Here is a 57,031-nt window from a genome sequence, read left to right on the forward strand (position 1 = left end):
GGCTGGTGGTCTCGCTGGCAACCGTCCGCAATGGCCGCGGCCAGCCTTCAACACCCTACCGGCTGGTACCCGACGGTGCCTTTGCCATCGGGCTGCAGATCGACCGCCACGTCACCCGCGCCATTGCCGTCGATCTCGTCGGAACGGTCCTGGTACGCGCGCAGGCGAACCTCCCACCGGGCGGACCGGCGACCGGAGCAAAGGTGATTCTCGATCTCATCGAACAGGTCAGGACGGATCTCGCCCGCATTGCCGATCAGGCCGAGAAGCGACTGGTCGGCCTCGGTGTCGCCATGCCGGGCCCCTTCGGGCTCGCGACAGACAATGACGACCAATGGATGATGGCCGCCTGGCAGAATTTTCCACTGCTGGAAACGCTCGCCGCCGGCACCGGGCTGGAGGTTGGCCTGCAGAACGACGCGGCCGCCTGCGCCACGGCCGAACGCATGGTCGGCGCCGCCCATGGCATCGATCATGCCGTCTGCCTCTATGTCGGCTATGGTATCGGCGCGGGCCTCATTCTCAACGGCGAACTCTATGCCGGCGGCCACGGCAATGCCGGGGAAATCGGCATGGCGCTTTTGCCGCCGACTGTTCGACGCCCGGAACAAGGCTCGCTCGAACACCGCGCCTCGCTCGCTTCGCTCTATCAACACCTCGGCGCCGATCCATCCGATCCGGATTTGCAGGAACGATTGAATAGATTGGTCGACACCGGTGACCCGTCCCTGACCGGTTGGATCGAGACGGCGGCGGAAGAGCTGCGCTGGGGCGTGCAGCTCATCGAGACGATCTTCGATCCGCAGACCGTCATCCTCTGTTCCGGCGCGCCCGAACCACTAACGCGAAAACTGTTCGACGCCATCCTTCCGCTGCTGCCGTCCATTGCCAACCGGCCGGGCCGGACCATTCCGCGCCTGCAACTCGGAATGACCGATCCCTGGTCAGTGGCGCTCGGAGCGGCGGCCGAACCGATCAGCCGGGCCTTCGATCCGCGCTTCTCGGCCATCCTGAAGACCCGCGCCAACGCGCTCTGAACGCTATCAGGCCGCACGGAACGCCAGCACGAAACAACCGAGTGCGCCGATCGATGACAGCGTGCGCACATGGTTCCACCGCACCCAATCGACGAGGTATGTCGACGACCACATCCGCGTGGCTTCTGCGCTCTGCGGATCCAGCGCTTGCAGCGCGTCGTTCATCGGCACATTGAAGACAATCGTCACCAGGATAGTGCCAATGAGGAAGAGAAGCCCGCCGGCGACAAGGTAAAACCGCGCCGGCCCTCCTGTCGTGAAGCCGCCGATCAGGACGAGAACGGACAAAACCGCCGTTCCGAGGAAGGCAAGCAGGAAGATCGGATTGACGATCACGACATTGATCGCCTGCATGGCGGCAATGCCCTGCTCCGCCGGCAGGCGGCCAAGCGCACCCATGATGCAGACGGAGAAGATGAAGAACAGGCCGGCATTCAGACCGGCACCGATGGCGGCAGAAAAGATCAGGAGCGGGAGAAGACCGGCGATCATTTCACGTCCTCCCAGACGCCGGTGGCAGCAGTCCGGCCGGCAAAGTCGGAAAAGTCGCGGGGCTGCCGGCCGAGCGCCTGATCGACACCATCCGTCAGGCTTTCGTTGCGGCCATCGAGAACGGTGGTGAACAGATATTGCACCAGCCAGATGTAATCGGCGGGAATTTGTGCCTGCTCCAGCATGGCGACATAGTCTGACATCGGCACAGTAGTGTAGCGGATATCGCGTCCCGTGTGCCGGCCGATCTCGGCGACGGCCTCGGCAAATGTCATCAGCCGGGGGCCGGTCACTTCATAGGTCTTGCCGGCATGGCCCTGTTCCATCAGGGCTGCCACGGCGATATCGGCAATATCCTCGGCATCGATGAACGGTTCCCGCACGCCGCCCACCGGCAGGACCAGTTCACCCGCGCGAATGCCGTCAGCCATGAAGGTCTCGCTGAAATTCTGGAAGAACCAGCTGGCGCGGATGATCGTGTAACCGATACCGGATGCCCTCACCGCCTCTTCCGCCGCCAAGGCTTCGTCCTCACCGCGTCCCGACAGCAGAACCAGATGGCGAACGCCCTTTTTGACCGCCAATGCTGAAAAAGTGCCAATCGCATCCACCGAGCCCGGCACCGCAAGGTCCGGCTGATAGCTGACATAGACGGCGTCGATGCCGTCCAGCGCCGTTGCCCAACCCGACAGATCGGTCCAGTCGAACGCCGGGACCGTGGATCGTGACGCAAGCCGAACCTGCCTGCCCTTCGCCACCAGCCGCTCGGCAACCCGGCGCCCCGTCTTGCCGCTGCCACCGAGAACGAGAATCGTATCGCTGCTCATCATGCTTCTCCCTATTGTTCAAAATATGAGTAACACTCACATTTGCTAAATGTGATAAACCCTCGTATTTTGATCGTCAAGAAGAATCTCGAAAGGAAAGCGCATGGCCGCCGGAAAACCAGCTCCCTTCCCGACGGTGGACGACGACGCAGCGATGCGGAGGATGCCGACGCAGAAGCGCAGCCGTGACCGCGTAGAACACATTCTCGGCTGTGCGTCCCGGCTGATTGCCGAGCGCGGCAGCGACACAATGCGGATGAGCGAGGTCGCCGAACTCAGCGGCATCTCGATCGGCTCGCTCTACCAGTATTTTCCCGACAAGGCGGCGATCATCCGGACCTTGGCCGAACGCTACAATTCCGTCTCGCGTGCCTGCATCGCCGATGGCCTTTCGCATGTGAGGACCGTCGAGGACCTGCGGCAGGCCTTCTTGGCTTTGATCGAGGAATATTACGCGATCTTCCTGGCCGAACCGGTGATCCGCGACATCTGGTCGGCGATGCAGGCCGACAAGGCGCTGAGGGACATCGAACTGGCGGAAAGCCGGGAAAACGCGGCCCTTCTCGCTGCGGCGTTGAAACGCGCCTTACCAGATCAGGACCTTGAAAAACTTCGGGTGTCCGCTTTGCTGGTGATGTATTTTGGCGAATGTGTCATGCGGCTTGCGATCTCGACTGGCGAGACGGAGGGGCGCGCCCTCGTGGATGCCTACAAGCATATGGCCTATCAAAGTTTCATCCCCGCCTAGCCGAAAACGACTCCTGTTGACTTTCACGAAAACAATCCAATATAACTGAGCATGTACTCACTCATTGGATCTTGATCGTGGCCCGCCCGCTCAGCGAAGACAAACGCAATGCCATTCTGACCGCCGCGACGCAGGCCGTGGCGGAGCTTGGCATGGGCGCGTCAACGGCCAGGATCGCCCGCGATGCCGGTGTGGCAGAGGGGTCGCTCTTCACCTATTTCAACAGCAAGGACGAGTTGTTGAACCAGCTATACCTCAGCCTGAAGGCCGATTTCCGGGCGGTGATGATCGACGGTTATAACGCCAATGCCAGCGTCCGGGATCGCTGCCGCCACATCTGGGATCGCTCTGTGGACTGGGGCCAACAAAGCCCGGTCAAGCGCAAAGCGCTGCGCCAACTCACCGTGTCCGACAAGGTCACCGAACAGACGCGGATCACGGGCGCGGAAGCCTTCCGCGACATGCAATCAATGTGGGAGGAAGGCCTCAAGGCCGGCGTGCTTCGCCAGCTTCCCAACGCCTTCATCGGCAACGTCCTCGAATCCATTGCGGAAACAGTTCTGGAATCGATAGCCCGTGATCCCGGTCATGCCGCGACCTATCGGCAATCCGGGTTCGACGCTTTCTGGGGCGCTATTTCACGCAAGTAACGCCTCACATTTTTCAACTTAAATGAGTGAGTAATCATTCATTATTTTAACCACTAAGGAGACTAACATGTCTAAAGTCTGGCTGATTACCGGAAGCGCCAATGGTCTTGGCCGCACGCTGGCGGAACACGTCCTCGCCAGGGGCGACCGCCTCGTGGCCACCGCCCGCGACCCCGAACGCATGGCGGACCTCAAGCAGCAATATGGCGATCAGGTTCGCCTTGCCGAGCTCGATGTCACCGACGCCGATGCCGCCGACACCGTCGTTCAAGGCGCGCTCGATGCCTTCGGCTCGCTCGATGTCCTCGTCAACAATGCCGGTTATGGAAGCCTCGTCCCGTTCGAGCAGACTGCAGCAGAGGCGTTTCGCGCCCAGATCGACACCAATTTCTATGGTGTCATCAATCTCGTCCGGGCAGTGCTGCCGGTCATGCGCAAGCAGCGCTCCGGCCATATCATCAATGTTTCCTCGGTCGGCGGCCGCACCGGTACGCCGGGCCTCAGCGCCTATCAGTCAGCCAAATGGGCGGTCGGCGGCTTTACCGAGGTTCTCGCCCAGGAAACCGCTCCCTTCGGCGTCAAGGTCGTCGCCGTCGAGCCCGGTGGGATGCGCACCAACTGGGGCCACAATGCCCGCGGCAACCCGCCCGCCCTTCTGCCCGACTATGAACCAAGCGTCGGCGGGCTTCTGAAGATGCTGAGCGGCTATGCCGGCAATGAATTCGGCGATCCCCGCAAGGTTGCCGATGTCATCATCGATCTCGCGGGCCGCGACAAGGTTCCGGTTCACCTCGTGCTCGGCAGCGACGCCCTCCATGTGCTGGGCCTGGCGGACGCGGCGCGAGCGAAGGAAGCCGCCGAATGGGCCGAGGTCAGCGCCTCCACCGATTTCGACGAAAGCGACCTGTCCTTCTTCCTGAACAGGTTGAAGCAGTAATTGCCCGGTGCACGGACCGCGGCCTCTGTATGGGGGCCGTGGCATCACGTCCATACACGAGCCGAAGGCCCTCGTGCAGCAACTGCGACCGGAAAAGTCAGGAGCGCAGCTGGTGATGCCCAGTATTCTTGCCATCAAGGACAAGCAGCAGCACAAAGCCCAACAAACCAGCCAGTGCGCCCAGCAGTGATGTTCCGGAATAATCGCTGAAACGGGTTCCGATCGCGAAAAGCACCGCGCTCAGCCCGCCACTCAGGAACAGGTTGACGGAGATCAGCGAACTGCCCAGTCCAGGGCGATCCGCGATCAGGTCCTGGATATAGGTGATGGGTATGCTGATCAGCGCCGCCGCTGCAAACGCACTGAGCGGCGTCAGCGCATAGACCTGCCAGGATGCCGAGGCGAAGCCCTGCAAGGCCAGGTAGATCACATAGAGAACTGTGCCCAGCGCCAGCGCCCGCACCGGATGCAGCGACAGCTGGATCCGTGCCCAGGTGAAAATGAAGACGACCTCGAGGAAGGCGACGATTCCGACGACCGCACCGATATCCGTCATGCTGCCGCCGGCAGCACCCGTGATGATCAGCGGTTGCACGGCGGCGTTGACATGCAGCGTCGAGGTGATCAGCGAGATTGCCATGAGCCGGACGAACACCTTGGCCGACAGGACTTCGGCCAGGGACGCGAAATAGGAATGACGGCGGGTGATGGCCGGTGGAGGGTTCTTGCTGACCGGCATCTTGAAGAAGATGAGGGCGAGGTTCGCGATACAGCCGAGGCAGGCCAGAAGATAGGCCGGCAGCATGCTGCCGCGTCCCGCAAGCGCCAGCGCAACGAGACCGGGAACCAGCACCCAGGCGACCGAGATCGCCGCGCGCACGCCCGAATTGATCGCCGCCGCATCGCGCCCGCCTTGCGTATTGGCGATGGCGCGCACATTGGCGAACAGCAGCGAGTTCATCGAATTGTAGACCGGCAGCAGCACCAGCCCGCTGAACACGAAGGTTGCCGGCACCGGCACCATATAGACCAGGCCGTAACCGAAGACACCGAACATCATGACGGTCAAAAGCAGGATGCGGTAATTGCCGATCCGGTCGGCCAGCACGCCCATCCACAGGCTGACGCTGACATTGACGGCGGCGGCGGTGAAAATCAGGATCGAATAGAACCCGTCGCTCAGGCCCAGTTCGGTGATACCGATGACAGACTGATAGGGCGATGTCGCGGCCCCGGTGAACCCGGACATGAAAATGGCGATCATGCTCAGCCTGACCACAGGATGGCGAAACGCGGTCAGCAAGGTGGAAGTCATCAGAGGCACCAGCAGGAAAGAACGAAGGCCGCCCGTCGAAACGGGCGGAAGTGCATATGGATCAGAGCCTCAAACCCAGCGGGAGGAGAGGCTGGCTTTCGGCGAAAAATCGAAATCCCGGTCGAACGGAAAGACCGGTCGCGACCGGCGATGGCTGGACAGGTTGGCGATATCCTGGTTCACCACACCATCCGTCAATGCCATCAGATTGGGATTGGCGATCGGCGCCAGTTCCGGCGAGAGATAGCCGGACTTGACGACCAGCAACCGCACCGCCTTCGGGTCCAGACCCAGCCGCCTGAAATCCTCGATATTGTGATAGGGACGACGGCGGGCCGCCAGCACGATCTCGATCCCGCCGACACGCACCACCGCCTGCCGCTCCGCCGGCGTTCCGGCATCCTCAAGGCGCACGACGGTTGCGGTCACGTCGGCCGGCGTGCTTGCCGGATCCAGACTGCCGCCAATCCGAAGGACAAGCTCCGCCCCCTCGCCTGCAGCAAAACAGGCGTCGACCGCCGGACGATCGGTAATGCCGGCAAGAAGCGCGCCCTGCCACTTGCGGGCGATCAGCGCATTCAAGACATCGGCGCGGTCACCGACACCGCCGCCGGTCGGGTTATCGGCGGAATCGGCAAGGATCACCGGCGACGTCGAGGCGGCTTCGGCAATGTCGAGCATGTCCTCCAGAGGCCCCGTCACCGGCCCAAACCCGAACCTTTCACGCGCATCCCAGTAGCGCCGGGCGATCTCTTCCGCGGCTTGCGATGCGGCTTGCCTATCCGTGCCCGTCACCACAGCGCAGGCTGTCGCGCGCGGCTCGTCGGCCCAGACATAGCCGATCATCAGGTTCGCATCGAGAACGCCCGGCTTCTCATCGTAGGATGGCAGCCAGAGATAGATCGACTTGGCCGGCTCATCCTCGGTCGAGGTGCATTCACCCGGCAACAGGACCGGCACCTTCGCCCAGGCGACACCCGGCCGCTGCCCCGTGCGCAGTGCCTCCACCAACATGGACCAGGCTCGGACCATTGTCTCGCGCACATCGATATGCGGTGCGGTGCGGTAGGCGGCGAAGATATCGAGCTGGTCGATGATCCTCTGGCTGACATTGCCGTGCAGGTCATAGCTCGCGGCAACCGGGCAATCCGGACCGACAACAGAGCGCGCCGCCGAAATCCAATCGCCCTCGGCATCGTCCATGCCCTCGACATTGATGGCACCATGCATGGCCAGATAGAGCCCATCGATCGGCAAGGCCGCCTGCAACCTTTCGAGAAACTCCGCCTTGAACGCTTCATAGGCTGGGCGTGACACCGGCCCGCCCGGCACCGCGCGGGCATGCAGCAACGGCAGATGCTCGATCCCTTCCGCATGGAGGAAACTGAAATAGTCGGCGCCGAGCAGGTCGTCGTCCCGCAGCACGCGAAAATCCTCGACGGACATCAGCACCGGCGAATAGGTGCTGCATTCGGTATGGATACCGCCCACGGCGATGCGCATGACTTTTTCCATGTTTCCTGGTCCTAGAGTTTCGGTGACAGGTCGACGATGGCGGAAAAGCGCAACCAGTTCTTGCCCGCTTTCGGCGTCCAAGCCGCTTCGGCGATCGCTGGGAGGCGCGGGAAGACCAGTCGGTTGAAATAGCCGCGCGACAGGTAGTGTTCGCTCCAGATGCAGGCCTGGATGCCTTTCAGCTTGTGCCTGAGATCCATCGGGAAATCACCTTCCGCCTCATAGGCATAGGTATGCGCCGGCGGAACGGTGCCGGCCCAGCTTGCGCCCGGCTCCTGCCATTCCTCGGCCTGAACCATGTCGAGATAATAGGCCTGCCCCGGCGACATCACGACCTCGTAACCTTGGCGCGCGAGGTCGATGCCGACCTCCGGCGTCTGCCAGGCTGTCAGCAGCGTATCGTTCGGATCGACGCCGCCGCCATGGGCAACCTCGTTCCAGCCGGCGAGTTTCTTGCCGCGCTTCGTCAGCATCGCCTTCACCTGCTTCAGGAAATAAGACTGCAGGCCGAACGTGCCGATAATGCCTTCCTTCTCCATCAACTTTTTCGCCAGCGGCGATGCCAGCCAGGAGCCATCGGCGACTTCGTCTCCGCCAATATGGATGTAATCGGACGGAAACAGCGTCACCATCTCATCGATGACCTTTTCCAGGAATTCATAAGTGAAGGGCACGGCCGGATTGAGCGCGTTGTTGGCATAGCCCTGAACGGAGTGATAGCTCTCCGGCGCCTCCTGGCCGTCCGACAAATCCTGCAAGGCAGCCAGCGTCGCCGTGCTGTGGCCGGGGATATCGATTTCCGGAACGATCTCGACATTGAGCGTCGCGGCATGGGCGACCAGTGCTCTAACATCGTTCTGGCTGTAGAAACCGCCGACGGGCTCCGCGCCATTACCGAGCTGTGGCAAAAGCGGCTCATCCGGCCCGCGCAGCACGCCAATGGTCGTCAGTTCCGGATAGGCCTTGATCTCCAGCCGCCAGGCCTCGTCGTCGGTCAAGTGCCAGTGGAAGATGTTGAGCTTGAACCAGGCGAGGATATCGATCAACCGGGCGATATCATCGATCGGATAGAACTGCCGGGACACATCGAGATGGCAGCCACGCCAGCCGTAACGCGGCGCATCCGAAATGCTGCCGCCGACCGGGAACCGAAACGTGTTCGGCTCACGCCGGGCGCCATTCAGCAGTTGTGCCAGGGTCGTCAAGCCATATTGCCGGCCGGCCGGGCCGCCATAACGCAGATCGACCGCGTCAGGCGAAAAAGCCAGCGCGTAACCCTCCGGCGCCAGTTCAGCATCCTGCTTGAGGTTCAACACTCGTCCCTGGCTGTTCGAGGCGAGACTGAACGGCGCATGGTCACCTTCGAACAGCCGGCGAAACAATCCAATTACCGTATCGATAGCCTTTATATCGGCTATAGAGGCGTCCGGCGCCGGGTAGAGGCAGACCGGGAAACCCTCGCCCGGCACCGCATCGATCTGGCGCGGCCAGGGCTGCAGCGCGAAGGGCAGGTCCAGCTTTCCCTCCGGCAAAAGGACCGGCGGCGGGCCGCTCGCGCGGCCTTCGAGCAGCAGATCGGAAACGGCGACCGCGACGTGGCTACCATCGGACAGATTGAGATAGGCGGATTTCGCGCCATCGGTGCAATGAACGGCATTGCGATGCAGACCGCCGACCGTGAAGGTCCAGATCCCGCCCGGCGCCAGCACGAGGCCCGGCGGCGGCGCAAACTCATGATAATTCGCGGCGCGCTTGACGAAGCTCGCATTCCAGCAGGCCTGCTGGTCGATGACGCGGGTCAGCGACGTATAGACGATGGTGAAGTTCTCGATCGGGCTATCCGAGAGATTGAACAGGTTGAAGGTGAAACGGCCATGTCGGCCGCCGTCCGGTTGCCAGGTGCTTTCCAGACGATAGGATGGCGAATGCATGTCTGTTCCCTCAGTAGTCTGCGGATTGGGAGAAGGTGCGGGCAAGCTCCGCCTGCCCCGCGGTCAGGCCGCAATCGACCGGCAGGCAGACGCCGGTGATCGCGCCGGCGAGCGGGCTGGCGAGAAAGCCGACGGCATTGGCCACATCCTCCGGATTGGCGATCCGCTGCAGAGGATACCAGCGGCGGGCATCCTCGAACACGTTTGGATTGGCAGCAGCGCGGTCTTCCCAGGCCTGGGTGCGCACGGTCCCGGGCGATACGGCGTTGGACCGGATGCCATACTTCCCGTATTCGACGGCAATCAGCTTGGTCAGGTGCAGGAGACCCGCCTTGGCGGCGCTATAGGCAGGATGGCCGAAGACATTGGTGCCGTTGACCGAGGCGATATTGACCACCGAACCCTTGCTCGCCTTCAGCGCATCCTCGACGGCGCGGAAGCAGAGGAAGGCCGCCTCCAGATTCAGGATGCTGTCCATGCGCCAGATTTCCTGAGTGGTTTCCTGCAGGCTGACGGCACGCGCCGCCCCGGCATTGTTGACCAGCGTATGCACGGTCCCGAGTTTCGCCGCCCGGCTCGCCATGTCGGCAACCCCGTCAGCATTGGTAATGTCGCAGGCGAAGGCAATGAACTTGCCGGCATTGCCAAGGCTCGACGCCGCGCGTTCGGCGGCAGCGCCGTCCAGGTCCGGCATCAGCACAAAATCATGGTCATCCCCCAGACGACGGGAAATGGCGCGGCCGATCTCGCCTGCGGCCCCCGTGACGATGGCGACGGATGATGTCATGCCGGTTCCTTTCTGGACATGCTGTGCGTCAATCCCCGAGAAGCTGGCGATCGTCGCCGTCGCGGTGGGCGACGAGTTGCTGCTTGATGCGCCTGAGCGTCACCGTCGCCTGCGGCTGGATGTGATAGGCAACGAGGCTGGCGATGATATCGACCAGCGCGATATAGGCGATGCGGGTCGAAGTCGGGCGGTAGATGTTCGTGCCCTCCTGCAGATCGACCGGCACGATGATGTCGGCGGCGCGCGCAACGGGGCTGCCGCTCTGCGTCAGCGCAATCGTCGTCACCTTCTGGTCGCGCGCCAGCGTAAAGGAACGCACCAACTCGGCATTTCGGCCGGAAAATGAGGAGCCGATCACAACGTCGCCCGGCCGCACGGCAGCAGCCATCATCAGCTGCATGCTGTGATCGGAACTGGCGGTGACGCGCAGCCCGAGGCGAAACAGGCGGTTCTGCAGCTCGCTGGCGATCATCGAGGAATTGCCGCCGGAGCCGAAGGCATAGATCATGTCGGCACGCGCCAGCTTTTCCGTCGCCTGTTCGATGGCCGCGAGATCGAGATTCTTGTGCAGGATGAACAGTGCGTTCTGCGCTTTGGAGACAATGTCCTGCGCCACATCCCCCGGCTCCCGGCTTTTCGGCTCGGGCTTCAGGTAGCGCATGCCGACATAGGCTGTGCGCGCCAGTTGCACCTTGAAATCGGAGAAACTGTCACAACCCAGCCGCCGACAGAAGCGCGTCACGGTCGGCGGCGACACATCCGCCTTGCCGGCAAGCTCGATGATCGAGGCATTCACGGCAAATTCGAAATCGGTGAGGAGAATATCGGCGATCCGGGTTTCGGCCTGTGAAAGTTTACCCTTCTCCTCCTGGAGCGTTGTGAAAATATCCATCAGAAAACACCTTCAATGACATCGCGCGGCGGCCTTTCGACGGCCGCCCGAAACCGCTGCAATGCTGCGATCCGGCACACGATTCTCATCTCGATGTCCATCCCCGCTTCCGATGTCGCTTGTTCGTCAGGCCGTCTTTTCCTTGTAGGCGATGCAGTCGATCTCGACCTTGCAATCCACCATCATTGACGCCTGCACGCAGGCGCGCGCCGGCGGATGATCGCCGAAATAGTCCTGATAGATCTTGTTGAATGTCCAGAAATCGCGGGGATCATCGAGCCAGACACCGACGCGGACGATATGTTCAACGCCGTAATCGGCTTCCTTCAGGATGACGAGCAAGTTTTCGATCGTCTTGTGCGTCTGCGGGATGATGCCGCCCTCGATGATTTCGCCATTTTCCATGGCGACCTGCCCGGAAACATGGAGCCAGCCATTGGCTTCCACTGCACGCGCGAATGGCAATGGTTTGCCGCCCGCACCCACTTGTCCGGTCCCATAGCGCTTGATTGACATTGCCTGCCTCGTGCAAATTATTTTCTTAATCCGTTGACAAATGACCATAGAAAGCGGAATTTGACCAGCGAAAAACACGATTTATGAAAAGAATTTCAATATAGGGAGCAAGCGTGCGCGATCCTTTCCGCAATCCGTTTTCCATTTCCGACACCGCGCGTCATTCCATTTGGCAGATGCTGGTCGAGCGCGATATCGACGCTTTCCTGGCTGCCGACTGGTCGAAAGTCGCCGATGATTTCGTCGAGAGCGGCTTTATCGGCATCGATGGAAAGCGCTCGGTGAGCCCCGATAAATGGCGCCTCGCCTTCCCGTCGCTGACTGCCTATCGCGATGAGTGGCTGCGCCAGGCGCAGGATTTTGCCGGACAATCCTTCGCCGAGGACACCCGCAACGCCATCTTCAACACCACAACGCTCGAGGATATCGAGATCGAAGGCGACATGGCGCTGGCCCGCAAGAAATTTGACGGCACCTTGAAGAAGTCGGATGGCACGGTCGATGTGCTGAAATGGCAGACACTCTATTATTGCCGGCTGCATGAAGGACGCTGGAAGATCTCCGGCTTCACGGGCTATCTGCCCAATCCGATGGATGACGCCTGAGCGGGCAAGCACGAGGCAAAGGCATTGCGCATTTTCACCGCCGTCCTGGCGACCGAGACCAACACCTTCTCACCGATCTGCGTCGATCGCCGCGCCTTCGAGGCCTCGCTTTATGCGCCACCCGGCGAACATCCGGAAACCCCGACACTCTGCTCGGCGCCGATCACCGTCGGCCGCCGGCTGGCCCAGGAAAAGGGTTTCGAACTGATCGAGGGCACAGCCGCCTGGGCAGACCCCGCCGGCCTCGTCAATCGCCTGACCTATGAAGGCCTTCGCGACGAAATCCTCGACCAGTTGCGCGCCGCCCTGCCGGTCGATGCCGTCGTGCTCGGCCTGCACGGCGCCATGGTCGCCGATGGCTATGAGGATACGGAAGGCGATTTCCTGACCCGCGTGCGAGAGATCGTCGGCCCGGATATCCTCGTATGCGCCGAGCTCGACCCCCACAGCCACCTCACCGCCAAGCGCCTCGCCGCCGCTAATTTCTTCGTCTACTTCAAGGAGTTTCCGCACACCGATTTCGTCGATCGCGCCGAGGACCTGTGGCGGATCGCACTCGACACGCTGGCGGGCCGCGTGAAACCGGTCATGTCCGTCTTCGACTGCCGGATGATCGATGTCTATCCGACGTCGCGCGACCCGATGCGCTCCTTCGTCGACCGGATCGTCCGGATCGAAGCGGAAGACCCGGACGTGTTGTCGATTTCAGTCGTGCATGGCTTCATGGCCGGCGACGTGCCCGAAATGGGCACCAAGATGGTCGTTCTGACCGATGGCAAATCGGAGAAGGGCGCCGCTCTCGCCCGCGAACTGGGCCTCGATCTCTTTTCCAAGCGCGGCACGTTCATCATGCCGCAGATCGACGAGCGGGAAGCCGTTGCGCGTGCCATGGCCGCGACAAGCGGTCCGGTGGTGATTGCCGATGTCTGGGACAATCCTGGCGGCGGCACCGCCGGCGATGCCACGGTTCTTCTGGCGGAACTCCTGATCTGCGGTGCGACCGACACGGCTGTTGGTACAATCTGGGATCCGATGGCGGTGCAGATCTGCATGGCGGCGGGTGAAGGCGCCGAAATCCAGTTGCGGTTTGGCGCGAAATCCGCGCCCGGTACCGGCACTCCGATCGACGGCATCGTCAAGGTGATCCGGCTGGTGCGCAACGCCGAGATGCGCTTTGGCGAAAGCTATGCACCCTTTGGTGATTCTGCCCATATCCGGCTCGACGGGATCGACATTATTCTCAATTCGACCCGCGCGCAGAGTTTCGACCCCAGTCTGTTCTCGGTCATGGGGATCGATCCGACGCAGAAGAAGATCCTGGTGATCAAATCGACCAACCATTTCTATGCGTCCTTCGCGAAGATCGCCGCCGAAATCCTTTACTGTTCGGCCGGCACGCCCTATCCCAACAACCCGGCCCGCACGGCCTATCGCCGCGCACCGCGCGATATCTGGCCGATGGTGGACAATCCCCATGGGATGGAACAGGGAGCAGCCTGACATGACCCACAGCGAAGACGTCATGATGCCGAAGCCGGGCGATACCCTGTCCGCGGTTTCGACCCCGCGTCCGGTCATCGACGAAGACCGCATGGCCCGCAACATTGCCCGCGTCCAGACCTATATGGACAGCCACGGCCTCTCCTTCCGACCGCATATCAAGACCCACAAGATTCCGGCATTGGCTGAGGCGCAGGTCGCCGCCGGTGCCAAAGGTATCAACTGCCAGAAGATTACCGAGGCCGAGGTCTTCGCCGATGCGGGTTTCGAGGATATTCTCATCACCTTCAACATTCTGGGCAACGACAAGCACGCGCGCCTTTCCGCTCTCAATGATCGCATTTCAAGCCTCAAAGTCGTCGCCGACAGCACGGTGACCGTTGATGGCCTGTCAGCCTGGTTTGCCGACCGCAAACCGCTGACGGTCATGGTCGAATGCGACACGGGCGGCGGCCGCTGTGGGGTTCAGTCTTCGCAGGACGCCGTTGCGCTTGCCCGCCGCATCAACGAGGCTCCCGGCCTCGTGTTCGGCGGCCTGATGACATTCCCGAAGGCCGGCGCCGCCGAGGCCGTCGAAACCTTCTTCGCCGCCGCCGTCTCGCAGCTTTCCGCCGAAGGCATCGCCTGCCCTGTGGTCAGCAATGGCGGCACGCCGAGCCTGTTCGAGGCGCACCTTGTCCCGTCGGCGACGGAGCACCGCGCCGGCACTTATATCTACAATGACCGCTCGTTGATCCGCGCCGAACACTGCACAGAAGACGATTGCGCCATGCAGGTGCTGGTCACCGTGGTCTCACGCCCGAACGAGGACCGCGCTGTCATCGACGCCGGCTCCAAGACGCTGACCTCGGACCTGCTGGGCTTTTCCGATCATGGCCTCGTCGTCGGCTACCCCGACGCTGTCATCACCGGCCTGTCCGAAGAGCATGGCGTGATTGACCTCAGTCGCTGCACGGGTCCGCGTCCGGCCATCGGCGATCGCTTGCTGATCATCCCCAACCACACCTGCGTGATCTCCAATCTGTTCGACGACATGGTCTTTCACCGCGACGGCGTCGTCACCCGGATCGAGAAGGTCGCCGCACGCGGCCTCGTCTGGTGAGCGCGCTTCGAGCGTCGGCACCCCTACCCGCATTCCCTGAACGCAAAACAACCGCGCCTTTCCGGACGCGGTTGTTTTCGTTTTCAGTCAGCTGAATTTCAACCCTTGCCAGCAGTCAGCAGGGCCATATCGACATCCGTCAGCTCGACCCGGCGTTCCAGCGCGTTTCCGGATGCGTCGAACAGATGGCAATCCGCAGCCGCGATCCCAACCGGAACCTTCTCATCGACCCGGATCGCGGCGCTGCCCGGCAGCATGGCGCAGAAGTTCTCACCCTGACAATCCAGAGATGCATAGGCAACCGTCTGGGCGCCCAGACGCTCGATGACCGTCGGGACCACACTCATGGACAGATCGGACGTGCCGATCTGAATATGTTCTGGCCGGATGCCAAGCGTCAGCGGCTGCCCGACGAGATCCGCACGGCCAGTGACGGGAACGACCGTCGTCTGCCCCTTGTATTCGACCTCGACGCCGGCATCGCTGACCGACTTGCAGGTGACCGGCAGCATGTTCATCCGCGGATTGCCGATGAAGCCGGCAACGAACGTGTTGGCGGGCTTGTGGTAAAGCTCGAGCGGCGCTCCGGTCTGGGAAATCTCGCCCGCATTGAGCACCACGATCCGGTCCGCCATCGTCATCGCCTCGACTTGGTCGTGTGTGACGTAGATCATCGTAGCTTTCAATTGCTTGTGGAGTTTCGCCAGTTCGATACGCATGTCGGCACGGAGCGCCGCATCGAGGTTGGAAAGAGGCTCGTCGAACAGGAAGATTTTCGGTTCGCGCACGATGGCGCGGCCAATCGCGACGCGCTGGCGCTGGCCGCCGGAGAGCATGCCCGGCTTCTGCTGCAGGCGCTGTTCGAGATGAAGAATCCGCGCGGCGTTCTCGACCTTGGCCTTCAACTTGTCCTCGGCCATCTTTTCGACGCGCAACGGGAAGGCAATGTTCTCGAATACCGACATGTGCGGATAGAGCGCATAGGACTGGAACACCATGGCAATGCCGCGCTTGACCGGCGGCAGGTCATTGACGCGCTTGGCGTCGATCGTGATGTCACCGGCGCTGGTCTCATCAAGACCGGCGATCATCCTGAGCAATGTCGACTTGCCGCAACCGGACGGCCCGACAAAGACGACGAACTCGCCGTCGCGAACCTCGAGGTCGATGCCTTTCAGCACCTCGAACGTCCCGTAGAATTTCTGAACCCTGTTGAGATTAAGCTGTCCCAAGAATCTGTCTCCGGCCGCTGGCAACAAGCGGCCCGTTCGTAGCAGAGCGGTGGGGACCGCGAACCCGAAGGCTCGCGGTCCGATGGTCATTCTTACTTGTACTGGTCGAGTTCGCCAGCTGCCTTCTTCAGGGCATCGGCCGGCTCGGCCTTGCCGGTGACGACCGACTGGACCAGTTCGATCATGACGTTCTGGAAGCCCTTGTAGTCCGTGAACAGGGGCTCGGGACCACCATAGGCGATGCCGTCGATGAACGGCTTCCAGAAGGGCTCCTTGGCGACGAATTCGTCAACGACCGCACCCGGGCGCAGAGGTGTCAGGCCGGCGCCTCCCTGCAATTCGTATTCGTGCTGGATGTCTGTCGAGGTGATGTACTTGGCGAATTCGATCGCCTTGTCCTCAACGCCGGTGCCCTTGAACACGGCCAGGCTGTCGGTGATCAGCAGCGTGCCTTCACCCTTGGCGGCGGGGCCGAGGGGCAGCGGAGCGACGCCCCAGTTGATCTTGGTGTCCTTCAGGCGATAGGCAGCACCCGAACCGGCCTGGATCATGCCGACCTTGCCATCGAGGAAGATGGCGCGGATTTCGTTCTGCTCGTAGGCGGTCGCGCCATCGACGGAGTAAGGCGTGATGTCCTTGTAGGCCTGCAGCGCTGCCAGCACTTCCGGGCTGTCGATGACGATCTTGTCGCCGTCGATGACCTTACCGTTGTTGGTGTAAACCCAATGCATGAACTGGTGCATGGTGTTGTCGAAGGTCTTGGCCGGCAGGCCGTAACCGGCGGTACCGGTCTTTTCCTTGATCTGCTTGGCGAAGGCGATTTCTTCCGCCCAGGTCTTCGGCGGGGTTTCCGGGTCGAGGCCGGCGGCCTTGAACAGGTCCTTGTTCCAATAAAGGGCCTTGGTCGAGAAGGCGACCGGAACACCCCACTGGTTTTCGTCGAAGGTGACGGTATCGACGATGTTCGGATAATAGCTCTTCTTCTCTTCGTCGGTCATCGGAACCGGGACGATCAGTTCGTTCTGCGCGAATTCCTTCAGCGTGCGCGAACCGACATAGGCCATGCCGAACGGCGTGCCGGCGGCGGCGAGCGTGGTTGCCTTGTCCTGGCACTGCTCCCAGCCAACGACTTCCGTGGCGATCTTCCAGCCAGCGTTCTTGCCTTCCCATTCCTTGATGTATTTCTCGTGGATCGGGTCGATCTTGTCGCCGCAGTAGATCCAGCTGATTTCCTGGTCGGCAGCCTGCGCGGTCATCGCGCCGAGTGCGGTAGAGCCGAGCAAGGCGAGGGCAAACAGCCCGGTCTTGAGATGGTGTGTCACGTTTAAGCTCCCATTTTCTCTGGTGGTTAGTCTTATTGTTTCACCGCGCCGGCGGTCAGCCCGCTGACGAGATAGCGTTGAAGGAGAAAGATCACGATCATGGCCGGCGCGATGCCGACGAAGCTCGCCGCCATGAGCTCGTTCCAGATGACTTCCTGCCGTCCGAAATAGGCAAACAATCCAACCGGCAGCGGCGCGTATTCCGTCTTGGAATTGAAGGTCAGCGCGAAGATGAACTGCTGGGCATAGGAGCCGATGAAGGTGGTGATCGCGACCACCGTGATGCCCGGCATGGCAATGGGCAGGATGACGCGGCGCAAAGTGTAAAAATGGCTCGCGCCATCGACGAAGGCCGCCTCGTCCAGCTCCCGTGGAATGCGCATCATATAGGTGCGCAACAACCAGATCGCCGACGGGATGAGAAAGGCGACGCCCGGCACCATGATGGCGAAATAGGTGTTCAACAGGCCGAGCGTCCGCATCAGGCGAAACAGCGGGATAAGCAGGACGGCGCCAGAGAACATGTTGACTGCAAGGAACGCCGCCAGCAGATGACCCGATCCCTTGAACTGGAACCGCGCGAAGGCATAGGCGGCCGGAACCACAAGCACCAGAACGACGGCGGTGACGATGGTGGAGATGAAGAAGGAGTTGAAGATGTAGCGGGCAAAGCCCGGCACGCTCACCCACATCGTCCGGTAGGCCTCGAACGAGCCGTTGACCGGGATGAATCGATAGGGAGAGGAAAACAGCTGGCTGAGCGGCTTCAGAGACACCAGGAACCCTTCGACGAAGGGCGCCAGGATGAAAGTGAGGAAGACCGCGATGCCCGCATAAATGCCGACGAGTTCGTACCAGCGGTAGCGATTGATCATGGCGGGTTGCGCGCTCATCGGCTTTCTCCCGAGGACAGGCGGCTGGTGACGCGGAAATAGGCCAGGCAGAAGATCGACAGGAAGATACAGATCAGCACGGCGCGCGCAGCCCCTTCCCCGTATTTCTTCGATCCGATCGCCGTGTGATAGGTGTCGATGATCATCGTCGTGGTCTCGCCGCTCGGCCCGCCGCGCGTCAGGATCCAGATGATGTCGAAGGAATTGAACGTCGCGATCAGCGACAGCATCGACATGGTTATCAGCGATGGGACGAGCAGCGGCAGGGTAATGCGGCGGAAGCGGTAGAACCGCCCTGCCCCATCCGTCCATGCGGCCTCATAGAGATCCTGCGGGATCGCCTGCATGGCGGCCAGCATGTAGAGCGTCACCAGCGGCACACCGATCCAGACGTCGGTGATGATCGTTGCCCAGAAGGCGGTCGAACCCTGCGCAAGAAAGGCGACCGGGCTATCGACAAAGCCGAAGCGCTGCAACAGGCCGGAAATCATCCCGAACTGACCGTTGTACATCCAGCCCCACATGAAGATGCCGATGGCCATCGGCACGATCCATGGCGGCATGGTCAGCACGCGAAACAGCGCCCGGCCGGGAACGGCGGCATTGAGCATCGAGGCCCCGAAGACGCCGATAATCATCTTGATGGAGACCGAGAAGAAGGTCCAGATGAAGGTGCGGATAATAACTTCCGCGAACGTGTCGTTGAAGATCTTCTCGTAATTGACCCAGCCGACCCAGTTCGTCGTCTTCTTCAGCGACGCGTCTGTGAAGGACAGGATGAAGGTGTCGACCAGCGGATAGGCCACGATCACCGTGACATAGAGTACGGCCGGCAGCAGAAGCATCCAGGCGAAGATGAGAGTGCTGCGTTGAACGTTCATCTCCAGCCCCTTCTCAAGCCGCGCGGGAATGAAGGGCTTCGTCGAAGCGGTCCCAGACGGGCCGCAGATCGACGACGCTGCGCTTGCGGCGGGCTTCGTCCATCGACAGAGCGAGGATTCCGGCCTCCAGCGCATCGAGTGTCGAAACCGGCAGTGCCCGGCCGTCGCGTACATGGCCGATGATATCCGTCGCCATCTGCTCGTCGGCACCGTAATGCTGCGAGAGCGCGGTCGCCTGATACTTGTTCTCGATGACCTTCTTGCCGGTCAGTTGCTCATGGACGTCGAAGTAACCGCGAATGAAATCGCCCTCGGCCATGCCGCGCGAGCCGATGATGCAGAAGCGGCGGAACTGGTCGGGCACGTTGAGATTGGTGTGGAAGTTCATGCCGACGCCATTGGCATATTCGACGATGGCAACCTGATAGTCGATGATGTCGCCGTCGCTGTCGAAAACCTTGTCGGAGCCCATCCAGCCGCTCGGCTTGCGGTGGAAGAGTTCGAGATCGTTGATGCCCTCGCGGGCCGGATCGTTGGCGGGCGTGAAGCTCTTGCGGCCGCCGAAGCTTGCCACCCGCTCCGGCCGTGCGCCGACGATGCCGTTGTAGAGATCGAGGTCGTGGCAGCATTTTTCCAGCATGAAACTGCCGGAATAACGCTCGTAGCGGCGCCAGTCGCGCATGAAAAATGCCCCGTGATAGGGCTCGATATGCTCGGACGCCTCGATCGAAACGATCTGGCCGAGCTTTCCGGACGCCTGCGCGGCACGCAGGTCGCGGTACATCGGCGCGTAACGCAGAACGAGACCGACCATCAGCCGCTCATGGCCGAATTTTGCCATCAGCCTAGCCAGCTCGATGCTCTCCTCGACCGTCGCGACGATCGGCTTCTCGCTGAATACCTTCAGCCCCGACTCCAGACCGGTGCGGATATGATCGAGATGCATGTGATTGGGCGAGCCGATCATCAGCAGATCGAGCTTCTCGTTGGCAATCAGGTCTTCAGGGGTCTCGTAGGCCGTACCGGGAGAAATGCCCTTTTCCAAAAGACCAGGCAAACCGGCCGGATGGGGATCGACGTAACCGGCGATCTCGAAGCTTTCATCCATGACCTTGAAGACATGACCCAGATAGCCAAGACGGAATCCGAGCCCGATAATGCCCACTTTCATTCTACTGGTATTCCCCGTTTATTGTCGTAATTTATTTTCTCAGACTGAGACAGATTTTCACCGTCGTCAACTGAAATCCGCGAAAATCTTCGATTTATGAAATTCATTTTCATGAACGGGCAATTTCGGGATCAAAGACCACCTGCGGAATTGGTATTTCATGAACCGCTCCGAAACGACAAAACCCCGCCTTTTACGGCAGGGTTTTGCAAGTTTCGGCTGCGGGCACTCGTCCAGCCGATCGATACGGCGACGCAATTTCAGCCGTGATTTGCCATCGCCGCGAAAAAGCTTTCCGGCGTTTCGACCTCGATGAGCTTCTGTTTTTCGATCAGCCAGAAGCGATTGCCGACAGAGCGAATGAAACTGCGGTCATGCGACACCAGAAGGCAACTCGCCTGATGCGCCATCAGCTCTGCCTCCAGCGCCTCCTGCCCGTCGATATCCAGATGGTTGGTCGGCTCGTCGAGCAGGTAGAAGTTGGGATTGGTCAGCCGCAGAACCAGCATGCCCAGCCGCGCCTTCTGTCCGCCGGATAATTGACCGATCGGCCGGCTTTGCATCTCGATCGATATGCCGGCACCCGCCAGCAGCGAACGCGCCCGCTGATCACCGACATCGAAGCCTCGGATGATCGTGTTCATCGGCGTATCCGTCTCCCTGAGATCGGCAAGCGCCTGATCGCCATAGCCCAGCACCAGCGACGGCGTCGCCTTGATGCCATCCTGCTGCGTCTCTGGTTGCCCGATCGCCTTGCGCAGCATGGCGACAAGCCGGGTCTTGCCGGCACCATTGTCACCGAGCAGAACGATCCGGTCACCCTGGCAGATGAACTGCTTGCCGGTCCTGAACAGAAGCGCGCCATCCGGCGTCTCGACACTCGCATCGTCCAGCGTTACCAGCACCTTTGCATGCGTGCCGCGATTGGCGAGCCGGATGGCGCCAGCGGAGCGCTCGAGATGCGCGGGCTTGGCCGCGTCCTCCAGCTTGTCCGCCCTTTGCTTCAGCTGTTTGGTCTTCACGACCAGCAGGTCGCTGCCGGAATTGATGCCGATATTGTTGAGCTTGGCCGCCTGCCGCCGCAACTCGTCAGCAACCTTCATGTCGCGCTGATAGCGGCGCTCGTCGGACGCATCCACCTCGTCCAGCGCCAGCCGCGCCCGGCTATAAGGCATCGAAAAGACCTGCGATTGCTCGGGCCGCAGGAACAATGTCCGGTTGGTCACGGTATCGAGAAAGGCACGGTCATGGCTGGAGAGGATGACGGGAACATCGCGCGGCAGAGCATTCAGCCAGCCTTCCAGCATGGCAATCTTGCCGAGATCGAGATGATTGGTCGGCTCGTCGAGCATCAGCACGTCGGGCTCCGTCACCCAGACGCGAGCCAGCAAAGCGATCCGCTGCCAGCCGCCGCTCAGCTGTTTCATCAGCCGTTCCCGGAGCACATCAGGGACTTCGAGCGATTCCAGCACGACATCGGCGCGCCAGCTTTCGTTTTCCCGCTGGTCGGCCGGCAGTGCGTCCAGAACGGCATCGCGAAACGTCATGTCCAGCAATCGGGGCGCCACATCCTGCTCGACATACCCGATGGTCAGGCCGCGTGCCTTGGTGATGTCGCCCTCGCCGGGCTCGAGCGTGCCCGCAAGGCAACGAAATAGGGTGGATTTGCCCCTGCCATTGGCCGCGACAAGGCCGATGCGATCGCCGGTATTGATGACGAGATTGAGCTTGGAGAACAGAGGTGCGCTCAGCGTGATGCCAAGATTGCGGATATTGATAAGGGTCATGATCGGTCTCTGATCTTGCCGCGCACGCGTCCATCGAGGGAACTCAGCCATCATCGATGCGATGCGTATACTGCGGCGAAAATAAAAGCAGCCACCCAAACCATCAGGCCTGGCGCTGCGGTGCCACGAAGGGCAGACCGGAAAGCGTCTTTAAAGAAACAGTTTCAGGTCAGCCCTGCAAACGCATTTGCAGGGCATTGACGGGGCCACGCTGGCGATGGTGCCGGAAATATGTCGTCATAGCGCAGCCCTCCTTTCTTGATCAGATGGAAAAGCGCATAGCATTGCGCGGCCGAAAAGACAATCATTACCGAAAATGCCGCCTGGGATATGCTGCACCGACCTTCTTCTAGGCGCGTGTTCGATCGCGGACAGAGATGGAAATTACATGTGGACGGAAACAGTTCGATATCTATCTGATGATGAAAAACGCTGGCTGCGTAAACTTGGTAACTGGTCGGAAGATTATCTGAGCGAGATTCAAATTAGACAATTTCGGATCGATAACGCGTATACGATCAAGAATGCGCTGATCGAAAATGCTCCCATGAAACTGGTCACCTCCGAACTATCCCACGATGAGGATGGAGCACTATTGGATGTGATCCTTTACAAGACGGATGCGGGAGGTTTCGGGGAGTTGGAGTTCAATCGCCTGGACACCAAGCAATTGATCCGCCTTCCAACTGCGAAAGGCTGATGCACGAATTTCGAGCTAAGTTCATATTGTCGAATGAACATTCGAGAAAACGAATGCCGTATCGATGAATGCCGGGGGATTTCCCCCCCGGATGAGAATGCCTTTCGCGGAGAGGCTTACCCCCGCAGGCCGGGCGCCTCGTGGCCGGTGCGGGCTACATATTCCGTGTAGCCGCCGCCATATTCGTGGATGCCGTCCGGGGTCAATTCCAGCACCCGGTTTGACAGGGCGCCGAGGAAATGCCGGTCGTGGGATACGAACAGCATCGTGCCTTCATATTCCGACAGGGCCTTGATCAGCATTTCCTTGGTGTCGAGGTCCAGGTGGTTGGTCGGCTCGTCGAGAACCAGCAGGTTCGGCGGATCGAACAGCATCTTCGCCATGACCAGCCGTGCCTTCTCGCCACCGGAAAGCACGCGGCACTTCTTCTCCACGTCATCACCGGAGAAGCCGAAACAACCGGCGAGTGCACGCAATGGCGCCTGTCCGGCGCGCGGGAAGGACTCTTCCAGCCATTCGAGAATGGTCAGGTCACCATCGAGGACATCCATGGCGTGCTGGGCGAAATAGCCCATCTTGACGCTGGCGCCCAGCGCAACGCTGCCCTGATCCGGATCGGTCGAGCCGGTCACAAGTTTCAGGAGCGTCGATTTGCCGGCGCCGTTGATGCCCATGATACACCAGCGCTCCTTGCGCCGCACCATGAAGTCGAGGCCTTCGTAGATCGTCCGGCTGCCATAGCTCTTGTAGACATTCTTCAGGTTGATCACGTCTTCACCGGAGCGCGGTGCCGGCAGGAAGTCGAAGGCGACGACCTGGCGGCGCTTGGGCGGTTCGACCCGCTCGATCTTGTCGAGCTTCTTCACCCGGCTCTGCACCTGCGCAGCATGGGACGCACGGGCCTTGAAACGTTCGATGAACTTGATTTCCTTGGCCAGCATCGCTTGCTGGCGCTCGAACTGGGCAAGCTGGTGCTTCTCGTTCAGCGCCCGCTGCTGTTCATAGAAGGCATAGTCGCCGGAATAGCTGTTGAGACCGCCGGCGTCGATTTCAATGATCTTGTTGACGAGGCGGTTCATGAACTCGCGGTCGTGCGAGGTCATCAGCAGCGCGCCGTCGTAGTTCTTGAGAAAATCCTCAAGCCAGATCAGGCTTTCCAGATCCAGATGGTTGCTCGGTTCGTCGAGTAGCATCACGTCCGGGCGCATGAGCAGGATGCGGGCAAGCGCCACGCGCATCTTCCAGCCGCCCGATAGCGCGCCGACATCGCCGTCCATCATTTCTTCGCTGAAGCTCAGGCCCGCCAGAACCTCGCGCGCGCGGCCTTCCAAAGCATAGCCGTCCAGTTCCTCGTAGCGCGCCTGCACTTCGCCGTAACGCTCGATGATCGCATCCATCTCGTCCAGCCGGTCGGGATCGACCATGGCGGTTTCGAGTTCGTGCAGTTCGGCAGCAACCACGCTGACCGGGCCGGCACCGTCCATCACCTCGGCAACGGCGCTGCGCCCCGCCATTTCGCCGACATCCTGGTTGAAATAGCCGACGGTCACGCCCTTTTCGACCGCGACCTGACCTTCGTCGGGCTGTTCCTCACCGGTGACCATCCGGAAGATCGTCGTCTTTCCGGCGCCGTTCGGGCCGACGAGGCCGATCTTCTCGCCCTTGTTGAGCGCGGCGGAAGCCTCGATGAACAGGATGCGGTGGCTCAGCTGCTTGCTGATGTTTTCAATGCGGATCATGTGCGTAGGGTGTCCAGAAACGTTTCGGCGCCCTTATGCCACGTGTCTCGCCGAATGTCGCAGGCTTTTTCGCACTGCAATATCGGACTTTCGACGGGCTTTTTCGCGGCTGCATCTTCACGGTGCCGCGCACGGGGGCTACAGAGGGGCACCTGCCGCATGCAATGGAGCCTGCCATGACCGATACCGTTCTCGATCGCTTCCTTCGCTACGTCGTCATCGACACGCAATCCGATCCGACATCTTCGGCGCAACCCTCCACCGAAAAGCAGAAGAACCTCGGCCGTCTGCTGGTCGCGGAATTGCTGGCCATGGGACTGACGGACGCCCATATGGACGAGCATGGTTATGTCTACGCGACGGTTCCCGCCAATACCGACAAGGATGTGCCGGTCATCTGCTTCTGCTCGCATATGGATACGGCACCGGATTTCACCGGCACCAATGTGAAGCCGAACATCATCCGCAACTATGCCGGCGGCGACATCCAGCTTACGGGCGATCCGCAGCAGGTGATCCGCGTCAGCGAACATCCGGCACTGCGCGACCAGATCGGCAACGACATCATCACCACGGATGGCACGACGCTGCTCGGCGCCGACGATAAGGCCGGGCTTGCCGAAATCATCACCGCCGCGCAATTCCTCATCGACAATCCCGACATCAAGCACGGCACGATCAAGCTGCTCTTGACGGTGGACGAGGAGATCGGCCGCGGCGTCGACAAGGTGGACCTGAAAAAGCTTGGCGCGCGCTTTGCCTATACGATGGACGGTGAGACTGCCGGCCATATCGAGGATGAGACCTTTTCAGCCGACGGCGTCGAGATCACCATCCAGGGCGTCGCCATTCATCCAGGCTTTGCCAAGGGCAGGATGGAAAATGCCATCAAGATCGCCGGCGCGATCATCGACCGCCTGCCGAAACACCTCTCGCCGGAACGCACCGACGGCAAGGACGGCTTCATCCATCCGACCGGCGTAACCGGCTCGATGGAAAAAGCAACGATCGGCCTGATCGTCCGCGACTTCAACGACGCCGGTCTTGCTGAGAAAGAAGCCCTAATCCACGAGATCGTCGCCGATGTCATGCCGGATTATCCGGGCTCCACCTGCAATGTCGAGGTCAAGCAACAATACCGGAACATGAAGGTGGTTCTCGACCGGCATCCGGAAATCATGGAAAACGCGCTGGAAGCCGTCCGCCGCGCCGGCATGGAGCCGGTGCGCGGCAGTATTCGTGGCGGCACGGACGGCTCGCGCCTCTCCTTCATGGGCCTGCCCTGCCCCAACATCTTCGCCGGCGGCCACGCCTTCCACTCGCCGCTCGAATGGGTGAGCCGTCAGGACATGGAAAAGGCGGTCAAGACGATCGTCGAACTGGCGAAAATCTGGGAAAAGCGCGCCTGACGGCTCCGCTCACCCGAGCTTCGACCCGTTTGCCGTGACATAGGCAGCGTAAAGCGAGGTCGTGCCGGTGATGAACAGCCGGTTCCGCCGCGCGCCGCCGAAGGTGACGTTCGAAACAATCTCCGGGATGAGTATCTTGCCGATCAGCGTTCCATCCGGATCATAGCAATGGACGCCATCGGCAGCGCTTGCCCAGATCCGGCCGGTGCGGTCAATGCGGAAACCGTCGAACATGCCACTGGTGCAGGTGGCGAACACCTCACCACCGGACAGAGTCCCCGTATCTGAAACGGAAAGACGCCGGATGTGGCGCGGGCCGTTTTCGAGATGGCTGGCACCGGTATCAGCGATGTAGAGATGCCGCTCGTCCGGCGAGAAGGCCAGGCCGTTCGGCTTCTCAAAATCGTCGGCAACCTTGGTAATGGCTCCGGACTTCGGATCGACGCGATAGACGTTGCAGGCGCCGATCTCCTCGTCGCCATACTCGCCTTCATAATCATGCATGATCCCGTAGGACGGGTCGGTGAACCAGATGGAATCGTCGGATTTCACCACGACATCGTTGGGCGAATTGAAGCGCTTTCCTTCGAAGCGATCGGCAATCACCGTCACCGTGCCGTCGAACTCCGTCCGCGTCACCCGCCGTGTCAGGTGTTCGCAGGTCACCATGCGCCCGTGGTTATCGACGGTATTGCCATTGGAATTGTTGGAGGGTTGACGGAAGACGGAGACCGCACCGCTGGTCTCGTCAAAGCGCAGCATCCGGTTGTTGGGAATATCCGAGCAGACGAGATAGCGGCCCGCCCCAAACCAGGCCGGACCTTCCAGCCAGCGCCCACCCGTCCACAGCCGCTCGACCCGCGCATGGCCAACGAAGCAGGCCCCGAAACGCGGATCCAGAGCCTCGAATCCCGTTCCCTCGACTTCTCCGAACATAGTCTCTCTCCCTGATGATTCCTGTGCCGTATCATGACCGACGGGCAGTTGTTTCTTACCGATGATAGCGATAACATATCCGGCAATAAACAGGTTTTTGCGACGATCCTGGGGACGGAAACAAACAATGACGAAAACGCCGGATGGCAAGTCAGCCGAGGCGCCGACGATGAACGATGTCGCCCGCCGCGCCGGCGTTTCGGCCATGACCGTATCACGGGCGCTGAAGGAGGGAAGTCACGTCTCCAAGGCGACCCGCGAACGGATCGCGCAGGCCATCAATGAACTCGGCTATGTGCTCGACCAGTCGGCCGGCAGCCTGTCATCACGGCGCACCGGCTTCGTCGCGGCGATCATTCCGTCGATCAACAATTCCAACTTTTCCGACACCGCGCGCGGCATTACCGATGCGCTGGAAGGCACCGGCCTGCAGCTGCTTCTGGGCTACACCGATTACTCGGTCGAGCGGGAGGAAGAGCTGATCGAATCCATGCTGCGCCGGCGCCCGGAGGGCATCATCCTCACCGGTGGCGCCCATACGGATCGCGCCCGGCGAATGCTGCAACAGGCCGGCATCCCGGTCATCGAAACCTGGGACACGCCACAGGACCCGATCGACAAGGTCGTCGGCTTTTCCAACGGCGCGGCGATGGAACTGCTGGTCGAGACACTGGCCGCCAAGGGCTATCAGCGATTCGGCTATATCGGCGGCACGACGGGCCGGGATACGCGCGGCAGCCAGCGGCGGGCCGGGTTCGTGCGGGCACTGGACCGGCTCAGCCTGCCGTCTGACCGCATCATCTCCTTCGGTGTGCCGCCAATCTCAATGGAACAGGGCGGTCAGGCCGTGGTCAGCATGCTCGATCGCTGGCCGGACACACAGGTCGCGCTCTGCGTATCCGACCTTTCCGCCTTCGGCGCCCTGATGGAATGTCGCCGCCGGGGCATGCGCGTTCCCGAGGACATCGCCATTGCCGGCTTCGGCGATTACGAGATCGCCGCCTGCTGTCATCCCCGCATGACCACGATCAACGTCGATTGCTATGGCATCGGCCGTCAGGCGGCGCTGAAGCTGACCCGGTCGATCCAGGGAACATCATCGGACGAGGTGGAGCAGATCACACTCACCGGCTTCCGCGTCGTCGAGCGCGAAAGCACCTGATCAGAACGACAATTGCACCTTCATCGACCGGCTGCGATCGCCCGCCGCCTCAAAGGCCGCCACGGCATCGTCGAGATCGAAGATGCTGGTCAGAAGTGGTTTAACATCCACCCGGCGGCGGTTGATGAGATCGACGGCCAACGCAAACTCCTCGTGAAACCGGAAACTGCCGCGCATGTCGATTTCCTTGGCAACGATCAGGTTCTGCGGCAGCGAGACATCGCCGCCGAGCCCAAGTTGCATCAGGATGCCGCGCGGCTTCAGGACATCGAGGCCGGCGCGCACGGCACGCTCATTGCCGGACGCCTCGAACATCATGTCGAAATGCCCCTTGTTGGCCGAATAGGCTGCGAGCTTGTCGCTATCCGTCGCCACGTTGATGGTCCGGTCGGCGCCAACCTCCAGCGCCTTGAGCAGGACCGCATCCATCACATCGGTCGCAACGATTTCCTGAGCGCCATGGGCGCGAGCCGCCAGAATGCACAACGCGCCGATGGGGCCGCATCCCGTCACCAGCACGCGCTTTCCGAGCAGCGAACCGGCGCGATTGACGGCATGCAGCGTCACCGAGAACGGTTCGGCGAAGGCAGCCTCGTTGATCGAGATACCATCGGCCACCTTGTGGCACTGCCAGCTTTCCGCAACGAGCCGCTGGCGGAAGGCGCCCTGAATATGCGGCATCGGCATGGCGCTGCCGTAGAAGCGCATGTTCAGACAATGGTTCTGCTGCCCCTTCAGGCAATAGTCGCAGGCGTTGCAGGGACGGCTTGGTGACACCGCCACCCGATCGCCGACCGCGAGACCCGAGACACCGCTGCCGAGCGCCTTGATCGTGCCGGCGATCTCGTGCCCGAGGATCATCGGCTCGCGCAGCCGGATCGTGCCGAAACCGCCGTGATTGTAATAATGCAGGTCGGAGCCGCAGATGCCGCCGGCCTCGATGGCAATCTCCACCTGCCCCGGCCCGGCGCTGCCCGGATCGGTTTCCTCGATACGCAGATCCTTGGCCGCATGGATAACGACGGATTTCATGACCTTCCCTCCCCGTGTTCAGACAACCGGCGTCAACAGCGGCCGGCCGGCAAAATGCGCCGCCAGATTGTCGCGCACCAGCTTGCCCATGGCCTGCCGGGTCTCCACCGTACCGCTGCCATGGTGCGGCTGAAGGGCGACATTTTGCAAGGCCGCGAAACGCGGATCGATGCGTGGCTCGTTCAGGAAAACATCCAGGCCCGCGCCCCGGATCCTGCCCTGCTCCAGGGCATCCAGCAAGGCCGCTTCGTCCACCGTGGTGCCGCGCGAAATATTCACCAGGATGCCGCCCGGCCCCAGCGCCTCGATTACTTCAGCCGAGACGCTACCGCGCGTGCCCTCACCGCCAGCCAGCGTGATCACCAGAAAATCCGATTGCCGGGCAAGCTCGACGAGATCATCGACGAATGTGTAATTCAAATCTGGCTTCGGCGTCCGGGCAAAATAGGAAATCGGGCAATCGAACGCCGCAGCGCGCCGGGCAAAGGCAGCGCCGATCCGGCCCATGCCGACAACGCCGACCCGCTTGCCGCAGACGCGGGTGGTCAGCCCCATATTGCCTTGCGCCCAGCTCCCGTCCCGCACATAGGCATCGCCCGCCGGAAGCTGACGTGCCGCCGCCAGCATCAGCGCCATGCCGAGATCGGCCACGTCCTCAGTCAGGACATCCGGCGTGTTGGTCACACGAATCTTGTTGTCGCGCGCAAATGTGAGATCGATCGCATCCGTGCCGACGCCATAGCAGCTGACGATTTCAAGATTCGGCAACGCCTTCATCAGGTCGGCCGATGCGCCCAGCTCTCCGCGCGTGGCAATGGCGCGGATGCCATCGGCGTGGCTGGCGAGGAAACCCGCACGGTCTTCCGCTTCCCACAGCCGATGGATAACATAGCGGCCTTCAAGGTCCTCCATATCCCAGGCTGGATACGGCCCGATCATCAACACTTCCGGCTTCGACATATTTTCCTCCCGAATTTTCTTGCTTGACTTGATATGTTATCGATAACATATGTGTCAAGCGAGACCGGGCGCTGTAAACAGACAGCGAAAAGAATTGATCCGGCGGGAAAGCTGGGAGGCATTTGCATGGGATTTCCGTTGTTCGATCTGAACGGGCGTCGGGCGCTCGTCACCGGCTCGAGCCAGGGCATCGGCTACGCGCTGGCCGAGGGGCTGGCCGCACACGGCGCCGAAATCGTCCTCAATGGACGCTCCGCCGACAAGGTCGCTGCCGCCGTCGAAACGCTCTGCAAAGCCGGCTATAACGCCCATGCTGCTGTCTTCGATGTGACGGACCGGCACTCCGTCGTGGATGGCGTGGCGCGCATCGAAGCGGAAATCGGCGCGATCGATATTCTCATCAACAATGCCGGTATGCAGTTCCGCACCCCGCTCGAGGATTTTCCCGCCGAGAAATGGGAGCTTCTGCTTACCACCAATATTTCCAGCGTCTTCTATGTCGGCCAAGCTGTGGCGAAACACATGATCGCGCGCGGCGAAGGCAAGATCATCAACATTGCCTCCGTCCAGAGCGAACTCGCCCGTCCCGGCATTGCGCCCTATACGGCGACAAAAGGCGCGGTGAAGAATCTGACGCGCGGCATGTGCGCCGACTGGGCAAGACATGGCTTGCAGGTCAACGCGATCGCGCCGGGCTATTTCAAGACCCCGCTCAATCAGGCTCTGGTCGATAGCGCCGACTTTTCCGGCTGGCTGGAAAAGCGCACGCCGGCCGGCCGCTGGGGCAATGTCGAAGAACTCGTCGGCTCCGCCGTTTTCCTTGCCGGCAAGGCATCCTCTTTCGTGAATGGACACACGCTCTATGTCGATGGCGGCATCACCACCTGCCTTTAAAGGGCCGATCATCGTCATGGGCGTCAGCGGCTGCGGCAAGTCGCTGATCGGCGAACTGCTGGCGAAGAATCTCGGCCTACCCTATGTCGAGGGCGACAGCCTCCACCCGCCGGCGAACATCGCCAAGATGTCGGAAGGCATTCCCCTGAATGACGACGACCGCTGGCCGTGGCTGGAAATCATCGGACAGCGCCTTGCCGCAGCCGGTCCGGAGGGCATCGTCATTTCCTGCTCGGCGTTGAAACGCATCTATCGCGACCGGTTGCGCCAGGCGGCTGGCCGCCCCCTCGCTTTCGTCTACCTGAAGGGCTCGCGCGACATCCTCATGCAGCGCATGACCGAACGGCCAGGGCATTTTTTCAAGGCCCCCCTGCTCGACAGCCAGTTGGCCACTTTGGAAAGCCCGGAAGGCGAAGACCTTGTCGTGACGGTCGATATCGCGCCCGCCCCCGCTGAAATCACCGCGGCGGCCCTGGATGGCCTGACCGCATTGAACGGAGCCGAGGCATGACCGACACCACGCCTTGCAAGGTCGCCGTCATCGGTGCCGGGATCATGGGATCGGCGATCGCCACGCGGCTGATCGAGACCGGCCAGACCGTCACTGTCTTCGATCTCGATCCGGCAAAGGTCAAGGCTTTGACCGACAAGGGCGGCCTCGCCGCAATCTCGATTGCCGAAGCGACGCGCGCCAGCGACTTCGTCATCCTCAGCCTCAACCATGCCAGTATCGTGCGCGCCGTGGTGTTCGGTCCCGAGGGCGTGAGCGCCGGTGCCGATGCCACGAAAATGCTGATCGACATGTCGTCGATCGACCCCGCCGACACGGCCGACATGGCCGCGCGGCTGGCAACAGAGACCGGCATGAAATGGGTCGATTGCCCGTTGTCGGGTGGCGTGCCGGGCGCGCTGGCCGGACGGCTGACGATCATGGCCGGCGGTGAGGAAGCCGATATCGAGCGCGCCTACACGGTGATGCACCACCTCGCCCGCAATTATACCCGCATGGGGCCGAGCGGCGCCGGCCAGACGACCAAGCTGATCAACCAGTTGTTCTGCGCTGTGATCTTTCAGGCCGTGGCCGAGGCGACGAAACTGGCGGAAGCCGGCGGCGTCGATCCGGCCTCCATCCCGGCAGCCCTTGCCGGTGGCCGCGCGGATTCGAGCATCCTGCAGGAATTCATGACCAAGTTCGCCGCCCGCGATTACACACCGACGGGCCGGATCGACAACATGCTGAAGGACCTGGATTCGCTGCAGGCCTTCGCGCTGAAAACCAGGACCCCCTTGCCGATGACCGGCCAGGTCGTCGAAATCCACCGGCTGCTCTGCGCCGCCGGTCTGGGCGGACGCGATTCCGCCGAGATGATGCGCCTGCTCGACGGCGCGCTTTCCTGACGAATTAAGGACGGAAACCAATATCGGTCCTTGACTAACTCAATATGTTATCGATAACATATCTTCATTCGACGCTTTGGGAGGAGCAGAGATGGACCATCGCACACTCATCGAGTTCCAGGGCATCACGAAGATTTTTGGCGGTACCCGCGCGCTCGAAAATGTCTCCATCGATCTGCTTCCCGGCGAAATCCTCGCGCTTCTCGGCGAAAACGGCGCTGGCAAGTCGACCCTGATCAAGACGCTCGCCGGCATCTACAAGCCGGACGGCGGCCAGATTCTCTTTCGCGGCGAGCCCTACAGCCACCGCCCGCCCAAGCCCAACACCCGCCAGCCGGTCGCCTTCATCCATCAGGATCTCGGCCTGATCGAATGGATGACGGTCGGCGAGAATGTCGGGCTGGCGCAGGGCTTTTCGCTGCGTTCGCGCCTGATCGACTGGCGCCGGACGGAAGACAGGGCGCGCGAAGCTCTTGAACTCGTGGGCTGCGACTTCGACCCGAGCACCCGCGTCCAGGACCTCACCCGCACCGAGAAATCGCTGGTCGCCATCGCCCGCGCGCTGGCGGTGGAGGCCGACGTGCTGGTGCTCGACGAGCCGACAGCGAGCCTTCCGGCTGATGAGGTCGAGCGTCTGTTCAATGCCATCCGCCCGCTGAAGGAACGCGGCGTTGGCATGATCTATGTCTCGCATCGTCTCGACGAAATCTTCCGCATTGCCGACCGGGTAGCCGTGCTGCGCGACGGCCGGCTGGTCGGCCAGCGACCGGTGTGCGAGACCAAACCGGATGACCTGATCGAGATGATCGTCGGCCGCCCGGCCAACCAGCTCTTCGTCAAGGCCGCCTGCAATCCGGGAAAGACGGTGCTTGCGACCAGAAACCTGACCTGCGCTGGCACCGCCCCGGTCTCCTTCGATATCCGCCAGAACGAACTGCTCGGCCTTGTCGGCCTGCGCGGTGCGGGCCAGGAACTTATCGGCCGCGCACTGTTCGGCTGCGAGGCTTTCGGCGGCACGATTCATCTCAACGGCGAAACGCCGGATCTGTCGAACCCGGTTGCCGCGATGAAGTCCGGGATCGGGCTGATCGCCCGCGACCGGACGGAGGAATCCGTCGCCATGTCGCTGTCGCTGAGGGAAAACACCTTCATCAATCCCGGCGCCTCCGGCCGCGGCCTGTTCTCGTTCCTGTCACCCGCCAACGAGGCCGAGCAGGCCCGCAAGATCGGCGAGACCGTCGGTCTGCGCCCCAACGACCAGAGCCTCCCGATTGAGGCTCTGTCCGGCGGCAACCAGCAGAAGGTGGTCGTTGGCCGCTGGCTGGTGACCGGCCGCAAGCTGCTGGTGGCCGAAGACCCGACGGCCGGCGTCGATGTCGGCGCCAAGGCGGAAATCTACAAGCTCATCGCCCGGGCGCTCGAAGCCGGTCTCGCCGTCGTGGTCGTCTCCACCGACTTCGAGGAAATCGCCCATATCTGCCATCGCGCTCTGGTGTTTTCACGCGGCCGCATCGTTGCCGAGCTTGAGGGCGAGGCCCTCACGACATCCGCCGTCATTTCCGCCGCCTCGGCTTCTGAAGCCGCCTGAATCTCGACGAACGACAAGCCTGCAAGACCAAGGGAACCAAGACCATGCAATCGATCGAATCCACCGCCCTTGAGCCGACGCGCAGCGAACTGGCCGGGCTCACCAGCGGCCAGAAGCTCGCCCGGTACATCCCCGTCTATGGTCTCGTCATCCTGACGGTCCTGCTGATCGTGATGTTCTCGCTGCTCTTGCCCGGCACGTTCCCGACGCTGCTCAACCTGCGCTCGATCATCTCCGACAAGGCGATCATCGCGCTTCTCTCGCTTGCCGCGATGATCCCGATGGCATCCGGACGGATCGACCTGACGGTCGGCTATGGCATCGTGCTCTGGCATATCCTCGCCATCAGCCTGCAGACCATGTTCGGCGTACCGTGGCCGATTGCCGTCGCGATCGTGCTGGCGCTCGGGGCTCTCACCGGTTTCCTCAACGGCCTTCTGGTCGAGGTGGCACGCATCGACAGCTTCATCGCCACGCTCGGCACCGGCACCATTCTTTACGCGCTGGCGCTCTGGCATACTGGCGGACGACAGGTGGTCGGCGTACTGCCGGAAGGTTTCTACGCGCTGAACGGCACCATGGTGCTGGGCCTGCCGATCACCGGCTTCTATGTCATCGCCCTTGCCATCGCGCTCTGGATCATTCTCGAATACCTGCCGATCGGCCGCTACGTCTATGCCATCGGCGCCAACCCGAAGGCGGCCGCGCTGAACGGCATCCCGGTTCGCCGTTTCGTCATCGGTGCCTTCGTTTCATCCGGCACGCTCGCTGCCCTCGCCGGTGTCCTGCTCGCATCGAAGCTCCGCATCGGTCAGGCCAGTGTCGGGCTGGAATACCTGCTGCCGGCTCTCGTCGGCGCCTTTCTCGGATCGACCACCATCAAGCCCGGCCGCGTCAATGTCTGGGGCACGATGACCGGCGTCATCATTCTCGCGGTCGGCATTTCCGGCATCCAGCAGATCGGCGGATCGTTCTTCGTCGAGCCCCTCTTCAATGGCGTCACCCTGCTCGTGGCCATCGGCATCGCCGGTTACGCCCAGCGCAAGCGCGGTGCCGCCGGCAAGGCCGCAACACCCGGCCCAACGCCCACCGGCACACAGAAAAACTGATTGCACAACCAACACATCAGACATCTTCAAAGGGAGGAAGAACCATGAAACGCAGAACATTGATAAAGGCTTCGGTCGCCATGCTGGCGCTGACGCTGGCCGGCCCCGCGCTCGCCGATGCCATGGCGGACGCCAAGGCCGTCGTCGAAAAATACGCCACCAAGGTCACCGGCTGGGACGGCCCGAAAACCAGCCCCAAGGCGCAGGAAGGCAAGACCATCGTGGTGCTGGCCGGCGACCTGAAGAACGGCGGCATTCTCGGCGTGACGACCGGTGTAGAGGAAGCCGCGGCTGCCATCGGCTGGGAGGTCAAGGTACTCGATGGCGCCGGCTCGATCGGCGGACGCACGGCAGCCTTCGGTCAGGCCATGGCGCTGAAGCCGTCCGGCATCATCATCAATGGCTTCGATGCTGTCGAACAAGGGCCGGCGCTGGAGCAGGCGAAGGCTGCCGGCATTCCTCTCGTTGCCTGGCATGCCGGCCCAGTCATCGGCCCGGATGAAAAGACCGGCCTGTTCGCCAATGTCAGCACCGATGCCATGGAAGTTTCGAAGGCCGCGGCCGACTACGCCTATGTCGATGCCAACGGCAAGCCGGGCGTGATCATCTTCACCGACTCGACTTACGCCATCGCCATCGCCAAGGCCGACAAGATGAAGGCCGAGATCGAGGCACTCGGCGGCACCGTTCTCGAATATGTCGATACACCGATCGCCGAGACCTCGCAGCGCATGCCGCAGCTGACCACCTCGCTCTTGCAGAAATACGGCGACCAGTGGACCCATTCGCTTGCCATCAACGACCTCTATTTCGACTTCATGGGTCCCTCGCTGGCCGCTGCCGGCAAGAGCGGCACGGATGCTCCGATCAATGTCGCGGCCGGTGACGGCTCGGAATCGGCCTATCAGCGCATCCGCGCCGGCCAGTTCCAGAAAGTGACGGTTGCCGAGCCGCTGAACCTGCAGGGCTGGCAGCTGGTCGATGAACTCAACCGCGCCTTCGCCGGGGAGGCCTGGTCCGGCTATCTCTCGCCGCTCCATGTCGTGACCTCGGACAATGTCGAGTTCGATGGCGGCCCGAAGAACACCTTCGATCCCGATAACGGTTACCGCGACGAATACAAGAAGCTCTGGGGCAAGATGTAACCGCATCAGGACAGGGGCATCCGCACCGATGCCCCTCACCTTCTCGAGACAGATCCCCCCTCGGACGAAAGCATCATCATGATCATTCGCTATGCCCTCTTCGAGGGCGAAATCCACGCGGGCAAGGAAACGGAATTCCGGGCCTACGTGAAGGAGAAACTCGTTCCGCTCTGGACCCGGTTTCCCGGTGCTGAGGAAGTGCGCGTGCTGGATGGCACCGAGCGCGACGATGGCGCGCCGGTCTATGCCATGGCGCTGGCCATCCGCTACCCCGACATGGAAACCTGCAACAGGGCGCTGCAGTCGGACGTGCGCTTCGAAAGCCGTGCCGTTACCGGCGGCCTGCTTGAAATGTTTTCAGGTCGTGTCCACCATCACGTCTTTGACGCCAACGAATATCCGACCGCCTGACCGCGTCGGCCGGCGGCATATCGTCATGCCGCCCTCGCCTCGTCTCATGCCCGGTTCAGCACCAGCACGTCGCCATCGGCCGGAATCCGAAGTTTTTCCATCGAAATTCCCCGGGCATCCGCAAGCTGGCGCAGATCCTGCCGCGTGATCGTGGCATGATCCAGCGCCTCCATATGCGTGGCGATGACGATCGCCGCCGTCGTCGATGCCTCGCAGACGGCAACTGTCTCTTCCGCATCCATGACGATCAGGTCGCCGTCCCAGCGAGCGCCGCAGGAATGGGTGATGATGATGTCCGGCGCCGTCTTCCGAATAGTCTCGGCGACTGGTGGATAAAGCACGGTATCGCCGGCCCAGTAGATCGACGGCTCATCCTGCGCCTCGATGCTGACGCCCATGACGGAGCCCATCAGGTCGACCACCGGTCCGAGCCCATGGCTCCCTTCCTGACGCGTCAGAGTAATACCATTCCAGGTCGCATGATCCTCGAGCGGCGTGACGTCCAAGAAGCCCGCACCGCGAATTTCGTCTTCATCACCCGGCTGGCAGAAGATCGGCAAATCCTTACGCAACCGCGCCTTCGCGACACTGTCGAAATGATCCTCGTGTAAATGCGACACGATGACGAGTTCGACGCCTTCCAGAATTTTCTCGATGTCGACAGGTAATTCCACCATCGGGTTTGGTGATCGACCGGTAAACGACGGCAGACTGTGCTTCGGCGCCAGATAGGGATCGATCAGCAGCGTGTGATCGGCATAGTCGAGCTTCAAGGTTGCGTTACGAAATAACTGTAGCTTCATACACTTATCCTTCTTGCATCGTTTTGGCATGCCGGAAACGATCGTCTGTCTACCGGTTGGGACTCGACCGTGCGGAGCCACACTTTCGGCGATTGCCGGCAATTGGCAAGTCTTCTCCAATGGAAATCTTGCATGTGACGCCGTCAGGCTGGCAACGGGGCCAAATGAGGCCACGAACCGGCCAATCGTTACCCTTTGTAACCGTTACGTACTTGCATTCACACTGACCTGTATGGTGGTCTGACCACAACAGGGGCGATCTCTTGAATCTCTGGGGTGCATTTGGGTGACATGGATTGCAGCGTTATCGACAAAAAACTTTAGGAGGAGCGTCGCCGAAGATGGTGGCGTACCTGCTGGTTTTTGTGAGCATACTTCCGGCGCTCGCCTCTGCCCAGACCACGCCGCAAACCGTCGATCGTGCGATCGCCCTCTGGCAGGAATACTGGCTGGAGGTCACACTCACGTTGATCGTCGTGCTGCTGCAGGCAGCGACCATCATTGCTCTCGTCCTGCAGGAACAACGACGACGCCGTCTTCAGGCGGAACTCGCGCTCGAACGTCTCGAGCTTGCCTATCTCTCGAGGACATCACAGATGGGGGCGCTTTCTGGTGCGCTTGCGCACGAACTCAATCAACCACTGACCTCGATCCTCGCCAATGCCGAGGCTGGCCGCCGGTTGCTCGATGCAGAGCAGGTGGATCTCAGCGAATTGCGCGACATCATGGACGATATCGTGCTGGACGATCGGCGCGCGGCAACAGTGATCAGCCAGTTGCGGCGCCTGATGTTGCGAGGGGAAACCACCCTCGAACTCATGGATTTGAACCAGGCCGTGACGACCACGCTCAGCTTGGCACGCAGCGAACTGCTGGCACGTCAGACCCGCGTCGACGTGATGCTCGACATGCCGGACGTTCCGGTCCGCGCCAACTTACCGCAATTGCAACAGGTCATTCTCAATCTGCTGCTCAACGCCGCGGACGCCATGACGCATCTGCCGCCGGCCATGCGTGAGATTGCCGTGAGAACGAGAAAGCGCGACAATGGATCTTGTGAGTTGACGGTGACGGATCGCGGCATTGGCATATCGCCGGAAAAGCGGGCCGACATTTTCAAACCGTTCGTCAGCACCAAGAAAGCGAGCCTCGGGCTCGGATTGGCTATCTGCAGATCGATCGCACAGGCTCATGGGGGAGTCTTGTCTTTCGATGACAACTTTGACGAAGGCGCGCGGGCGATCTTTACGCTACCGTCGGCATAAGGGGTGCGAGATGAACAATACAAGTCCAATGATTTACCTGGTCGATGACGACGAGCGAATTCTGATCGCATTGAAGCGATTGTTGGTTTCGGCCGGATACCATGTCCAGCCCTACCAAAGCGCTGAAGACTTCTTGACGATGCATGATCCCGATGCGCCGGGCTGTGCGGTCGTTGATGTGGATCTTCCCGGAATGGACGGATTTGGCATCCAGGACGCGCTTTGGTCCCGGCACCATGCCCGCCCGATCATCTTCATGACCGGTTGTGGCGATATCCCAACCACGGTGCGCGCCATGAAGGCCGGCGCGGTCGATTTCCTCACGAAGCCCGTCGATGCCGCGTCACTTTTTGCCGCCATTGAACAGGCCCTCAAGCGCGATCAGGACGGCAGGCAAAAGGCCCTCCAGCGCCGGCTGGTCGAGCAGCGGTTGGCAAGCCTCACGCCGAGAGAGCGTGAAGTCTTTGGCTGCGTGGTTGCCGGTCAACTGAACAAGCAGATCGCCGCCGAACTCGGCACCGTGGAAAAGACCATCAAGGTGCATCGGGGCCGGATGATGGAAAAGATGTGCGTGCGAACAGTCGCGGACCTCGTCCGTCTCGCCGCGGTCGCGGAAGTGTAGCAGACGGCATTGGACCCAAGGTCAATTACAACCTTCGTCAGCATTGTCTACAACGGTTGCATGGAGCAGTTAAAACTTACAGTTGCGATCGTGGACGACGACGAGGCCGTTCGCCGCGCGCTGAGGCGCATGGTCTCTTCATTTTCCTATGGCGTCGCCGAATTCTCCTCCGGTCAGGCATTCCTCGAAGGAATTGGCGCGGAAACCTTCGCATGTGTCCTGCTCGATATGCACATGCCCGAACTCAACGGGATCGATGTGCTGGTCAGACTGCGCATGACCGGCCACAATATTCCTGCCATCATCATCACGGGTGGCGATGAACCGAAGATGCGCGATCGCTGCATGAGTGCCGGCGCCAGGGAGTATCTGACCAAACCCCTGGAGCGCGACGTCGCCCTCGCAGCGATCCAGGCGTCGATGTCCCTGGTCGGCCCGCAGCTTGGAAGCCGGATATAGACAGCGCCGCCACGGACGACCGCGTCGTCCACCTGTGAGGAGGGGTCCGACGGGACCGCAATCTGGCATGGCTTACTCACTGTCGTCATCAAGCAGAATGCGGGCGGCAGCTCCCTCAAGGTCGTCATACTGCCCGGATCGCAGGCTCCAGAGGAAGGCGGCAAGCCCGCCTATTCCCAGCACAATCGCAATCGGCACGAGGAAAGAGAGGTAATTCAGGCTCATGCTGCCACCTGTACGGGCTTTTTGATGAGGAAGCCGCTCTGCGACCGTGAAGCCATGCCTCCGGAAATGCCGTTTCGAAGTCGCAATGCGTTGGCCACGACCATGATCGACGACAGCGACATGGCGATCGCCGCCAGCAGCGGCGTGACGGCACCGAGGACGGCAAATGGCACGGCAACGGCATTATAGGCGATCGCGATCGCGAAATTCTGGCGGATCAGGCGGCCGGCTGTGCGCGCAATCGTAATCGCCCGCGTCACGGCTGAAAGGCTCTCATGCAGAAAGACGATATCCGAAGCAGTTCTGCCGATATCCGCGGCAGATGCAGGAGCCATCGAGACATGAGCACTTGCAAGGGCCGGTGCATCGTTGAGACCGTCCCCCACCATCAGGACCTTGCGTCCAGATGCACTGAGATCGTTGATCCGCTGAGTCTTGTCGGCGGGTAGCAGATCGGCGTGGTAAGTATCGATCTGCAGGGTGGAGGCCAGCGCCTCGACGGCGGAACCCCTGTCTCCCGAGACGATCTCCGTCCAAATGCCATCCCTTGCAAGGCTCACAATTGTCTGCGCGGCATCGTTGCGCAGACGATCGGCAAACAGGAAACGGCCAAGCAGCACGCCGTTTTTCGCCAAAACGCTGACCGAATTCGGCTCTCCGGTCTCCGCCGCTTCTTTTCCCGTGGCCCATCCGGGACGGCCGAGACGGTAAACGACATCTCCCGAGCGAGCCTCGAGGCCAAGGCCAGCCTGCTCGGTTACGCTCTCGAAGTTCGGTGGCCTGGAGCGGTTTTCCGGCCTTTCAGCGACGATCGCGAGCGAAGCGGGATGACGCGAATGCAGGGCCATTGCGCCGGCAATGGTCATCGCTTCAGGCGGGATCTCCGCCGCGTTGAGCAGGCGCGGCCGTCCGAGCGTCAGGGTACCCGTCTTGTCGAAGAGAACGGTGTCGATTTCGGTCAACCGTTCCAGAGCCGAACCATCCCTGACCATGATCCCGTTCTCGAACAGCCGCCGCGCAGCCACAACCTGAACGATCGGTACGGCAAGACCAAGGGCACAGGGGCACGTGACGATCAGGACCGCAATCGCGATGGTGATCGACCTGTGCCAGTCACCGGTCGCCAGCATCCATCCGAGGAAAGACAGGAAAGCAACACAATGGACCACCGGCGCATAGAGTGCCGATGCCCTGTCGGCCAGCCGGCGATAGGTCGCTCGTCCGCCTTCGGCGATTTCCATCATCCGAACCATGTCGGCCAGGAACGAATTCTCGACACTCGCGGTGGTGCGGATCGTCAGCGGGCCTGTGAGGTTCATGAGTCCGGCCTGCAATTGCGCACCGGGACCGGCATATTTCGGCACCGCCTCGCCGGAAACCAGTGAGTAGTCGAGATCCGACGATCCCTGAACGATGATCCCATCGATCGGAACGCGATCGCCAACTGTTACAGTCAGTAGGGTTCCCGGCACGATCTGCGCCACCGGCACATGACGGCGCGTGCCGTCAGCATCAATGACGGTCGCCCCCTGCGGGATCAGGCGCGCCAGTCCCGCCACGGCGGAACGAGCCTTTTCCCGCATCACATGATCCAGCGTCCGGCCGATCAGCAGGAAGAAGATGAGCGATGTGGCCGCATCGAAATAGGCATGCTCGCCGCCTTGCACCGTGTCGTAAAGGCTCAGACCGAAGGCCAGCAGGACACCGATGGAAATCGGAACATCCATGTTGGTGCGGCCATAGCGCAGCGCGCGCCATGCCGAAACAAAGAAGATACGTCCGGAATAGACGATCGCCGGCATGGCAAGAAGCGCGGAAATCCAGTGAAAGGCCTGCCGCACGCCTCCCTCGGCACCGGACCAGATCGAGACGGACAGCAGCATGATGTTCATGGAACAGAAGCCCGCCACCGCCAGCGCCCGGACAAGCCGGGTATATTCCGGGTCGGCGGTATCGGATTCCATCGTGAAAACATGGGCATCATAGCCGATGGCCCGCAGGTGGCCGATCAGGTCCGGCGGCTGTCCGTCGATGGCACGCCAGCGCACCGCGGCTCTTTTCATCGACAGATTGACCCGGGCACTCTCGACACCGGGCATGGCTGACAGGGTCCGCTCGACTGCAGCAATACAGCCTGCACAATGGACACCCGGCACCGAAAGGTCGCTTTGACGCGAACCATCTCCCAGATCACGGCTCGATAGGACAAGCTCATCCATGCTGACCGTTACCGGCTCGCTCCCGGCAATCGCCAGGGACGCCGAGGCATTGGGCGCACAACAGCTCATGATCCTGTCGCCGGCCTCCCTATTTCATCGCCTTGTAGGCGTGCCACGTGCCATGCCCGAGCAGCGGAAAGATGATGATCAGCCCGACAAAGCCCGTCAGAAGTCCGACCAGCGTCAGCGCAAGAACCATCATGCCCCAAGCGATCATGACCCGACGGTTGTTCCAGACGATAGAGATGCTCGTTCCCATCGCCGTAAACGCATCGGTGCGCTCGTCCAGAAGCATCGGGATCGAAAACACGCTGATTGCAAAGGAAAAGGCGGCGAAGACGCCACCGATCACCGTGCCGGTCAAAAGCATGGCCCAGCCGATATCGGTGGTAAACAGCATGGGCACGATGTGGTCCATGCCCGGGAATGGGCGCAATCCAAAAAACAGCGCGTAGACGATGACAGCCGCACGCATCCACAGCAGTGCCAGCCCGAGCAGAATCACCCCGGTGAAAAGAACCTGCGCCCCTGATGCCGGCTTGACGAACAGCATGTGCCCCAAAGTCGGCCGGTTGCCGGATCCGAGCAGGCGGCTCTTCTCATAGAGACCGATCGCAACGAGCGGACCGACCACCATGAAGGCTGCAATAGCCGGAAACAGAATATAGTCCAGTCCCAGAAAGATCAGCCCGGCCACGATGATGACGGATATCGCGAAGACCACCAGACCGTAAACCATGCTGGATGCCGGCGTGGCCATCAGGTCGCGCCAGCCGGCACGCAGCCAGTCAAGAGCAGCCGAGGCAGGAAGGCCGCGTTCGCGTGCCTGCGCAGCAGTCAGACCGGAGACGGACGCGATGTGGGTATTGCTCATTTCGATCCATCCTTCTTCAAGACTTCAGCAGGCCGATTTCGCGGCCCCGTAGACGACACCACCCGGAGCGGCCTCTCCGGACGTCTTGACGTGCGGTACGCAATCTGGCTGCGATTGCAGCGCAACGTAGAGAAGATGCGCATTGGCGACGAAAAAAATCACCAGTGCGACGCCAAGCAGGCTGACCAGGGCCAGCCCGCCACGCGACATGGACCGCTTCGATGATCGCTCCGTCACGCTCGTCACGTCTTTTTCTCGGAAAGAGACAGGACGTACAGTGTCAGCAGCTTTCGGTCTGTATTCGACAACCGGTCTTCCCAATGCGGCATATGCCCCTGGTGTCCGTTGAAGATGGTGGCAAAGATCGACTGGCGATCGCTGCCGTAAATCCACCACGCATCGGTCAGGTTCGGCGCACCCACATCTGGCTTGCCTTTCCCGTCATCGCCGTGACAGGCTACGCAATTGGCGGAAAACACATCCTTGCCCCGCGCGACACTTTCAGAATCTGCGGCTGCCTCGCCGGCCACGCCACCAAGCGACTGGACATAAGAAACGACATCGCTGATCTGCGCCCGTTCAAGCACACCATCACGTCCAAAGGACAGCATCTGCGACACGCGAGTATCAGGATGGGTCGAATTGATACCGACCCGCACGGTTTCAAAAATCGTCTGCGGATCGCCACCCCACAACCAGGATTTCGTGGTCAGGTTGGGAAATCCTTGGCTTCCGGTGCCGCTCGTCCCGTGACAGACGGCGCAGTTATCCTTGAAGAGCGTGCTTCCCGCCTGATTGACGATCGTCATCAGCGCCGGGTCAGCCAGGATTGCCGCAAAATCCATGCTCTCGATCTTCGAGGTCCAGGCGCTGCGCTCGGCGCTCGCCAGTTCCAGCTGCTGCTCAACCTGCGTCTTCTGGTCGAGCCCCAGCAGGCCCTTCGTATAGGTGGTGCCCAGCGGCCAGGCCGGCATCAGCAGCCAGTATCCGATGGAAAACAGGGTTCCGAGCACGAGGAAGAAGATCACGACGCGCGGGATCGGCGTGTAGAGCTCGGTAATGCCGTTCCATTCATGACCGGTGGTCATCTGGCCCGTGACGGGGTCGCGTTCGCCTATGTCCATGGCTTGTCGTCCTCATCCAGAATACTTTGTTTTGCGACGTGAAACTTACTGAGATTGGCCGGCCACAGCGCATAGATCACCACCCCGATCGCCAGGGCGATCAGATAGAAGAGACCCCAACTCTTGGAAAAGGCCACGAGAGTTTCGTGATCGAGGCTCATTTCGCACCCTCCTGTGCCAGGGCGGCCTGCTTGTGGGCCACGTCGGTCAGGCGACCGATGATCTGGAGATAGGCGACGAGCGCATCCATTTCCGTGACCTGTTCAGGATTGCCGTCGAACATCCGGACCTGTGTCGCCTCGCCATAGCGTTCGGATACACCGGCAGCGAAGCTGCTGTCCGGTGAAGCCTGGCCGAAGGCATCATTGCCGGCATTGGCGATCATCTCGTCCGTATAGGGAACCCCCACCGCACGCATCGCTGCCAGGTGTTCGCCGAGATCATCCGTGCGCACTGTGTTCCGCTGCAGCCAGCCATATTTCGGCATGACCGATTCCGGAACGACATCACGCGGATTGAAAAGATGCGCGACATGCCAGGCATCGGAATATTTGCCGCCGATACGGGCGAGATCCGGCCCGGTGCGCTTCGATCCCCACAGCATCGGATGGTCGTATTTGGATTCCACCGCCAGCGAATAGGGACCGTAGCGCTCCACTTCATCCCGAAGAGTTCGGATCATCTGTGAATGACAGGCATAACAGCCTTCTCGCAGATAGATGTTACGTCCGGCAACCTCGAGCGGGGTATAGACCCGCATGTCGGGCGCCGCCTCCACCGTCTCGTCGATCGTGAACAAGGGCGCGATCTCGATGAAACCGCCGATGCTGGAAACCACGACGATAGCAAGCACGAAGCCGATGGCGCTGCGTTCGATTTTTCTGTGAAACTCGGGCATATCGATTACTCCGCAGGCGCGGGCGAGACAGGAATCTGCCTCGGCTCAGGAAGGTCTGCAGTTGAAGTCGGCTGGACGGCAGGCGCCATGCGGATGGTCATCCAGATATTGTAGGCACAGACCAGGATACCCAGCAGGAACAGAAGGCCGCCGAAGGCACGTGCGATGTAATAGGGATGCATCGCGACGACGGAATCGATGAACGAATAGGTCAGCGTTCCGCTTTCGTTATAGGTGCGCCACATTAGCCCCTGAATGATGCCGGAGTTCCACATCGCGAAGACGTAGACGACGGTTCCGGCGATCGCCAACCAGAAGTGAACCTCGACCAGCGCGGCCGAATACATACGCTCGCGCTTCCACAGCCAGGGCACGACGCTGTAAATCGAACCGAAAGTGATGAGCGCGACCCAGCCAAGGGCACCGGCATGAACGTGGCCGACGGTCCAGTCGGTATAGTGGGACAGCGAATTGACCTGCCGGATGGCGAGGAACGAACCTTCGAACGTGGCCAGTCCGTAGAACACCGCCGCCGCCATCATGAACCGCAGTGTGGCGTCGTCACGCACCTTGTGCCAGGCACCATTGAGGGTTGCGAGCGCATTGCCGGCCGAGGCCCAGGACGGGACCAGCAGCACGAGCGAGAATGTCATGCCCAGCGTCTGCACCCATTCCGGCAGGGCGGTGTAATGCAGGTGGTGCGAGCCCGCCCACATATACATGAAGGTAATGCCCCAGAAGCTGATGATCGACAGGCGGTAGGAGAAGATCGGCCGCCCTGCCCGCTTTGGCAGGTAATAATACATCATACCGAGGAAGCCGGCGGTCAGGAAGAAGGCAACCGCGTTGTGGCCATACCACCATTGCGTCATCGCATCCTGGACACCGGAAAAGGCCGAGTAGCTCTTGGCATGGCCGAGCGACACCGGAACGGCCAGATTGTTGACGATATGCAGCACGGCGACAACCAGAATGAACGCCATGTAGTACCAGTTGGCCACATAGATATGGGGCTCCTTGCGGCGTGCGAGGGTGCGAATGTAGAGCAGGAAATAGGTGACCCAGACGATGACCAGCCAGATGTCGGCATACCATTCCGGCTCTGCATATTCCTTCGACTGCGTCACACCCATGAAATAGCCGGCCGCGGCGATGATGCAGAACAGGTTGTAGCCGAGCAGCACGAACCAGGGGCTGAACTGGCCGGCAAGCCGGGCGCGCGAGGTGCGCTGCAGCACATGGAAAGACGTCGCGATCAGCGCATTACCGCCGAAGCCGAAGATGACGCCGCTCGTATGGACCGGGCGCAGGCGCCCAAAACTCGCCCATCCGGCATCGAAGGTCAGGTCGGGCCATGCCAGAAGAGCCGCCACCCAGACGCCCATGGCCATGCCGATGATGCCCCAGACGATTGCGAGAATGATACCGACCTTGCTCGGGTCGTCGTAATATTGGCTCAGGCGCTCGGCGCTCGGTTCCGGCGCATAGAGAGACGACAGGACCAGGAAGGTCAGGCCGACGCTGAGCACCAGAACGATCAGGCCATGGACACCGATCGGATCGGCCCGGCCCACGACCCCCATGGCCAATCCGACCAGAGCAAGCGCGATGAGGACGACAAGCGCGAGCTGCCGCTCGCCGGAGGTCAGTTGCGCTACCATGTCCGTTCCGCCCCGCTCAGGGTTTCCATTGACGTTTCAACGCACACGACGGCGTGATACATGCGGTCGGTTTCGCCGATGGTACGATGCTTGATGGGACAGATGGATTGTCTTCTCTGGTGACACACTGAACGTTTCCTTACACGATCTGGTACAGCAATATCTGCTGCCCCACCCCCGTGGGACCGACGCGGATGCTCGGTACGATGCGTGATGGACAGGCGTCGCCCGAGACCTCTCGATTGGAGTCGCAATCGCCTGGGTAGTCAAGATATTCAGACGGTCAATTTTTGATTTTTTGCCAACTTCCTGCAACTGAAGCGATTAATTGCCGCAAGGCAAAATGAAACAGCCATGGACACTGCTGACAAAGTAGCAAAACTTGCGCCCTATGAAATTACTAAGATATTTCAATAACTAACTTTAATTGCAGAAATAACAACAATCTGGCTGCCGACGCTTCAAGCGTGAAACAGGCCGCAAAAGCCTGATGGAAAGCCGCCGCGTGGCAATCTGGACCTCGGGTGCGTTTGTGCCGCGCAGCAATGTGGGGAAATGGTCGAGTTCCGCAGGTGGTGTGAAAATGCGCTGTTTCAGACTGCGGCCGGAGACGGGCGCCAAGCCAGGATCCGACCGGCTTTCGCATTGGAAAAGAACGATATGTTTGCCACTGGCTCCGATTTCCAGGCGACATCTGCGTGATAGGCAACGGCAACTTCGGCCGTCGGAGAATCCAGCGTCGTATCGTCAGCAACGATATAGAACACTTCATGCCCGGTGAATGATGCCGTGAGCGAGAGAAGACACGCGCGCGCCGCATCAGCGGCGAGCACATAGCCCCAGAGTTCCACCCGGCCCTTCGCGCTCTCCAGCGTCTGGACCGCCATGGCCTGAGCCCGATCGGCCACCACCCAATGGAACCGCAGGCTGGCGATATGCAACCCGGGAAACCGCCGCACCAAGCTGTCGGCCTGCTGTTCACAGATCCATTTCGACAGGCTGTACCCCTCGTCGCAATAGGGCGGGTGCCGTTCATCGACCGGAAAATAGTCGAAACGGCGCTCCAGCGCATAGGCTAGACCGATGGCGTTGACGCTGGACCCCTGGCAAATGCGTGAAATCCCCGCATCCACCGCCGCACGCATGGCATTGTAGCTGCCGACGACATTGTTGGCGTGAACCTCATGATCGCGAAGGCCACGCGGGCTCGGAATCGCTGCCATGTGAATAAGCGCATCGCAACCGGAAAAGGCTCCCACGAGCCCATCATAGTCAGACATTTCGAGTGTGTATCCGGCCACGCCAGTCGGCAATTCAGGCAAGCGGCGGTCGATGGCGACGATCTCATGCCCCTGTGCCAGAGCCAGTGGCAGAATGGCCTGCCCAAGCTTGCCGCCCGCTCCCGTCAAAGCGATTTTCATCCGTATGCCCTCTCCTTGAATTATCGCGGTACAGAAGCGGCCGCCCTTTGCGGATGGACCAGATCGACCCTTGCCCGCCGGCGGTAGCGCATCGGGCTGGTGCCGTGGCTCTCGCGAAACAATCGGTAGAAATGGCTGAGATCCTCGACGCCGCAATCGAGCGCCACCTCGGTGATCGGCGTATCCGAGCCAGCCAACTGGCGGGCGGCGAAATTCATTCGCAGTCCGTTGACATAGGCCGATGGTGTCTGCCCGAAGAGTTTTCGGAAGGTACGCGAGACATGCTCGTGGCTGCGCCCAGTCAGTTCGACAAGAGCGGGCACGCCGCTCCTCAACACAACCGGATCGGCAAAGGCCTCGAAGGCCCGGGCCAACCAGTCGGGCGTTTCGGCGGGCTTGTCGGACACATCCGCCAGCAGATCGGCCATCAGCGCCAGCAGGAAACTTTCGATGCGGGCCAGCGAGCGCGTGCCCCGGTCAAGCGCCTGCTCCAACACAGAGAGATCGCGCATCTGCGCCGAATCCAGCAGAAAGGTCGCAGGCTTGCGATCCGTCGTCCAGAAGAACCGGCCCTCTAGGTCGTTGGCATAACGCGTCCGCAAATGCGCCGCCGTATCGGCGCTGAAAGCGATGTTGACCATCTGGCAAGGCGGCCCATCGGCATTCTGGAAGGCATGCTGATCCGGCGGACGGACAAACATCAGCGTCCCGGTTTCCAGCCGTTCGGTCACACCGTTGATGTAATGCGTGCACCAGCCGGAAGCGATCCAGAAAACCTCGAAAAACTCGTGATCGTGAAACGTCTTGGGCGGTGTCGCCTCGATGAACGGGCGATTGACGTGGAAGGAGTCGCTCGGCGCGATCTGCGCGCTGAGGCTGACGGTGAAACATCCAGTCGTATCAAATATTCCCATAAAATTATCAAGCTCACCCAAGAAACCTAGATAAACCTGACCTACGATATCAATGGTTGTCAAGTCCAGCCAATCGACCATTCGGGAGAAGTGGTCGTTCGGCATTGAGAGGACGTGGGATGATCGCTAGGGAGGAGAGAGAATGTTTAAGCAAGGACTTTGGGCGTGCTGCGTCCTGACGACGGTCTTGGCCGGTTCGCATGCATGGGCCGACACCGTTCGCATCGCCGAACACAGGCAGGCCAGGATTGACGCGCTTCAGGCGGTGATCCCCAAGATCAAGGAGGCGACCGGCGTCGATGTCGAGATCGTCGAATATCCGGGGCCGGACCGCGAATATGTCTCGAAGCTGCTGACCGAGCTTGCCGCCGGAACCGGACCGGACATCTTTTCCCTGCCTGAAATCAGCCAGGTGGTCGACTTCTCCACCGCCGGCTACCTGCAGGACGTGACCGCCGAGGTGCAGGGCTCGGAAGCCTATGGCCAATTCTACGATATCGCCAAGCAGCTCAGCACGTCGGACGACGGCAAGATTTATATCATGCCGACCATGCTGTCGGTGCAGCAGCTCTACTTCCGCAAGGACGTGCTGGAGAAGGCAGGGATTTCGACCGAGCAGCCCAAGACCTGGGACGAGCTCATGCAACGCGCGATCGATGCCAAGGCCAAGACCGGCCAGTATTCGCTGATGCTGCCGATGGGCGTCACCTGGGGCGGCGGACCGTTCATCGAAGGTTTCCGCCACCTGCTGGCCGGCAGCTCCAATCCGCAGATCGCCACCGATGACGGCAAGCTGGACCTGACCAGCAAGGGTATCGGCGAGGTCTTCGGCTTCTACGAGCAGATGGTGAAGAACAAGCTTCTGCCTGTGGATCCGTTGCTCGGACCGGAGCCATGGGTGATCCCGAAGTACCAGATGTTCCCGGCCGGTGAACTCCTGATCACCAGCTGCGGCTCCTGGTGCCTGATCTTCGACTGGGGTCCGAAGAGCAAGAACCCGATCCCGGATGTCACCAAGGTCGTCGGCACCTGGGCCGTGCCCGGCAAGGACGGCGGTGAGCATGTGATGGTGAGCCTCAGCCACCCGTGGGCCGTCGGCGCCTCGGCAGCCAATCCCGATGCGGCCAAGAAGGTGCTGCAGGCCATGGGCTCCATCGACCTGATGGTCAGCTACGCCGCCAACGAAGGCAACCTACCGGCCCGCAAGGACGCGGTCGACAATGCCGAATTCCAGAAGCTCACGGCGCTGGTGCCGATCATGAGCTATCTCGACAAGGGCGCTTATCTCAAGACCGCACCGGGCTTCTCGACCGTGGTCGAGGGCGTGGCCCGCGCCACCGAAGCCTTGCTGCTCGGCAATACCGATGCGGCCGGCGCGCAGAAAATCCTCGTCGACTACGCCAAATCCACATTGGGTGAAGACCAGGTCAAGTAAGCGCGACATGCCGCCAGCCGGAGCGTACCAGGCGCTCCGGCTTCTTTTCCATCGCAGAAGTGTGCTTTCAAAAGCGTCTTCCTCCGCAGACCCGGGTGACTGCCCGGCCATTCAAAAGGACGCGACAGAAATGTCAGTCAGCTTCACGCGCCGCGAAGCCTGGCGGAACAGGTTCCTGATCCTGCCCTCCGTGCTTCTGCTGGCGGCCTTCGTGGTCTACCCCGCCGGCTTTGCCGTCTATACCAGCCTCACCAACGAGGCGCTGAGCGGCCCCGCCGCGATGAACCCGCGCTTCGTCGGCTTCGCCAATTACGCCAAACTCCTGACCGACCAGAACTTCTGGCGCTCGCTGGCGATCACCTTCTGGTTCGTGCTGTTTTCGGCCATCATCGGCCAACTCGTCCTCGGCCTTCTCTCCGCCATGCTCTTGAACCGCCGCTTCGCGTTGCGGCCGCTCGTCAACGCCATCATCCTGATGCCGAACGCGGTGCCGGAGGTCGTGGCGGCGCTGATGTGGGCCTCGATGCTGGCCGCCGGCGAATACGGCACGCTCAACAATATCGTTGCCTGGTTCGGCGTCGATCCGCAGCGCTGGCTGACCAGCTTTCCGCTTACCATGATCATCATTGTCAACATCTGGCGCGGCATCGGCTTTGCCATGATCCTGATGACTTCGGGCCTGAGCTCGATTTCCGACGAACTCTACGAGGCTGCCCGAATGGACGGCGCCAATACCAGCCAGATCTTTCGCCGCATCACCTTGCCGCTGCTGGTGCCGACGATCTTCCTCTATCTGCTCGTCTCCACCGTTTCGACCATCGCGATCTTCGGCCTGGTCTTCGCGCTCACGCGCGGCGGCCCGGCGGGATCGACCGAGCTGGTCGGCATCTACATCTACAACCAGTCCTTCAACTCCTACCAGCTCGGCTATGGCTCGGCGGTCGCGGTCGTGGTGCTGGTCTTCTCGCTCTTGGTCGGCATGCTCTATGTCCGCGCACTCAAGGTGGATGTCTGATGGCTGAGCGTCCCGACACCCCCAAAACCGCCGCCAGCCGATATGGCCTGCTGTTCGTCATCAGCCTCTATTGCATTATGCCGTTCGTCTGGTTGCTGACGGCCGCCTTCGACCCCGGCGCAGGCCTTTTCCTCGAAGTGCCCGCAAAAGTCGATCTCAGTAATTTCTTCCGCGTTTTTCAGGAAGAAGACGGCCTGCTTTGGCTGATGAACTCGCTGATCGTCTGCGGCGGCGCAACGCTCCTCGTGCTCGTACTCTCCGGCTTCGGCGGCTATGCTCTGTCGCGCACCCATGCCTGGTGGAAGCGTCCCTTCCTTTACGCCATCATCCTCGTCCGCGTCATTCCGCCGACGGCGCTGATCGTGCCGCTCTACAAGGTCATGCTGACCTGCAACCTTGCCATCGCCGGTGTGGTCCGCTCGGTGGTGCCGCCGGACTATGTCCGGTCGGTCATGCGCTTCGTCGGCTTCATCGATGGCTATCTCGGCCTGATCCTGCTTCTCGCCACCATGCACTTGCCGCTGGCGCTGTGGATCATGAAGACCTTCTTCGATTCCGTGTCGCGCGAATATGAAGAGGCGGCGATCATGGACGGCGCTACCTTCGGCCAGCGCCTGCGCCGCGTGCTCCTGCCGCTCGCCATGCCGGGCCTTGCGGCCTCCGGCCTCTTCGCTTTCATCGCCGCCTGGGGAGATTTCCTCTTCCCGCTCACATTCATCTCGTCGCCGGAACTCAAGATGCTGCCGCTCGGCATCTACAGCGCTTTCCTGCGCGACAGCCAGATCGACTATGGCCTCTTGGCCGCCATCGCCGTGATCTACACCGCCCCCGCCATCATCGCCTTCGCCCTGGCGCGGCGCTTCCTGGTGCAGACTTTCGGCGGCGGATTGAAGGGATAACAGACATGTCCTCCATTACGCTGACCAATATCCGCAAACGCTTCGGAGCGCTCGAGGTCATCAAGGGCGTCGATATCTCCATTGCTGATGGCGAGTTTGCCGTCTTCGTCGGCCCCTCCGGCTGCGGCAAGTCCACGCTACTGCGCATGATCGCCGGGCTGGAATCGATCAGTGACGGCGAGTTCCGGCTGGATGGCGAGTTGATGAACGATGTCTCACCGGACAAGCGCGGGCTGGCCATGGTGTTCCAGTCCTACGCGCTCTACCCGCACATGACCGTGGCTGAAAACATCGGTTTTTCGCTGGATTTGAAAGGCGTCGACAAGGCCGAGATTAAGCGCCGCGTCGGCGCAGTCGCAGACAAGCTGCAGCTGGGAAAGCTTCTCGACCGCAAGCCGCAGGCCCTGTCCGGCGGCCAGCGCCAGCGCGTCGCCATCGGCCGCGCCATCATCAAGGAGCCAAAGGTCATCCTGTTCGACGAACCGCTGTCGAACCTCGACGCCGCGCTGCGAGTGCAAATGCGCGCCGAACTGCAGGAACTGCATCGCACGACCAAGTCGACCATCATCTACGTCACACACGACCAGGTGGAGGCGATGACGCTCGCCGACCGCATCGTCGTTTTGAGCGAAGGCCAGGTGAAGCAGGCCGATCACCCGATCGCCCTCTACAAACAGCCCGACAATCTCTTCGTCGGCCAGTTCATCGGCTCGCCGAAGATGAATGTCTTCCAGGCACGCGTCGAAGCTGTCGATGATACCTCCGCCCGGATCGTCACAGCCGATGGATGGACCGTCGCCCTCGACAGCGTGAAGGGTCTGAGCGCCGGCGAGACCGTGCAGCTCGGTATCCGGCCCGAGGACCTGTCGCTGGCCGAGCCCTCCAACGCGGATATCACCGTTCAGGCGATTCTGTCCGAACGGCTGGGCATGGAAACCTATGTCTCGTTCCAGACGAAGGGCGAACCCGCCATTGCCCGCATTGCCGGCGATCACCGCATCGGCACCGGCGAACAGGTTCCGCTGAAGATCAATCGCAACGCTTGCCATCTTTTCGACAGCACCGGCCGGGCCATCCGGCGGTCCTGAACATGACTGACAATGGAGACACCATGACACTGAAGATCGGCGTCATCGGCTGCGGCCTGAAGGCTGCCAGCTATGCGCGCGCCTGGGTCAAAAGCCCACTCAACCCGCAATTCACCGCCCTCACCGACACCAGCCCGGCCTCGATCGATCGCTATGCCGACATCGTCCGCAATGCCGGCGGCAATCCCCGCATCTACCCGACAGCCGAGGCGCTGCTGGAGGCCGAGGCAAGGGAACTCGACGCCGTCTATATCTCGACGCCGCACGCCTTCCATGCCGGTTATGCCAAGGCAGCCCTCGAACGCGGCCTGAACCTGCTGCTCGAAAAGCCGATGTCGCTGAACGCCGACGAGGCCCGCGACATCATCGCCGCCCGCGACCGCGTCGGCAAGCATGTCGTCGTCGCCTATCAGGCCTCGCTGTCTCCACTTCTGAAGCGCATGCGCCAGCGTGCGGCGGATGGTGAATTCGGCGCCCTCCTCTGCGTGCATGGCGAGGTTTGGGAAGACTGGCAGGACCGTTACGGCACCAGCTGGAAACAGGTTCCGGCTCTTTCCGGCGGCGGCTTCATTTTCGACACCGGCTCGCACATCATGAACGCAGCGATACAGGTATCCGGCCTCGGCTACGAGCGCGTCTCGGCGTCGCTGCAGAACCGCGGCCGCGACTACGAGCTGACCGGCGGCGTCTTCGCCCTCCTGCAAGGCGGTCTACCGGTCAACCTGACCTTCTGCGGCGACACCATTCCCGGCTGCGAATCCAGCCTGACGTTCTTTTATGAAGACGCGATCCTGCGCGTCGATATCTGGGGCAAGTGGACCGAACTCCGGCAGGGCCAGACCCTGACGCGGGAAACGGCAGGCGAGGACCTGAATGCCGTGCTGCAGGTGTTCGCCGACACCTGCGCCGGGCGCTGCGCCAACCCATCCACCGCCGAGCGCAGCCTGCATCTGGCCGAGCTTTGGGACCTGATCAAACAATCTTCGCAGGAGGGCGGCATGCCCCTCACCCTGCAAACCAAGCCTTGGGAGCTGGCATGACACAGAAGATCCGCATCACCATCTGGAACGAATACTGGCACGAGACCAACCAGCCGGAGATCCGCGCCGTCTATCCCGATGGCATTCACAAGGCCATTGCCGACGGCATCGCATCCGACGATTTCGAGATCCGTTCCGCGACCTTCTACGATCCGGATTTCGGCCTGACGGACGATGTGCTGGCCAGCACCGACGTGCTGTTCTGGTGGGGCCATGTCGTCCACAAGGAGATTCCCGACGAACTGGTGACGCGCATCCAGAAGCGCATTCTCGACGGCATGGGCCTCGTCGTTCTGCATTCCGGCCATCATTCCAAGCTCTTCGGCCGGATGATGGGGACGTCCTGCAATCTCAGCTGGCGCGAGCATGAAGGCGGAGAACGCGAGCGGGTCTGGGTCGTCGATCCCGCCCATCCGATCGCCAAGGGCCTGCCGGAATCCATCGTCGTTCCGCAGTCGGAAATGTACGGCGAGCCCTTCGATATCCCGCAGCCCGACCATCTGGTCTTCGTCAGCTGGGTCGAAGGTGGCGAAGTCTTCCGTTCGGGCTGCTGCTATCATCGCGGCCGCGGACGCATCTTCTATTTCAGCCCGGGCCACGAAAGCTTCCCGATCTATTTCCAGCCGGAAATCCGCAAGGTTTTGGCCAATGCCGCCCGCTGGTGCGCGACACCGCACGAGGACGGCACGCGCATGGTGAACCGCCATCGCCCCGAGCCGCTGGAGCCCATCGGCAAACTGGAGGCGGCACAATGAGCATTCGGCTGGCCATCGGCCAGTTCAAGGAACTGACCGACGAGAAACTGCGTTTTGCCGCACAGACCGGCGTGACCGGTGTCCAGATGAACAATCCCCATCTTCCCGGCGAGGTCCGCTGGGAGATGGCAGACATCCGGCCGCTGGTCGAGAAGGCGAAGAACTACGGCCTCGTCTTCGAGGCGATCGAGAACGTTCCGGCGCAATTCTACAACAAGGCCATGCTTGGCCTGCCGGGCCGCGACGAGCAGATCGAAAACTACCAGTACACGATCCGCTCCGTCGCCCGCGCCGGCATACCCGTTCTGGGATATCATTTCACCCCGAACGGCGTCTGGACCACCGATCGCAAGACAGAGACCCGTGGCGGCGCGATGGCGCGCACCTTCGACATGTCGCTGGTCGAGGCGGCACGTGATGACGCCGACACGCTGCGCACCTTCCTGCCCACCGGCCTCGGCAAGACGCAGGCGCTCCCTTTGCACACCGGCGACACCGATGTCATCACCGCCGAGCAGATGTGGGAGAATTACACCTATTTCATCAAGGCCGTCCTGCCGGTCGCTGAAGAGGAGGGCATCCGCCTCGCCTTGCACCCGGACGACCCGCCGGTCGAAAGCCTCGGCGGCGTGGCGCGAATCTTCAACCGCACGGACAATTTCAAAAAGGCACATGCGATCGCGGGCGCAAGCCCGGCCTGGGCGCTTGATCTCTGCCTCGGCTGCTGCTCCGAAATGCCGGGCGGCGCGAAGAATGTCAGGGATATGATCGAGCATTTCGGCCCGCTCGGCGCAATCGCCTATGTGCATTTCCGCGACGTGCAGGGAACCGTGCCGCGCTTCACCGAATGCTTCATCGGCGACGGCAACTTCAATCCCGCCGAGGCAATGGCGCTTCTCGCCCGCAACGGCTTTAATGGTTTCATCATCGACGATCACGTCCCATCCATGGATGATGACACCGACTGGAACCATCGCGGCCGGGCGCATGCGATCGGCTATATGCAGGGCCTGATCCGCATGGGCCAATATGCTGGCACCTTCGCCTGACGTGCAGGTTTCCTCTCCCATGGCCAGTTTCACTCTCTCGGCGGTTGGCATCAATGTCGCCCTGGATCTGGCCGTGGGGCATATTTCTGCGTTTACGGTCACCAGAGACGGCCGGAACATTTCTCCTTTCCATCAGGCACCCTGGAGAAATGAAGCCATTGACGCATCCATACCGCCGCAATTGAAAAGCCTGTCCATCGACTTCTTCTGTGCGCCCTTCGGAAAATCGGACCTGGAGCCAGCCCCACCGCATGGCTGGTCGGCCAACAGTCGATGGGAACTGGACAATGTCGAGCAACTGATGGATGGCACCCGCGCCACCTTCCGTTTGCAGCGACCGATCCTGTCTGCCACGCTGCGAAAGACGCTCACCGTGCGCGACGGCCATCCCTTCCTCTATCAGTCGCACCGGTTCGAAGGCGGCGCCGGCCGGTTGCCGGTCGCCTGTCACACCATGGTCGACCTCCCGAATGGCGGCCTCCTCTCGGTCTCCCCGAAAATGCGTGCGGAAACCATGCCCGACAGCGTGGAACCGGACCCGGCCAAGGGGCGATCCGTCCTGGCCTATCCCGCCACCTCCGCCGACCTTCACATTTTTCCACGCGCGGACGGCGGCCGCTCGGATCTCCTGAAATACCCACT

General features: G+C 61.3%; 57 protein-coding genes (2 of these 57 running past the window's edge). 28 read left to right on the forward strand and 29 right to left on the reverse strand.

What is annotated here, in order from left to right; genetic code table 11:
- Positions 1–1,037: the 3' portion of an ROK family transcriptional regulator gene (locus tag ASG68_RS29850; protein WP_062584824.1), read on the forward strand. The gene continues 187 nt to the left of window position 1, outside the view; the window shows 1,037 of its 1,224 coding nt (coding positions 188–1,224); its start codon lies beyond the left edge, outside the window; its stop codon occupies positions 1,035–1,037.
- Between the two features lie 6 nt (positions 1,038–1,043).
- On the opposite strand, the gene ASG68_RS29855 is transcribed toward ASG68_RS29850, so the two are convergent.
- Positions 1,044–1,526: a DUF1772 domain-containing protein gene (locus ASG68_RS29855; protein ID WP_156373628.1), complete on the reverse strand. Its 483-nt coding sequence runs from the start codon at positions 1,524–1,526 to the stop codon at positions 1,044–1,046.
- Positions 1,526–2,359, reverse strand: coding sequence for an NAD(P)H-binding protein (locus ASG68_RS29860; protein WP_413814057.1), 834 nt, complete (start codon positions 2,357–2,359; stop codon positions 1,526–1,528). Before ASG68_RS29860 ends, ASG68_RS29855 begins: the two co-directional genes overlap by 1 nt.
- Before the next feature lie 100 nt (positions 2,360–2,459).
- Between ASG68_RS29860 and ASG68_RS29865 the strand changes: the two genes are divergently transcribed.
- From ASG68_RS29865 to ASG68_RS29875, 3 genes are all read left to right on the forward strand, one after another.
- On the forward strand, positions 2,460–3,104 hold the full coding sequence (locus ASG68_RS29865; RefSeq protein WP_062584830.1) for a TetR/AcrR family transcriptional regulator: 645 nt from the start codon (positions 2,460–2,462) through the stop codon (positions 3,102–3,104).
- A 77-nt stretch (positions 3,105–3,181) separates the two neighbouring features.
- Positions 3,182–3,754 carry a TetR/AcrR family transcriptional regulator gene (locus tag ASG68_RS29870; protein WP_062584952.1) on the forward strand — a complete coding sequence of 191 codons (573 nt, stop codon included), beginning with the start codon at positions 3,182–3,184 and terminating at the stop codon, positions 3,752–3,754.
- A gap of 67 nt (positions 3,755–3,821) precedes the next feature.
- Positions 3,822–4,691, forward strand: coding sequence for an SDR family NAD(P)-dependent oxidoreductase (locus tag ASG68_RS29875; RefSeq protein ID WP_062584831.1), 870 nt, complete (start codon positions 3,822–3,824; stop codon positions 4,689–4,691).
- Positions 4,692–4,788: 97 nt separating this feature from the next.
- On the opposite strand, the gene ASG68_RS29880 is transcribed toward ASG68_RS29875, so the two are convergent.
- The 6 genes from ASG68_RS29880 to ASG68_RS29905 all read right to left on the reverse strand — a co-directional run bounded on the left by ASG68_RS29880 (position 4,789) and on the right by ASG68_RS29905 (position 11,647).
- Positions 4,789–6,006, reverse strand: a complete 1,218-nt coding sequence (locus ASG68_RS29880; protein WP_062584833.1) for a hypothetical protein — start codon at positions 6,004–6,006, stop codon at positions 4,789–4,791.
- A 69-nt stretch (positions 6,007–6,075) separates the two neighbouring features.
- Positions 6,076–7,509: a M81 family metallopeptidase gene (locus tag ASG68_RS29885; protein WP_062584835.1), complete on the reverse strand. Its 1,434-nt coding sequence runs from the start codon at positions 7,507–7,509 to the stop codon at positions 6,076–6,078.
- A gap of 23 nt (positions 7,510–7,532) precedes the next feature.
- Entirely contained in the window at positions 7,533–9,452 is a 1,920-nt protein-coding gene (locus tag ASG68_RS29890) for a beta-N-acetylhexosaminidase (protein ID WP_062584837.1), read from the reverse strand.
- Positions 9,453–9,462: 10 nt separating this feature from the next.
- On the reverse strand, positions 9,463–10,239 hold the full coding sequence (locus tag ASG68_RS29895; protein WP_062584839.1) for an SDR family oxidoreductase: 777 nt from the start codon (positions 10,237–10,239) through the stop codon (positions 9,463–9,465).
- A 28-nt stretch (positions 10,240–10,267) separates the two neighbouring features.
- A complete protein-coding gene (locus tag ASG68_RS29900; RefSeq protein WP_062584840.1) occupies positions 10,268–11,131 on the reverse strand; it encodes a MurR/RpiR family transcriptional regulator in 864 nt (287 codons plus the stop codon).
- A 126-nt stretch (positions 11,132–11,257) separates the two neighbouring features.
- On the reverse strand, positions 11,258–11,647 hold the full coding sequence (locus ASG68_RS29905) for a RidA family protein (protein WP_062584842.1): 390 nt from the start codon (positions 11,645–11,647) through the stop codon (positions 11,258–11,260).
- Between the two features lie 113 nt (positions 11,648–11,760).
- Between ASG68_RS29905 and ASG68_RS29910 the strand changes: the two genes are divergently transcribed.
- Genes ASG68_RS29910 through ASG68_RS29920 form a run of 3 tightly spaced genes read left to right on the forward strand, consistent with a single transcriptional unit; the run spans position 11,761 to position 14,854 of the window.
- Positions 11,761–12,252 (forward strand): hypothetical protein, encoded by a 492-nt coding sequence (locus ASG68_RS29910; protein WP_062584844.1) that lies wholly within the window; start codon positions 11,761–11,763, stop codon positions 12,250–12,252.
- Between the two features lie 24 nt (positions 12,253–12,276).
- Positions 12,277–13,752 carry a M81 family metallopeptidase gene (locus ASG68_RS29915; protein ID WP_062584846.1) on the forward strand — a complete coding sequence of 492 codons (1,476 nt, stop codon included), beginning with the start codon at positions 12,277–12,279 and terminating at the stop codon, positions 13,750–13,752.
- Between the two features lies 1 nt (position 13,753).
- Complete coding sequence (locus ASG68_RS29920; RefSeq protein ID WP_062584848.1) at positions 13,754–14,854, forward strand: D-TA family PLP-dependent enzyme; 1,101 nt, start codon at positions 13,754–13,756, stop codon at positions 14,852–14,854.
- Positions 14,855–14,952: 98 nt separating this feature from the next.
- Here ASG68_RS29920 and ASG68_RS29925 read toward each other — a convergent pair whose 3' ends face one another.
- The 6 genes from ASG68_RS29925 to ASG68_RS29950 all read right to left on the reverse strand — a co-directional run bounded on the left by ASG68_RS29925 (position 14,953) and on the right by ASG68_RS29950 (position 22,140).
- The gene (locus ASG68_RS29925; RefSeq protein WP_062584850.1) at positions 14,953–16,086 is read right to left on the reverse strand and encodes an ABC transporter ATP-binding protein; all 1,134 of its coding nucleotides are present in this window, start codon (positions 16,084–16,086) and stop codon (positions 14,953–14,955) included.
- Between the two features lie 92 nt (positions 16,087–16,178).
- Positions 16,179–17,342: an extracellular solute-binding protein gene (locus tag ASG68_RS29930; RefSeq protein WP_244484365.1), complete on the reverse strand. Its 1,164-nt coding sequence runs from the start codon at positions 17,340–17,342 to the stop codon at positions 16,179–16,181.
- Between the two features lie 98 nt (positions 17,343–17,440).
- Positions 17,441–18,301, reverse strand: coding sequence for a carbohydrate ABC transporter permease (locus tag ASG68_RS29935; protein WP_062584853.1), 861 nt, complete (start codon positions 18,299–18,301; stop codon positions 17,441–17,443).
- Positions 18,298–19,182, reverse strand: coding sequence for a carbohydrate ABC transporter permease (locus tag ASG68_RS29940; RefSeq protein ID WP_062584855.1), 885 nt, complete (start codon positions 19,180–19,182; stop codon positions 18,298–18,300). The genes ASG68_RS29935 and ASG68_RS29940 overlap by 4 nt, the downstream gene beginning before the upstream one ends.
- Positions 19,183–19,195: 13 nt before the next feature.
- Complete coding sequence (locus tag ASG68_RS29945; protein WP_062584857.1) at positions 19,196–20,353, reverse strand: Gfo/Idh/MocA family protein; 1,158 nt, start codon at positions 20,351–20,353, stop codon at positions 19,196–19,198.
- A gap of 260 nt (positions 20,354–20,613) precedes the next feature.
- The gene (locus tag ASG68_RS29950; protein WP_062584858.1) at positions 20,614–22,140 is read right to left on the reverse strand and encodes an ABC-F family ATP-binding cassette domain-containing protein; all 1,527 of its coding nucleotides are present in this window, start codon (positions 22,138–22,140) and stop codon (positions 20,614–20,616) included.
- Positions 22,141–22,528: 388 nt separating this feature from the next.
- On the opposite strand from ASG68_RS29950, the gene ASG68_RS29955 reads away from it, so the two are divergent.
- The gene (locus ASG68_RS29955) at positions 22,529–22,840 is read left to right on the forward strand and encodes a hypothetical protein (RefSeq protein ID WP_062584860.1); all 312 of its coding nucleotides are present in this window, start codon (positions 22,529–22,531) and stop codon (positions 22,838–22,840) included.
- 116 nt (positions 22,841–22,956) lie between these two features.
- On the opposite strand, the gene ASG68_RS29960 is transcribed toward ASG68_RS29955, so the two are convergent.
- Positions 22,957–24,579 carry an ABC-F family ATP-binding cassette domain-containing protein gene (locus ASG68_RS29960; RefSeq protein ID WP_062584862.1) on the reverse strand — a complete coding sequence of 541 codons (1,623 nt, stop codon included), beginning with the start codon at positions 24,577–24,579 and terminating at the stop codon, positions 22,957–22,959.
- A gap of 176 nt (positions 24,580–24,755) precedes the next feature.
- Here ASG68_RS29960 and pepT point away from each other — a divergent pair, with 176 nt between their 5' ends.
- Entirely contained in the window at positions 24,756–25,988 is a 1,233-nt protein-coding gene (gene pepT / locus ASG68_RS29965; RefSeq protein WP_062584954.1) for a peptidase T, read from the forward strand.
- Positions 25,989–25,997: 9 nt separating this feature from the next.
- Here the strand turns inward: pepT and ASG68_RS29970 are convergent, their stop codons facing one another.
- Positions 25,998–26,924 (reverse strand): SMP-30/gluconolactonase/LRE family protein, encoded by a 927-nt coding sequence (locus tag ASG68_RS29970; protein ID WP_062584864.1) that lies wholly within the window; start codon positions 26,922–26,924, stop codon positions 25,998–26,000.
- Between the two features lie 127 nt (positions 26,925–27,051).
- Between ASG68_RS29970 and ASG68_RS29975 the strand changes: the two genes are divergently transcribed.
- Entirely contained in the window at positions 27,052–28,086 is a 1,035-nt protein-coding gene (locus ASG68_RS29975; RefSeq protein WP_062584869.1) for a LacI family DNA-binding transcriptional regulator, read from the forward strand.
- Here the strand turns inward: ASG68_RS29975 and ASG68_RS29980 are convergent, their stop codons facing one another.
- Both ASG68_RS29980 and ASG68_RS29985 read right to left on the reverse strand, forming a co-directional pair.
- Positions 28,087–29,118: an L-idonate 5-dehydrogenase gene (locus ASG68_RS29980; protein WP_062584871.1), complete on the reverse strand. Its 1,032-nt coding sequence runs from the start codon at positions 29,116–29,118 to the stop codon at positions 28,087–28,089.
- An 18-nt stretch (positions 29,119–29,136) separates the two neighbouring features.
- A complete protein-coding gene (locus ASG68_RS29985; protein WP_062584873.1) occupies positions 29,137–30,078 on the reverse strand; it encodes a 2-hydroxyacid dehydrogenase in 942 nt (313 codons plus the stop codon).
- A gap of 126 nt (positions 30,079–30,204) precedes the next feature.
- Here ASG68_RS29985 and ASG68_RS29990 point away from each other — a divergent pair, with 126 nt between their 5' ends.
- The 7 genes from ASG68_RS29990 to ASG68_RS30020 all read left to right on the forward strand — a co-directional run bounded on the left by ASG68_RS29990 (position 30,205) and on the right by ASG68_RS30020 (position 36,623).
- The gene (locus ASG68_RS29990) at positions 30,205–30,972 is read left to right on the forward strand and encodes an SDR family oxidoreductase (protein WP_062584874.1); all 768 of its coding nucleotides are present in this window, start codon (positions 30,205–30,207) and stop codon (positions 30,970–30,972) included.
- On the forward strand, positions 30,941–31,483 hold the full coding sequence (locus ASG68_RS29995; protein ID WP_244484358.1) for a gluconokinase: 543 nt from the start codon (positions 30,941–30,943) through the stop codon (positions 31,481–31,483). Before ASG68_RS29990 ends, ASG68_RS29995 begins: the two co-directional genes overlap by 32 nt.
- Positions 31,480–32,370, forward strand: coding sequence for an NAD(P)-dependent oxidoreductase (locus ASG68_RS30000; protein WP_062584879.1), 891 nt, complete (start codon positions 31,480–31,482; stop codon positions 32,368–32,370). The genes ASG68_RS29995 and ASG68_RS30000 overlap by 4 nt, the downstream gene beginning before the upstream one ends.
- A 91-nt stretch (positions 32,371–32,461) precedes the next feature.
- A complete protein-coding gene (locus ASG68_RS30005; RefSeq protein WP_062584882.1) occupies positions 32,462–33,958 on the forward strand; it encodes a sugar ABC transporter ATP-binding protein in 1,497 nt (498 codons plus the stop codon).
- Positions 33,959–34,002: 44 nt separating this feature from the next.
- Positions 34,003–35,067, forward strand: a complete 1,065-nt coding sequence (locus ASG68_RS30010; RefSeq protein WP_062584884.1) for an ABC transporter permease — start codon at positions 34,003–34,005, stop codon at positions 35,065–35,067.
- Positions 35,068–35,111: 44 nt separating this feature from the next.
- Positions 35,112–36,212 (forward strand): substrate-binding domain-containing protein, encoded by a 1,101-nt coding sequence (locus tag ASG68_RS30015; RefSeq protein ID WP_062584885.1) that lies wholly within the window; start codon positions 35,112–35,114, stop codon positions 36,210–36,212.
- 78 nt (positions 36,213–36,290) lie between these two features.
- On the forward strand, positions 36,291–36,623 hold the full coding sequence (locus tag ASG68_RS30020) for a hypothetical protein (protein ID WP_062584886.1): 333 nt from the start codon (positions 36,291–36,293) through the stop codon (positions 36,621–36,623).
- A gap of 44 nt (positions 36,624–36,667) precedes the next feature.
- Here the strand turns inward: ASG68_RS30020 and ASG68_RS30025 are convergent, their stop codons facing one another.
- Entirely contained in the window at positions 36,668–37,426 is a 759-nt protein-coding gene (locus ASG68_RS30025; RefSeq protein WP_062584887.1) for an MBL fold metallo-hydrolase, read from the reverse strand.
- Positions 37,427–37,722: 296 nt separating this feature from the next.
- Between ASG68_RS30025 and ASG68_RS30030 the strand changes: the two genes are divergently transcribed.
- From ASG68_RS30030 to ASG68_RS30040, 3 genes are all read left to right on the forward strand, one after another.
- Complete coding sequence (locus tag ASG68_RS30030; RefSeq protein WP_156373625.1) at positions 37,723–38,691, forward strand: sensor histidine kinase; 969 nt, start codon at positions 37,723–37,725, stop codon at positions 38,689–38,691.
- Positions 38,639–39,313 (forward strand): response regulator transcription factor, encoded by a 675-nt coding sequence (locus ASG68_RS30035; RefSeq protein ID WP_244484359.1) that lies wholly within the window; start codon positions 38,639–38,641, stop codon positions 39,311–39,313. Before ASG68_RS30030 ends, ASG68_RS30035 begins: the two co-directional genes overlap by 53 nt.
- A 90-nt stretch (positions 39,314–39,403) precedes the next feature.
- On the forward strand, positions 39,404–39,772 hold the full coding sequence (locus tag ASG68_RS30040) for a response regulator (protein ID WP_062584891.1): 369 nt from the start codon (positions 39,404–39,406) through the stop codon (positions 39,770–39,772).
- 72 nt (positions 39,773–39,844) lie between these two features.
- Here ASG68_RS30040 and ccoS read toward each other — a convergent pair whose 3' ends face one another.
- The 10 genes from ccoS to ASG68_RS30090 form a co-directional block, all read right to left on the reverse strand.
- Entirely contained in the window at positions 39,845–39,991 is a 147-nt protein-coding gene (gene ccoS, locus ASG68_RS30045; RefSeq protein WP_062584956.1) for a cbb3-type cytochrome oxidase assembly protein CcoS, read from the reverse strand.
- A gap of 2 nt (positions 39,992–39,993) precedes the next feature.
- Complete coding sequence (locus ASG68_RS30050; protein WP_062584892.1) at positions 39,994–42,285, reverse strand: cation-translocating P-type ATPase; 2,292 nt, start codon at positions 42,283–42,285, stop codon at positions 39,994–39,996.
- 19 nt (positions 42,286–42,304) lie between these two features.
- Complete coding sequence (locus ASG68_RS30055) at positions 42,305–43,090, reverse strand: DUF2189 domain-containing protein (protein ID WP_062584893.1); 786 nt, start codon at positions 43,088–43,090, stop codon at positions 42,305–42,307.
- A 24-nt stretch (positions 43,091–43,114) separates the two neighbouring features.
- Positions 43,115–43,336 (reverse strand): hypothetical protein, encoded by a 222-nt coding sequence (locus ASG68_RS30060; RefSeq protein ID WP_082477937.1) that lies wholly within the window; start codon positions 43,334–43,336, stop codon positions 43,115–43,117.
- The gene (gene ccoP, locus ASG68_RS30065; protein WP_200943200.1) at positions 43,333–44,214 is read right to left on the reverse strand and encodes a cytochrome-c oxidase, cbb3-type subunit III; all 882 of its coding nucleotides are present in this window, start codon (positions 44,212–44,214) and stop codon (positions 43,333–43,335) included. The genes ASG68_RS30060 and ccoP overlap by 4 nt, the downstream gene beginning before the upstream one ends.
- The gene (locus ASG68_RS30070) at positions 44,205–44,375 is read right to left on the reverse strand and encodes a cbb3-type cytochrome c oxidase subunit 3 (protein WP_062584894.1); all 171 of its coding nucleotides are present in this window, start codon (positions 44,373–44,375) and stop codon (positions 44,205–44,207) included. Before ASG68_RS30070 ends, ccoP begins: the two co-directional genes overlap by 10 nt.
- Positions 44,372–45,112: a cytochrome-c oxidase, cbb3-type subunit II gene (gene ccoO, locus ASG68_RS30075; protein ID WP_062584895.1), complete on the reverse strand. Its 741-nt coding sequence runs from the start codon at positions 45,110–45,112 to the stop codon at positions 44,372–44,374. Before ccoO ends, ASG68_RS30070 begins: the two co-directional genes overlap by 4 nt.
- 5 nt (positions 45,113–45,117) lie before the next feature.
- Complete coding sequence (ccoN, locus tag ASG68_RS30080; RefSeq protein WP_062584896.1) at positions 45,118–46,773, reverse strand: cytochrome-c oxidase, cbb3-type subunit I; 1,656 nt, start codon at positions 46,771–46,773, stop codon at positions 45,118–45,120.
- A gap of 593 nt (positions 46,774–47,366) precedes the next feature.
- On the reverse strand, positions 47,367–48,194 hold the full coding sequence (locus tag ASG68_RS30085; protein ID WP_062584897.1) for an NAD-dependent epimerase/dehydratase family protein: 828 nt from the start codon (positions 48,192–48,194) through the stop codon (positions 47,367–47,369).
- Between the two features lie 20 nt (positions 48,195–48,214).
- Positions 48,215–49,108, reverse strand: coding sequence for an AraC family transcriptional regulator (locus ASG68_RS30090; RefSeq protein ID WP_062584898.1), 894 nt, complete (start codon positions 49,106–49,108; stop codon positions 48,215–48,217).
- 142 nt (positions 49,109–49,250) lie between these two features.
- On the opposite strand from ASG68_RS30090, the gene ASG68_RS30095 reads away from it, so the two are divergent.
- The 8 genes from ASG68_RS30095 to ASG68_RS30130 all read left to right on the forward strand — a co-directional run.
- Positions 49,251–50,543, forward strand: coding sequence for an ABC transporter substrate-binding protein (locus ASG68_RS30095; RefSeq protein WP_062584900.1), 1,293 nt, complete (start codon positions 49,251–49,253; stop codon positions 50,541–50,543).
- Between the two features lie 130 nt (positions 50,544–50,673).
- Complete coding sequence (locus ASG68_RS30100; RefSeq protein ID WP_062601861.1) at positions 50,674–51,558, forward strand: carbohydrate ABC transporter permease; 885 nt, start codon at positions 50,674–50,676, stop codon at positions 51,556–51,558.
- The gene (locus tag ASG68_RS30105; protein ID WP_062584905.1) at positions 51,558–52,457 is read left to right on the forward strand and encodes a carbohydrate ABC transporter permease; all 900 of its coding nucleotides are present in this window, start codon (positions 51,558–51,560) and stop codon (positions 52,455–52,457) included. Before ASG68_RS30100 ends, ASG68_RS30105 begins: the two co-directional genes overlap by 1 nt.
- Before the next feature lie 5 nt (positions 52,458–52,462).
- A complete protein-coding gene (locus ASG68_RS30110; RefSeq protein ID WP_062584907.1) occupies positions 52,463–53,545 on the forward strand; it encodes an ABC transporter ATP-binding protein in 1,083 nt (360 codons plus the stop codon).
- Positions 53,546–53,568: 23 nt separating this feature from the next.
- Entirely contained in the window at positions 53,569–54,585 is a 1,017-nt protein-coding gene (locus ASG68_RS30115; RefSeq protein ID WP_062584909.1) for a Gfo/Idh/MocA family protein, read from the forward strand.
- The gene (locus tag ASG68_RS30120) at positions 54,582–55,340 is read left to right on the forward strand and encodes a ThuA domain-containing protein (RefSeq protein WP_062584912.1); all 759 of its coding nucleotides are present in this window, start codon (positions 54,582–54,584) and stop codon (positions 55,338–55,340) included. The genes ASG68_RS30115 and ASG68_RS30120 overlap by 4 nt, the downstream gene beginning before the upstream one ends.
- Positions 55,337–56,389: a mannonate dehydratase gene (locus tag ASG68_RS30125; RefSeq protein WP_062584914.1), complete on the forward strand. Its 1,053-nt coding sequence runs from the start codon at positions 55,337–55,339 to the stop codon at positions 56,387–56,389. The genes ASG68_RS30120 and ASG68_RS30125 overlap by 4 nt, the downstream gene beginning before the upstream one ends.
- A 19-nt stretch (positions 56,390–56,408) precedes the next feature.
- Positions 56,409–57,031: the 5' portion of a hypothetical protein gene (locus tag ASG68_RS30130; RefSeq protein WP_062584916.1), read on the forward strand. It continues 472 nt past the right edge of the window; 623 of the gene's 1,095 nt are visible here — the first part of the coding sequence; the start codon lies at positions 56,409–56,411; the stop codon falls past the right edge of the window.

The sequence above is a fragment of the Rhizobium sp. Leaf453 genome, from assembly GCF_001425605.1.
Classification (GTDB): domain Bacteria; phylum Pseudomonadota; class Alphaproteobacteria; order Rhizobiales; family Rhizobiaceae; genus Pararhizobium.

Coding starts and splice junctions, on each gene's coding strand:
- ASG68_RS30125 (WP_062584914.1), top strand. CDS start 55,337: ATGAGCATTCGGCTGGCCATCGGCCAGTTCAAGGAACTGACCGACGAG.
- ASG68_RS30085 (WP_062584897.1), bottom strand. CDS start 48,194: ATGAAAATCGCTTTGACGGGAGCGGGCGGCAAGCTTGGGCAGGCCATT.
- ccoN (WP_062584896.1), bottom strand. CDS start 46,773: ATGGTAGCGCAACTGACCTCCGGCGAGCGGCAGCTCGCGCTTGTCGTC.
- ccoP (WP_200943200.1), bottom strand. CDS start 44,214: ATGGACATAGGCGAACGCGACCCCGTCACGGGCCAGATGACCACCGGT.
- ASG68_RS29940 (WP_062584855.1), bottom strand. CDS start 19,182: ATGAACGTTCAACGCAGCACTCTCATCTTCGCCTGGATGCTTCTGCTG.
- ASG68_RS30035 (WP_244484359.1), top strand. CDS start 38,639: ATGACAACTTTGACGAAGGCGCGCGGGCGATCTTTACGCTACCGTCGG.
- ASG68_RS30090 (WP_062584898.1), bottom strand. CDS start 49,108: ATGGGAATATTTGATACGACTGGATGTTTCACCGTCAGCCTCAGCGCG.
- ASG68_RS29895 (WP_062584839.1), bottom strand. CDS start 10,239: ATGACATCATCCGTCGCCATCGTCACGGGGGCCGCAGGCGAGATCGGC.
- ASG68_RS30010 (WP_062584884.1), top strand. CDS start 34,003: ATGCAATCGATCGAATCCACCGCCCTTGAGCCGACGCGCAGCGAACTG.
- ASG68_RS30055 (WP_062584893.1), bottom strand. CDS start 43,090: ATGAGCAATACCCACATCGCGTCCGTCTCCGGTCTGACTGCTGCGCAG.
- ASG68_RS29860 (WP_413814057.1), bottom strand. CDS start 2,359: ATGATGAGCAGCGATACGATTCTCGTTCTCGGTGGCAGCGGCAAGACG.
- ASG68_RS29980 (WP_062584871.1), bottom strand. CDS start 29,118: ATGAAATCCGTCGTTATCCATGCGGCCAAGGATCTGCGTATCGAGGAA.
- ASG68_RS29935 (WP_062584853.1), bottom strand. CDS start 18,301: ATGAGCGCGCAACCCGCCATGATCAATCGCTACCGCTGGTACGAACTC.
- ASG68_RS29995 (WP_244484358.1), top strand. CDS start 30,941: ATGTCGATGGCGGCATCACCACCTGCCTTTAAAGGGCCGATCATCGTC.
- ccoO (WP_062584895.1), bottom strand. CDS start 45,112: ATGCCCGAGTTTCACAGAAAAATCGAACGCAGCGCCATCGGCTTCGTG.
- ASG68_RS29950 (WP_062584858.1), bottom strand. CDS start 22,140: ATGACCCTTATCAATATCCGCAATCTTGGCATCACGCTGAGCGCACCT.
- pepT (WP_062584954.1), top strand. CDS start 24,756: ATGACCGATACCGTTCTCGATCGCTTCCTTCGCTACGTCGTCATCGAC.
- ASG68_RS30110 (WP_062584907.1), top strand. CDS start 52,463: ATGTCCTCCATTACGCTGACCAATATCCGCAAACGCTTCGGAGCGCTC.
- ASG68_RS30105 (WP_062584905.1), top strand. CDS start 51,558: ATGGCTGAGCGTCCCGACACCCCCAAAACCGCCGCCAGCCGATATGGC.
- ASG68_RS29985 (WP_062584873.1), bottom strand. CDS start 30,078: ATGTCGAAGCCGGAAGTGTTGATGATCGGGCCGTATCCAGCCTGGGAT.
- ASG68_RS29920 (WP_062584848.1), top strand. CDS start 13,754: ATGACCCACAGCGAAGACGTCATGATGCCGAAGCCGGGCGATACCCTG.
- ASG68_RS30020 (WP_062584886.1), top strand. CDS start 36,291: ATGATCATTCGCTATGCCCTCTTCGAGGGCGAAATCCACGCGGGCAAG.
- ASG68_RS29905 (WP_062584842.1), bottom strand. CDS start 11,647: ATGTCAATCAAGCGCTATGGGACCGGACAAGTGGGTGCGGGCGGCAAA.
- ASG68_RS29890 (WP_062584837.1), bottom strand. CDS start 9,452: ATGCATTCGCCATCCTATCGTCTGGAAAGCACCTGGCAACCGGACGGC.
- ASG68_RS29875 (WP_062584831.1), top strand. CDS start 3,822: ATGTCTAAAGTCTGGCTGATTACCGGAAGCGCCAATGGTCTTGGCCGC.
- ASG68_RS30005 (WP_062584882.1), top strand. CDS start 32,462: ATGGACCATCGCACACTCATCGAGTTCCAGGGCATCACGAAGATTTTT.
- ASG68_RS29880 (WP_062584833.1), bottom strand. CDS start 6,006: ATGACTTCCACCTTGCTGACCGCGTTTCGCCATCCTGTGGTCAGGCTG.
- ASG68_RS30120 (WP_062584912.1), top strand. CDS start 54,582: ATGACACAGAAGATCCGCATCACCATCTGGAACGAATACTGGCACGAG.
- ASG68_RS29955 (WP_062584860.1), top strand. CDS start 22,529: ATGTGGACGGAAACAGTTCGATATCTATCTGATGATGAAAAACGCTGG.
- ASG68_RS29885 (WP_062584835.1), bottom strand. CDS start 7,509: ATGCGCATCGCCGTGGGCGGTATCCATACCGAATGCAGCACCTATTCG.
- ASG68_RS29970 (WP_062584864.1), bottom strand. CDS start 26,924: ATGTTCGGAGAAGTCGAGGGAACGGGATTCGAGGCTCTGGATCCGCGT.
- ASG68_RS29960 (WP_062584862.1), bottom strand. CDS start 24,579: ATGATCCGCATTGAAAACATCAGCAAGCAGCTGAGCCACCGCATCCTG.
- ASG68_RS30025 (WP_062584887.1), bottom strand. CDS start 37,426: ATGAAGCTACAGTTATTTCGTAACGCAACCTTGAAGCTCGACTATGCC.
- ASG68_RS30115 (WP_062584909.1), top strand. CDS start 53,569: ATGACACTGAAGATCGGCGTCATCGGCTGCGGCCTGAAGGCTGCCAGC.
- ASG68_RS29990 (WP_062584874.1), top strand. CDS start 30,205: ATGGGATTTCCGTTGTTCGATCTGAACGGGCGTCGGGCGCTCGTCACC.
- ASG68_RS30095 (WP_062584900.1), top strand. CDS start 49,251: ATGTTTAAGCAAGGACTTTGGGCGTGCTGCGTCCTGACGACGGTCTTG.
- ASG68_RS30000 (WP_062584879.1), top strand. CDS start 31,480: ATGACCGACACCACGCCTTGCAAGGTCGCCGTCATCGGTGCCGGGATC.
- ASG68_RS29930 (WP_244484365.1), bottom strand. CDS start 17,342: ATGACCGCGCAGGCTGCCGACCAGGAAATCAGCTGGATCTACTGCGGC.
- ASG68_RS29865 (WP_062584830.1), top strand. CDS start 2,460: ATGGCCGCCGGAAAACCAGCTCCCTTCCCGACGGTGGACGACGACGCA.
- ASG68_RS30050 (WP_062584892.1), bottom strand. CDS start 42,285: ATGAGCTGTTGTGCGCCCAATGCCTCGGCGTCCCTGGCGATTGCCGGG.
- ASG68_RS30100 (WP_062601861.1), top strand. CDS start 50,674: ATGTCAGTCAGCTTCACGCGCCGCGAAGCCTGGCGGAACAGGTTCCTG.
- ASG68_RS30070 (WP_062584894.1), bottom strand. CDS start 44,375: ATGAGCCTCGATCACGAAACTCTCGTGGCCTTTTCCAAGAGTTGGGGT.
- ASG68_RS29900 (WP_062584840.1), bottom strand. CDS start 11,131: ATGGATATTTTCACAACGCTCCAGGAGGAGAAGGGTAAACTTTCACAG.
- ASG68_RS29975 (WP_062584869.1), top strand. CDS start 27,052: ATGACGAAAACGCCGGATGGCAAGTCAGCCGAGGCGCCGACGATGAAC.
- ASG68_RS29945 (WP_062584857.1), bottom strand. CDS start 20,353: ATGAAAGTGGGCATTATCGGGCTCGGATTCCGTCTTGGCTATCTGGGT.
- ASG68_RS30015 (WP_062584885.1), top strand. CDS start 35,112: ATGAAACGCAGAACATTGATAAAGGCTTCGGTCGCCATGCTGGCGCTG.